Raw genomic sequence first — 57,321 nt, 5'->3', positions numbered from 1 at the left:
TCGTGCCGTCGGGACTGCTTGAAGACGACGCGACCCTTGCGGGCGCGGAGCTTCGTGCTGTCGTCGCGGTGCACGACCGTCTCGGGGAACTCGGCCGCGAGTTCTCGCGCGGCAGGCATGGCAGTGGCGAGGTTCTGCCACATGTGCGCAGGCCCGCTCAGAATGTCGCGCAGTGCCTGGTGGCGAAGCGCGACCGGGTAGTACTGCATCATCATCAGGTGCTTGAGATCCATCCTTCGGCTGTGCCGAAGGAGCGTGCCTCCCTCCGGAGCACGGGAGTGAAGGAGTCCTGCGACGATGCGGTTGCGGGCGTGGAAATAGGCCTGCCAATCGATGGTGTCGTCTTTACCGACCCACGACACATGCCACAGGGCGATGCCGGGTACTGAAACCGTGGGGAACCCTGCCTCGCCAGCGCGGAGGCAGTACTCGGCGTCATCCCACTTGATGAACGCCGGCAGGGCGAGGCCAACCTCGCGGACTGTCTCCATCGGGATCAGGCACATCCACCAACCGTTGTAGTCCGAATCCAATCTCTGGTGCAGGATCTTCGTCTGGCGCAGGTTGCTCGCGCTGAAATCGTGGGGGAACTCCTCCTGGTAGAGGGTTCGCCACATGAACGGGACCTCATCGACGACCTCCGCCCAGGCGTGCAGCTTCGGGCGATCCAACAGGTCGAACATGTGCGCACCGACGATCGTCGGGCGGGTGGCGTACTGGCCGAACACGATCGACCGACGAAGAGATTCGGGTTCGATGAGAACGTCGTCGTCGAGGAGCTGCACGAAGTCGCTCTCTGGGCGGTCGAAAGTCTCCATCATCGCCCGAGAGAATCCACCCGATCCACCGAGGTTCGGCTGACGGATGATCTGTAGGGTCTCCCCGAGCCGTTCGCTGAGCTCGGGGTGCTCCGGTCGGTCGGCGACGAGGTCGGTGCCCTGGTCGATGACGAAGATCCGGTCGACGAGCTCGAGAACATCAGGGCTGTCAGCCAGGCTCGCGAGCGTCTGCACGCAGTAGTCGGGCTTGTTGAAGGTCGTGATGCCGAGGCTGGCCTTACCCGTGCGGACGGGTTCCTGCTCGGTGGTCCACTCTGCGCCCTCGAACACTGCTGCGCTCTCGTCGGCCACGATGTCGAACCAGATCCAGCCGCCGTCGCTGTAGCGATCAAGCGTCAGATCGAAGTGCGCTTCCGAGTCGCCCGTGACTTCGCGAGTGTCGAGTCGCTGTCGGACTCCATTTCCGTTGGACCGATAGACCAGAACCGTCGCAGGACCGCTGGTCCGAACAGTGAGGCGGATGTTGCGAACCACCGTCCAGTGCTGCCAGTAGGAGGCGGGGAAGGCGTTGAAGTAGGTTCCCAGCGACACGCGGCGCCCGGCGACGATGCGGGCACGCCGACGGTCGAGGATGTTGCCCAGGTGGGCCCGGCTCGATACCCGCACGGGCTGCTCGTCGATCACAGACCAGATTTCGGGGTCGGCGTAGAGAGGCAGAAGGTCGGGGTCGCGTTCGAGGGGGAAGACGACGTTCTGGAGGACGTGGGTCACCAAGCAAGTCTCCGGTCAGACGAAGGGTGGCTGATCGAGGCCGAGACCGTAGCCTACCTTCCCGTCCTTGAGGCTTTCCGTGCGGCGCGCGCGATCCCGCGGCTGCAGCTTCGCCAGGAACAGCACTGTCAGCATCCACCCCCACAGCAGGAGCGGGCTGGACTCGGTAATTCCCTGGATGACGACGATCACCCCGACCGCGACGGGGAGGAGCGAAACCGTGGCGGTAACGCGGTCGTCACGGCGCTGCCAGCGGTGGTGGCGCACCGCGAACACCCACGTGCGCCATACGAAGAGCGCATAGAGGGCGGCAAGTACTACCACGCCGACCACGCCGAGCTGAAACCACACGTCGACCCACACGCTATGGGCCTGGATAATATGCAGGCCCCGAGGCATGACGATCCAGTCCGAAAACGCCGGATCCCAGGGGATCCACGGGGTAGCGAAGCCGTTGCCGACGACCGGCTGAGCCGCCCCGCGGGAAAACACGAGATCCCAGATTTCGGTGCGGTCGGTGAGGTCTCCGTCGCGGCCGAGGAACGACAGGATGCCGCGCCGCATCACCCACGCGAGGCCCGCCGCGACCGCGCCGACCACTGCTGCAGCGAGATAGACCCGCATGCGACCCGCCGCCGTGCGCGCCATACGTGCCGCCAGCAGGATGACAAGCGCGATCGCGAGAGCGATCGTCGCGATGAATGCGGTCGCCGATTCGGTGCGAACCAACAGATACGCCGAGACTGCAAGTACCGCGATGAAGATGCCCCGCTGGTGTCGCTCGATAGCCAGACGAATGCTGACCACGACCACTGCAAGCAGCGCCAGCATCGCGAGCAGGTTGGCGTTACCGACGATCCCATCGAGGCGGCCGCCGGTGAACAGCTGGGCGCTCGTCCAGATATCACTACGCTCGGTGTGCGTATCCACGGCGGCAAACTCGATTCCGACCGGACCACCCACGATGAGGGCCGCCCACGCTTCGAAGGCGACCGAGAACGCCATGACGGTAGCGAGCGCCCAGGCGAGTGCTGAGACGAGTTGGCGCCAGGTGAGCATCGCCGCAAGGGCGATGCCAACGAGCGTCGTCGCCGCGAGCAGAGCCCACGTCAGCGCCGTTGTCTCGGGCCACCGCGACCAGGCAATGCTGGCTCCAGCCCATCCCGTGAAGACAAGCGCAGTCCACGGCAGGGCGCGCCACTGGGGAGCGCGGATGACGCGGAGGGCGAGAATCGCAACTCCCGCACACGCGACGATGCCGGCGGCAGCGGCCGCGGGTGCGCCGAACGCCGCCGCCCATCCGGGTGCCGTGAAGGCGATGAAGAAGACGACGCCGGCCCACACATGCGGGGCGCGGCGCAGCGAGATCGTGGTGGAAGGGGCGACGACAGGAAGGGTGGTCGTAGGGGCTCCGAAAACCGTCATCGATGGCCACGCTAGCTGGCCGACATCACAGATCGGTCACGGACTCCCGAGCCTTCCCACCGAATCCAACGCGACCGGAACAGCCGGAATCACCGAGTCAGCCGGCGCGCAAGAGCTCCCCGCGCTCTATCGCCAAACGCTGTTCCGCGGGTCCTTCGCCGATGTGCGGGGACTGCTTGATCTTGGACCCGAGCAGGATCATCAGCATCCATCCCCAGCCCATGAGGGGCGCCGTCTCGGCAAGACCCTGGACCAGGAGTACGGCGGCGGTGAGCGTCGGCAGCAGGGTCAGCGCCGAGTAGGGCCGGTCGGCTCGCAGATCCCAGCGCGGCCGGTCGACGGCGAAGAACCACGAACGCCACACGAACGCCAGGTAGGCGAAACCGAGCAGGAAGACGCCGACGACACCGAGTTGGAACAGGATGTCAACCCACACGCTGTGCGCCTGCGTGACCTGCCTGCCATCGAGCACGATCCAATCCTGGAACGCGGGATCCCACGGCAGCCACGGCGTTGCGAAGCCGCCACCGATCGCGAAGTGGTCGCCTGCGCGATCGAGGACGGCGGTCCAGATCGTCTCGCGATCCAGAAGGTCAGCCGTCCGGTCAAGCGCGGTGAAGACGGGGACCCGCCAGATCCAGAGCGCGACCGCCCCGGCCGCACCGATCAGGGCGTAGCCGACGTAGTAGCGCGTGCGCTCGCCGGGCCTGCGCGCGGTCCGCATCAGCAGTACGGTCGCCAGCACGAGCGCGACCCCGGCGGTGGCGATCCACGCGGTCACGGATGCCGCGAGCACGAGCGTCAGGGCAGACAGCCCGATCCACACGCCGAGCATGATCCGGCGCGACTCGCGTGCGGCGAACTCGATCGCGAACACGATGACCGCCAGCAGAGCGATCATGCCGAGCAGGTTCGGGTTCCCGATGACGCCGTCGATGCGCGCGCCGGCGAAGATGCCGCCGCTGATCCACTCGGGGGCGGCTGCTGCGGCATCCGTCTCGAACCCGGCGTAGAGCGGGCCGCCGACGAGCCACGCCACCAGGATCTCGGCGGCAAGGGACAGCCCAATGACCCAGCCGAGGGCCGCCCCGATCGCTCGGACGATCTCGCGCCACGTGAGCACGCTCGCGATGGCGATCCCCTGGAAGGTCGTGGCGACCAGCAGCAGCCATGTAAGTGCGGATGTCTCGCGCCATCCCGACCACGCGATGGACAGCCCCGCCCACAGGATGAACGTCCCGGCGATCCAGGGCAGCCGCCGCCACTGGAACGGTGGGCGGATGACCGCGACCATGATCGCCGAACCGGCAACGATCACACCGCCGACGATGGCCGTGAGGGGCACGCCGAATCCGAGGACCCAGCCCGGAGCGGTGAACGCGAAGAAGAGGCTGAAGACCATCCATCCACGCAGCAGAAGATGCCGGGTGCGCTCCCGCTCTGGAGCGACCGGCGGCGCCGAAGCTGGATGACGGCTGAAGCGGGCCATGGTGCTCTCAGGCTATCGCTCAGCGTCTGCCCGGTGCGGGGATCGCTGGCACGGATGCTGGTGCTGCCGTCGGTACGCTGGTCGCGTGCTGGTTCCGCTCACGAACACGCCCCGCGACTACGCCTGGGGGTCCACGACTCTGATCGCCGAGTTGGAGGGACGCACCCCGACCGGTGCGCCCGAGGCTGAAGTGTGGTTTGGGGACCACCCCGGCCACCCCGCGCGCACACCGAACGGTCGTACTCTCGGCGAGTGGCTCGCCTCTGGCGACGCTCCTGAGGGCACTCCGGAGCGCCTTCCGTACCTGCTAAAGATCCTCGCGGCTGGTTCGCCGCTGTCGATTCAGGCTCATCCTTCTAAAGCGCAGGCCGAGGCGGGCTTCGCTCGCGAGGAGGCCGAGGGGACCCCGCGCGACGCTGCGACGCGGACCTACCGAGACGACAACCACAAGCCCGAGATCATCGTGGCGCTCAGCGACCGGTTCCTCGCCCTGGCAGGCCTCCGGGAACTCGCCGCCACCCGGCGGCTCCTCGACGTCGTCGGGGGAGCCGCAGCACCGCTGCAGGCCGTTCTCGACGCGCATCCGGATGACGCGGCGGCGCTCGCTGCAGCACTGGTCTGGATTCTCTCGCCGGCAGCAGGTCCGCAGGTGAGTGAGATCATCGCGGCGGCGACGGATGCGGCATCCGACGAGTTCAGGGATGAGCTGGAGCTCGTGCGCCACCTTCAGAGCCACTATCCCGGCGATCCCGGCATTGTCGTCGCCATGCTGCTGAACCTTGTCATCCTGCGTCGAGGTGAGGGCGTGTTTGTCCCAGCGGGTGTCCTGCACGCGTACATCGAAGGGCTGGGCGTTGAGATCATGGCAGCCAGCGACAACGTGTTGCGTGGGGGACTCACCCCGAAGCACATCGATGTCGCTGAGCTGACCGCGATCCTGGATCCCCGGCCGGGACCGGCGCCCGTGCTCGATCCGGCGCCGGGTCCAGCCCGCATCTTCACGGGCGACGTTCCCGACTTTGTTCTGACACAGGTGACGGCGGATTCCGGCGCGCCTGTCGAGGTTCGCATGAGCGGCATCGCGATCGCCGTCGCGACCTCCGGTGAGGTCGAGATCACGGGTGCGGGTACTCGCGATCGCGTCACGCTCGGCCCCGGAGCGGCGGTTCTCATCACCCCGGACGAGAGATCCGTCTCGATTTCGGGCCCTGGCGAGGTGTTCGTCGCCGAACCGGGTCGCTAGTCGCGACCCGCGACACGCCGGGAATTCCGCCAAGAAGGTTAAGGCGGCGATTGAGGGTTTACGATCTGCGACTTGACCGCAGCGAACTACACCGGTGTAATTACTGCAACACGCTGACCGCGTGGGGGAGTTCTTGAGGTGGGGAGAACGACATGTCGGCTTCGCAGTATCGGTCGGGTGTCCCGGACAACTGGTTCGTCGACCCGGTGCATCTTGGTGTGCCCGGTGTGCGTCGCATCGACCCCGAAGACGAGAACGCGCTCGCCTGGCAGACCGACGCGCTGTGCGCACAGACCGATCCCGAGGCCTTCTTCCCAGAGAAGGGCGGCTCGACGCGAGACGCCAAGCGCATCTGCAGTTCGTGCGACGTGCGCGGCGAATGTTTGGAGTACGCGCTGCAGAACGACGAGCGATTCGGGATCTGGGGCGGTCTCAGCGAGCGCGAGCGTCGCAAGCTCAAGCGCCGGGCAAGCTGACCGGCGGCGGGGTCGAAGCTCCCCGTAGGCCCTCGACCGGAAACGCCGGGCCCAAGGCGCCTGGGTCGGCGGACGCAACCATAGGCTGACGGCGTCATGCCCGGCACTGTTCACGCGATCGTCGTCGTGCGTCCCGACGGTCGCACGTCCGCGGCGTACCACCTTCGTCGCACGTTCGCGTCCCTGGCGGCGGGCTCTCGTCGTCCGGATGCCGTGACCCTCGTGGTGTGCGGAACCGACCCGGCTGTCGAGGACGCGCTCGAACCCGGAAGCCTTCCCGATCCCACCGCCGACGGGCGCGGCGTGCGCGTCATCCGTCTCGGACGGCGGACGCGGTTTGCGGCGGCGGTGGCCAGCGCTGCCCTCGAGCCGGACCCGCGAAGCGGCACGGTGATGGATGCCGACCTGCTGTGGCTGCTCGCGCAAGACACCGCTCCCGAACCCGAGGCGCTGGCCCGTCTCGCCGGACAGCTTGAGCTCTCACCCACGCTCGCGTTCGTGGCGCCAAAGCTCGTCCGCCATGACAGACCTGAGCGGATCGTGTCGCTCGGGGTCAGCATGACGCGCGCCGGCGCGTCGGTGGAGCTTGCTGCGGGAGATCTTGACCAGGGCCAGCGCGACGGCATCACCGATGTGTTGGGCTCCGACATCCGTGCCGTGCTCGTGCGCGGGTCCGTCTTCCGGGCGTTGCGCGGGATCGACCCGGCCCTGCGCGACGCGGACGAAGGCCTTGACCTCGCGGTGGCGGCACGCCTCATGGGAGGCCGCGTTGCCCTGGCCCCCACCACGCGCGTCGGCGTTTCGGGTGATGGGGTTGCCGGGCTTCCGTTCGCTGAAACCGGTAGCCGGCGTCGCATGATCATCGCGCGACGTCGCGCGGCCCAGCTGCACCGACGCCTGACCTCTGCGCATCCGCTGCTGCTTGTTCCGATCTGGCTGTCGCTGCCGTTCCTTGCCCTCGGCCGCACGATCGCCCAGTTGGTGATGAAGGACCCGGGTCGAATCGCGGGGGAGTGGGCGGCCACGATTCTGGCGATGGTGCGCCTTGCCGCGATCGCGCGCGGCAGACGCCGTCTGCGCCGTCACCGCAGCGTGCCCTGGTCGAGGATCGCCTCTCTTCGCGTCTCGACCGCGCTCGCGCGCGAGCGTGCGGCCGAGCCCACCGAGCACGATCCCGACGCGCTCCCGCGTGGTGAGCTTCATTTCTTCGGCGGTGGCGGAGCCTGGCTCGTCCTCGCGATGGCAGCTGTCTCACTCGCTGCCTTCCCCGCCCTGCTAGCGTGGCCGGCGCTCGGTGGCGGAGCTCTCCAGCCGCTGCGAGACACCGTCGCAGGGCTCTGGGCTGATGCGGCGTACGGACTCCGACCAACGGGGTGGAACGTGTCGGGCCCGGCCGACCCGTTCTCGGCGGTCGTGGCGGTCATCGGCTCCCTCTGGCCTTTCGCGCCTAGCCGGGCTCTCGTCCTCCTGTGGCTGGCGGCTCTGCCGCTGGCAGCTCTCGGCGGGTGGTTTGCGGCGACGCGGATCACCGATCGTCCGGTGCTGCGCATCACTGCCGGTGTGGCGTGGGCGCTCGCGCCGACCTTCCTGGTTGCCCTGACCCAGGGCATCCCGACCGGTGTGATCGTGCACCTTCTGCTGCCGTGGCTGGTCTTTGCCGGTGCCGTCGCGCACCGCTCGTGGGTCCCGGCAGCAGCTGCCTCGCTGCTGGCCGCAGCTGTCATCGCCGCGGCTCCCTCGCTCGCTCCCGCGTTCGCCCTCGTCCTGCTCGCTGGGATCATTGCCGCCGCCGTCAGTCGTTCCGGAGCCGGCGTCGCACGGATGCTCTGGGTCGCCGTTCCGACGATCGTGATCTTTTTGCCCGTGGCATGGGCGCAGCTTCACGCGGCAAACCCCTGGGGGCTTCTCGCCGACCCCGGCGCCCCGATCGACGCCCTTGCGCAGACGGCGGATGCGGGAACTCGCCTGTGGGTTTCTCTCGGGTTCCCGGCCTCGAGCGGTGCAGGCTGGGCAGAGCTCTTTTCCGCCCTGCCACTGTGGGTTCCGGCAGCGCTGCTGGTGCCGATCGCGCTGCTGGCGGCATCCGCTGCTGCGACACCGCGATGGCCGGTCGGGCTTGCGCACCTCGCCCTGGTCGTGTTGGGCGTTGCCACAGCTGTGGCAGCCACCGCGATCGCGGTGCGCTTCGACGGCGCGAACGCTCTCACGCTGTGGCCGGGGGCGGGGCTGAGTCTCGCGTGGTGGGGCATGGTGGGCGGCGCCATCCTGACACTCGATCAGCTCGGTCGGGCCGAGATGGCTCGGTTCCGACGGCATGCCGGAGCGGTATCGGCATCCGTCGCGGTTGTCTGCATGGCGACTCTCGTGATCCTGGCAGCACCCGCGCTCACGGCGTCGGCGCGAGGTGCGACAGCCCTCACCAACGGTCCGACCAGCACGCTGCCGGCGTACGTGGAAGCCGATAGCGGTGGCGCCACCGCACGAGGAACGATGGTGCTGACCCCCGAAGCCGACGGCAGTCTCGCCGCACGCGTCGTCTGGGGCGGGAGCGAGACGCTGGGTGCCCACAGCACCGTCCTCGAGACCCGGACTGCTATGGACGACGCCTCATCCCAGCTTGCTGCCACGGCCGCGGCGCTCGTGACCTCGACCTCGCCCGACGCCGTGGCAGCGCTGGGCGAGCAGGGGATCGCGTTCGTCCTACTCGCTCCCGGCGCCGACGCCCCGGCGGCTGACGTGCTCCGGCGCGAGTCCGCCACCGCACTCGATCAGCGCGATGATCTCGATCCCGTCGGAGCAACCGAGCGTGGCGATCTGTGGCGTGTCACCTCCGACATCGCTGCACGGCCTGGCGCCCAGGGTTCAGCCGGCGGAATCGCGCTTCAGATCCTTCAGATCGCTGTCATCGTGATCGCCCTCTTGCTGGCGGCGCCGACGGGGCGGAGCCGGGCCCGTGCGCGGCAGCATCCGCGCATTGTGGGCCTGACACCCGCTGAGCGGGCGATGGATGCCGGAAGGGCTCGGCGCCTCGAGGACGGCGCGCAGGAGGCCCAGGCTCTGCCGAGCGAGCCGACGGGCGAGGAGGCTTCCTAATGCGTTTGTCAAGCGGCGTGTGGGGTGGCTTGGCTCCGGTAGGGGTCGCGGTTGCGGAGGACGGCGTGGAGCACGTTGACGCGTCGGCGGGCGAGGGCGAGGACGGCTTGGTGATGGGTCTTGCCTTCGGTGCGCTTGCGCCGGTAGTACGCCTTCGAGGTGGGGTCGCAGGTGATCGCGACGAACGCGGATTGGTAGAACACGCGTTTGAGCGCGCTATCGCCGGCGCGGGCGCGTTGCAGGTAGCGGACCTTGCCGGACTGTTTCAGGACGGGGGCCAGGCCTGCCGCGGCGGCGAGGTGGTCGCCGTCGGGGTAGCGGGCGATCCCGCCGGTGATGGCGAGGAACTCCGCGGTGAGGGTGGCCCCCATGCCGGGCAGGCTGCGGATGAGGGCCGCGTCAGGGTGCCGGTCAAGGGTCCCCTCGATGCGCCGGTCGATGTGGTGCAGTTGGTCGCGGGCGGTCAGCATCTCGCGGGCCAGGTCACGGACAAGGTCCGCGGCGACGGCTTCGCCGGGGACACTGATCGTCTGGGCGTGCGCGGCGGCCAGCGCGGCATCCGCCAGCGCGGTGATGCTCGCGGCCTTGACGTGGTCGAGCTTGCGCAGGTGGGCCAGGACGCGGGCCCGGCCGGCGGTGCGGAGCTCGCCGGGGGCGGCGTAGCGGGTCAGCAGCCAGAGCCCGGTCTTCGTGGTCACGTCGACGATGCGCTCCAGGCCAGGGTTGATCGAGACCAGCAGGTCCCGCAGCCGGGCGGCGCGGCGGGTCTGGTCGGCGACGATCTCGCTGCGGCGGCCGACCAGCAGCCGCAGCTCGACGTCATCCTCCCGCATCGCGGTGACCTGCCGCAGGTCATCGCGCATCCGGACCTGGTCGGCGATCACCCGGGCGTCTTTCGGGTCGCTCTTGTGCTCGCCGCCGACGGTGCCGCGGCGAGCACGGTTCACCGCCAGCCCGGGCACGTGCACCACGGTCAGCCCGGCTTCGATCAGCATCGCCTCCAGCAGGCCGGCGATCCCGCCCAGCAGATCGATCCCGACCCGGGCGGGACCGTGAACGGTCTCGGCGGCGTGGACCTCATCGATCATTCCAGCGATCGCTGCCGGGGTGTTCTCGACGGCGTGGCTGGTCAGCACCGTGCCGGTCTCGGCGACTTTGACCTCTATCCAGTGGATGTCCTTGGCGACATCGATTCCGACTGCGACTGTCATCGTGAACCTCCCTCGCTCGTCAGTCGCGTGCGGCCTCTTCCCCCCCGTCCTTGCCCTACACAGCGATCGATCGCAGTTCCTAATCAGCGGTCAGGAAGAAGCGGCGAGGCAGGGGGCAAAGCCTCCTTGGCCATCCGATGCAGCCAGCATGAAAACCATCCCTGCCTCGCTCGCACATTCCCGATCCTGCCGCGTCAACAACACGATCGGGAACACTCAGAAAGGTAGGGCGACATGACCGGATCGGCCTCACGCTGGCTCAGGCCTGTCTTCGGTGGGCTCGCGGGAGCGGGCGCCATTGCGGCGATCGTGCTGGTGCCGCTGATCGAGGTTCCCGCGATAGCGCCGGAACCTGCGTCAGTGGCTGTTTCGCCGCCGTCGGCTGGTCAGACCCTTGTCTGTGCCGGCGACCTGCTCGTGTCAGCGCGAGACTCGACAGCCGTGAGCTCGATCACCGTGGCAGCGCCGCAGGCTGTGGCAACGGCAGGGGAGAGCGCGATCGATCGCGGCGAGTTGGACTCGGATGCCGCGGGCGCAGCTCCCCTCGTGCTTCGCTCGTCGCCGGGGTCGGAGCCTTTCGCTGCCGCGGGTTCAGCGACTGTCGGTGACCCCGACCTTGCGGGGTACAGCGCGGCGTCGTGCCGGCTGCCGCTGCTGGACTCGTGGCTCGTGGCCGGAGCTGGCACGACAGGCGCCGCCGACCTTATCGTGCTCTCGAACCCGGGAGAGGTGGCAGCGACTGTCACGCTCACCGTCTACGGAGCCTCCGGAGCCGAGGTTCCACCCGGTGGCGGAGACATCGTCGTGCGTCCCGGCGCGCAGCGCATCATCCCGCTCGCGGGCCTCGCCCTCGGCGAGGAGAGCCCCGTCGTGCATGTGCAAGCATCAGGTGCCCCGGTCGCGGCATCTCTGCAGTCGAGCATCACCCGGGTGCTCGAGCCCGGCGGGGTGGACCAGTCCGGGGCGCTCAGCGAGCTCGCCACCAGCCAGACGATCGTCGGGGTCACGGTCACCGAGGGCGCTCTCGGTACCGGGACGGGGCTTTCCGGAACCATGGTGCGGGTGCTCTCGCCGGATGCGGACACCGTGGCGACGATCTCGGTGCGCCCTGTCGGTGCTTCAACGCCGGCCATCGACCCGGTGAACGTTCAGCTCCGGGCGGGAATCCCGGCGGCCGTCGAGATGCCGAGCCTGCCGGTCGGTTCCTACGCGGTGGACGTCGTGGCCTCGACACCCGTCGCGGCGGCGGTGTGGCAGACGACCGGCTTCGGTGCGGGATCCGACTTCGCGTGGTATCAGGCGTCCCTGCAGATCGAGTCTTCAGCTGTGATCGCTGTGCCGAGCGGGCCCGGTCCGATCCTCACCATCGCCAACCCGAGCGCGGCGGATGTGACGGTTGAGCTTGCGGAACCGGGGTCAGATCCTGTTTCGGTGGCCGTGCCCGCGGGAGCAAGCGTCCAGGTGCCCCTGCGGGCTTCGACAGCCTACGAGCTCACCGGGGGTCCCGTGCGCGCGAGCGTCGGCTACGTCGGTGCTGGTGCTCTGGGCGCCTTCCCGGTGTTCCCCTCGACCGCAGGCCAGGAGCCGATCGTCGTCTACCCCTGAGCGATCCTCAGAAGTAGCGGAAGCGGTCGGGTCCCAGATCCCACGGATCTTTGCCGAGGTACTGCGCCGCAGCTCGGAACACTGCCCCCTCGATCATCATCCGGCGATGCAGATCGTCGTTGCGGTGCAGGTGCGACAGGCGCTCCAGCGGCACTCGGTACAGGATGATGCGCTTTTGGTCGGTGAGTACCGCCCACCGCGGGATGCCGTCGGCATCCGTTGCGGGGGGCATGTCGCCGATCTCGAAGCTGACGTCGCGAAGCTCCTCCCACGCCGAGCGCAGGAACTCCGCCGCGGTGCCGACGGTGAGGTCGAACCGGTCGATGCGGGTATCCAGGGGCGGGAGCGGTGGACGAACGACCGGGCTGCGTCCGACGCGCCCGTGGCGTCCGTGACGTGCGGGGCGCCGGGATCTCGCCGGGGCTGAGCGGGAGCGTCGCCAGGCCATGCGCCCATCCTAGATCGGCTGGCCCCGCCGGATCTCACCGTCCCGGTGTCACGGATGCACGGTTTGCGCCGCCTGCGACCCGCAACGCGTGACACTCGAACGGCGGCGGTGGTTGGCGGGACCCGCGTGGCGACGGATGACGCTGCGTGCGTGCGGGTACCGTGACGGTGATGCGTGAACGGTTGTGCTCCAAGATCGCGTGCGCGCGGGAAGCCGTCGCCACGCTCACCTACGACTACGGTGACCAGATGGCTGTGCTCGGCCCGCTGGGTCCCGAGGGCGTGATCCACGCGCATGATCTGTGCAGTATTCACACCGAACGGCTCGCCATGCCGCGAGGCTGGGTGGTTGTGCGCCACGAGACCCTGCGGGCCTGACAGCGGCGCAGTCTCGGGAGCCGACGGCGTGGGAGAATAGCGCTCATGTCGACTTCCACGATCGCCGCGCTCGATTACGCCATCGCCGACCTCGCGCTCGCCGATGCCGGGCGCCACCAGATCCGCCTCGCCGAGAACGAGATGCCGGGCCTGATGGCTCTGCGCGAGGAGTTCGGTCCGCAGCAGCCGCTACGCGGTGCGCGGATCGCGGGATCCCTGCACATGACAGTGCAAACGGCTGTGCTCATCGAGACGCTCGTGGCTCTTGGAGCCCGGGTGCGGTGGGCCAGCTGCAACATCTTCTCGACCCAGAACGAGGCTGCAGCTGCCGTTGTGGTGGGTCCGACCGGCACCGTCGACCGGCCCCAGGGCGTTCCCGTGTTCGCCTGGAAGGGCGAGACCCTCGCCGAGTACTGGGACTGCACAGACCGCATCTTCGACTGGTCAGCGGAGGGATTCGACGGTCCGAACCTCATCCTCGACGACGGCGGTGACGCGACCCTCCTCGTCCACAAGGGCGTCGCTTTCGAGAAGGCGGGGGCAGTGCCGGATGCCGCTCCCGGCGATTCCGCGGAGTACCGGGTGGTTCTCGACGCGCTGCGTCGCTCCCTTGCCAGCGACCCTGAGCGCTTCACGCGCATGAGTCGGGAGCTCGTCGGTGTGACCGAAGAGACCACCACCGGCGTGCACCGGCTCTATGAGCTGGCACGTGATGGCGAGCTGCTGTTCCGTGCGATCAACGTGAACGACTCGGTCACCAAGTCAAAGTTCGACAACAAGTACGGCATCCGCCACTCCCTGCCCGACGGTCTCAACCGTGCCACCGATGCTCTCATCGGCGGGAAAGTTGCCTTCGTCGCCGGGTACGGGGATGTCGGCAAGGGGGCCGCTGAGGCGCTGCGTGGCCAGGGAGCTCGCGTCATCGTGAGCGAAATCGACCCGATCTGCGCGTTGCAGGCGGCCATGGACGGCTTCCAGGTCGCCCGGCTCGAGGATGTCATCGATCAGGTCGACATCCTCATCACGGGAACCGGCAACCGCAACGTTGTCACCGTCGATCACCTGCTCGCGATGAAGCACCTCGCGATCGTCGCCAACGTCGGGCACTTCGACAACGAGATCGACATGGCGGGCCTGGAAAGCCTCGCCGGAACCGAGCGCGTCGAGATCAAGCCCCAGGTCCACGAGTGGAGACTTCCCACCGGCCGGAGCGTGCTGGTCCTCAGCGAAGGACGCCTCATGAACCTCGGGAACGCGACGGGTCATCCCTCGTTTGTCATGAGCGCCTCGTTCACCAATCAGGTCCTCGCCCAGATCGAGCTGTGGACCAAGCGCGACAACTATCCACTGGGTGTTGCAACGCTCCCCAAGGCCCTCGACGAGAAGGTTGCGCGCCTGCATCTTCCCGCCCTCGGAGTCCAGCTGACGCAGCTTTCCGGCGATCAGGCTGCCTACATCGGCGTTCCGGTCGAGGGGCCGTACAAGCTGGAGCACTACCGCTACTGACGCACCGTCCGGACCGTCGTGGTGTCGGCATCCCCGGCGGTCAGAGTGGCGAGGCGCTCGTTCTGTAGGGCCAGGGCCCGCCTTTCACGTGCTCGCCGCAGGGCGACGACACCACGCAGCAGCGTCTCGGGATCGACCGGCGGGAGAGGCGACACGTACGGAGCGACCTCGGTTGCCAGCGCTGCGGCGACCCGCGTCCGCGCGCCGGGGTCGAGGTAGACGGCCTGGTGAACGAACTGCGAGACACGGCGTGCCAGCCGATCGGGCATGCGCCCGACGTCAGCGACCGCCGCCCAACTCGCCAACGCCGGGGGCACCTCGACGGGGCGTGGCCGAAGTTTCGGGGCACGTGAGCGCTCGCAGTATGTGCCGGCGACAAGGTCGCCGAGGCGCTGCGTCCGTGGCGTGAACGCACCGACGATCGCCGCCACCGCGCCCGCGGTCAGCCAGATCTCCAACACCCCGATGAAGGCGCGGATGAACGCGTGTCGGAATCCCGACGCACCGCCATCGACGCGCACGATGCGACCGCCCACCGCCCACCGTCCGAGGCTCGAGCCGCCCGTGAGTGTCTCTACGAGCGCCGGAACGAGCACCAGGACGACGACCACTGTCGTGATTCCGAGAATCGGCGCCGCGGCGGCATCCAGGAACGCGCCGCCCAGCAGCCAGTTCGCCACGACGGCCAGCACGATCAGGAGCACGACAGATGCGACCACATCGATCAGGCAGCCGAGCGCTCGCTGAAAGAAGCTCAGGGGCTGGATGTCGAGCGCGACTGCTTCGCCGGTGAGCACTTCGTCCTGACGGATCTCGACCGTCATCGGGTGCTCGGGGGCCATGGGTACAGTAAAGCAAATGGATCTCGATGCCCTGACTGACGCGCGACGCGCGGAGTGGGAGCGGCTGGACCAGCTCGGCCGCTCCCGTCGGCTCTCGGGTGCCGAGATCGATGAACTGGTCACCCGGTATCGGGCCGCGTCGGCGGATCTCGCCGACATCAAGACGACCGCGGGGCGCACTGCCGAGGGTGACTACGTCTCGCTGCTCCTGGCGCGCGCCCGGCGCCGGCTGACGGGCCGCGGTGAGAATCCGCTTCGGCAGATCCCCCGCTTCTTCCTCTGGCAGTTGCCGGCGGCGCTGTACCGGCTGCGGTGGACCACCCTCGCTGTCGCTGGCCTGTTCGTGGTGGTCGCGACGGTGGTAGCAACCTGGATCTCCCGTGATCCGGCGCTGGTCGCGTCGCTGGGCTCACAGGTGCAACTCGAGTACTACGCGGATGTCGAGTTCGAGGGCTACTACAGCGAGAATCCCGCGGCCGTCTTCGCAGGTACGGTCTGGACGAACAACGCGTGGATCGCAGCCCAGAGCGTGCTGTTCGGGATTACCGGGATCTGGCCGGTGATGGTGCTGGTACAAAATGCCGTCGCGGTCGGGACGGCAGCCGCCGTGCTCGCAGCCTTCGACCGCATCGACACGTTTTTCCTCTTCATCCTTCCGCACGGGCAACTGGAGCTCACGTGTGTCTTCGTCGCCGTCGCGGCCGGCCTTCACCTCTTCTGGTCATGGGTCGCGCCGGGTCCGCGCACGCGCGGTGAGGCGCTCGCTTCGGAGGGTCGGGCGCTGGCGACGGTGGCGATCGGACTCGTCTTCGCGCTCGCTGTGGCGGGGGTCATCGAGGGCTTCGTGACCGCCCAGGCGTGGCCGTGGGCCCTCAAGATCGGTATCGGAACCGCTGCGCTCGCGGCGTTCCTGGTTTACATGCTCGTCGTCGGGCGGCGAGCGGTGCGTGCCGGTGAGACGGGGGACCTCACGGAGTTCCACACCGGCACCCCGCGCCTGTGGAGCGGCGGATGAGCGGCATCCTCGACGCTCGCTCCTTTTGAACTGATCAAAAATGCGCTAGCGTCGAGGTGTGATGGATGCGCGGGGGATCGCCGGCCCAGAGCCGGTCGAATCGGTGATCCGCGCAGCGGGGCTCCGGGTCACGAGCGCGCGCCTCGCGGTGCTCGACGCTCTGCGAGAGCACCCTCACGCCAGCGCTGATGCGATCTTCGCGGATGTCGACCGCCGCGCCCCCGGGACCACCCTGCAATCCGTCTATAACGCACTGAGCGACTTCGAGGCGGCGGGACTGGTGCGCCGCATCCAGCCGGCCGGCCAGCCCATGCGGTTCGAGGTCCGCATCGACGACAACCATCACCACCTGGTGTGCACCTCGTGCGGGCGGGTCGAAGACGTCGACTGCGTCACCGGCGAAGCACCGTGTCTGCATCCGTCGCAAACCCACGGCTTCGCACTCGCCCAGGCCGAGATCACATTCTGGGGCGTGTGCGAAGCGTGCGCCGCGACAGAGACCGACTCTTCATCACCTACCCACAACCCGACCGTCACGGAAGGACGATCATGAGCGAAAACGACCCGGCAGTCACCCCCCTGGGGGAACAGCCCAATGACATCGATCAGGCTGTCACCGTCACCGACACCGACGAGGCAGAAGTCGCCGAGGCTACGGGCGACGGCGCCTGCCCCGTCATCCATGCGCAGCCCCACCCCACGAACGGTTCGGCCAACCAGGTGTGGTGGCCGAACAAGCTGAACCTCAAGATCCTCGCGAAGAACCCCGTGGAGGCGAACCCCTACGGCGGTGACTTCGACTACAAGGCCGCGTTCGAGTCCCTCGATCTTGACGCCGTGAAGAAGGACATCGAACAGACCATCACGGTCTCGCAGGACTGGTGGCCGGCTGACTTCGGCAACTACGGCCCCCTCATGATCCGTATGGCCTGGCACAGCGCTGGCACCTACCGCGTGATGGACGGACGTGGCGGCGGTGGCACCGGCCAGCAGCGGTTCGCGCCGCTGAACAGCTGGCCCGACAACGTCGGCCTCGACAAGGCTCGCCGCATCCTGTGGCCGGTCAAGAAGAAGTACGGGCGCGCGCTGTCGTGGGGCGATCTCATGATCCTCGCCGGCAACGTCGCGCTCGAGAACATGGGCTTCGAGACGTTCGGGTTCGCCGGTGGACGTATCGATGCGTGGGAGCCGGATGACGACGTCTACTGGGGCCCCGAGACCACCTGGCTCGGCGACGAGCGCTACACGGGTGAGCGCAACCTCGAGCGCCCGCTCGCCGCGGTGCAGATGGGACTCATCTACGTCAACCCCGAGGGTCCGAACGGCAACCCCGACCCGCTGGCATCGGCCATCGACATCCGCGAGACCTTCAAGCGGATGGCGATGAACGACGAAGAGACCGTTGCCCTGATCGCCGGCGGTCACACCTTCGGCAAGACGCACGGCGCGGCATCCGACTCGTACCTCGAGAACAACCCCGAGGCCGCCGGCCCCGAGATGCAGGGTCTTGGCTGGAAGAACAACTTCGGCTCGGGCAAGGGCGACGACCAGATCACGAGTGGTCTCGAGGTCACCTGGACCTACCACCCGACCCGCTGGGACAACGAGTTCTTCCACATCCTGTTCGGCTACGAGTGGGAGCTCATGAAGAGCCCCGCGGGTGCCAACCAGTGGCGTCCGGTCAACGGCGGCGGTGCCGACATGGTGCCCCTTGCCCACGACCCGTCGAAGCGTCGCGAGCCCCGGATGCTCACGAGCGACCTCGCGTTGCGGTTCGACCCCGAGTACGAGAAGATCTCGCGCCGGTTCCTCGAAGACCCGGAAGCGTTCGCTGACGCGTTCGCTCGCGCCTGGTTCAAGCTGACCCACCGCGACATGGGCCCCAAGGCTCGCTACCTCGGCCCGGAGGTCCCTGCCGAGGACTTGGTGTGGCAGGACCCGGTGCCCCCGGTTGACCACCCGCTCATCGATGAGGCCGATGCGGCGCTCCTCAAGCAGCGCATCCTCGAGTCGGGCCTCACTGTGGCAGAGCTCGTGCAGACCACGTGGGCTGCGGCATCCACCTTCCGCGGCAGCGACAAGCGCGGCGGCGTGAACGGCGCTCGTTTGCGCCTTGCCCCGCAGAAGGACTTCGAGGCCAACAACCCCGCGCAGGTCGCGAAGGTGCTGGGCGTGCTCGAGGGCATCAAGGCCGACTTCGATGCGTCAGCTGCGGGCGGTAAGAAGGTGTCACTGGCCGACCTCATCGTGCTGGCGGGCAACGCCGGTGTCGAGAAGGCCGCAAAGGATGCCGGTGTCGAGGCCGTCGTGACGTTCCACCCCGGGCGTACCGACGCGTCGCAGGAGCAGACGGATGTCGAGTCGATGCAGTACCTCGAGCCGGCGGCCGATGGGTTCCGGAACTACCTCGGCCCCGTGGCCGCGGCATCCGGGCTGCCCGAAGAGCACCTGCTGATCGACAAAGCCAACCTCCTGACCCTCACCGCCCCCGAAATGACTGTGCTCGTCGGGGGTCTGCGCGTCATCGCCGGCAACTACGACGGTTCGGCCTACGGCGTGTGGACCCAGCGCCCGGGAGTGCTCACGAACGACTTCTTCGTGAACCTTCTCGACCTGGGCACGACCTGGCGGGCGCTGGACCCCGGCCAGCACGCCTTCGAAGGGAAGAAGGACGGCTCGGGTGAGCTCGTCGGCCGCGGAACCCGCGTCGACCTGCTGTTCGGCTCCAACTCGGAGCTGCGCGCGATCGCCGAGGTCTACGCGAGCGACGACGCGAACGAGCAGTTCGTGCGTGACTTCGTGAAGGCGTGGGGCAAGGTCACCGAGCTCGATCGGTTCGACCTGATCTGAGCCTCAGTTCCGGCATCCACACAGAAGCGGCCCGCCTCCGAGGAGACGGGCCGCTTCTGTGTGCGGGGTGCGTTGTCAGCTGACGCGTGCCTCGGCCTGGACGGGAGGGAGCGGCTTGCGCTCGAACAGCGCGCGGTGTGCGAATCCGGCGAGGAGGCCTCCGACCAAAGGGAACACGATGAACACCCACAGCTGCGCGAGTGCTTCACCGCCGCCGTAGATGGCCGTTGCGATCGAGCGGGCAGGGTTGACGGAGGTGTTGTCGATCGGGATCGAGACGAGGTGGATCATCGTGAGCGTGAAGCCGATCACAAGTCCCGCGAACTTCTCGGCATTGCGCTGGGGATGCGTCACCCCGAGGATCACGAGCAGGAAGATCGCGGTGAGCAGGACCTCGGCGACGATTGCTGCGCCGAGGCCGAAGCCGCCGGGGGATGCCGAGCCGTACCCGTTGCTCGCGAAGCCGCCATCCTGAGCTGCGCTGAGCCACCCGTCAGGTCCGAACAGTCCGATGAGCACGATGAGCGTCGTGCCGACGGCGCCGCCGATGATCTGGGCGATGAGGTAGCCGGGAACGTCTTTCCAGGCGAACCGTCCGGCAGCGGCGAGCCCGAACGTGACCGCCGGGTTGAAGTGGCCGCCCGAGATTGGACCCCACGTGTAGATGCCGGCCATCAGGGTCAGACCGAAGGCGAGGGAGACGCCGAGGAAACCAACGCCGAGCGAGGTGCCATTCTCGCTCGCGCCGAAGTTCGCGGCGAACAGGGCGGTGCCGATCGAACCGAACACGAGCAGGAACGTGCCCAGGGCCTCGGCGATGAGCTTCGTTGCTGTGCCGGGGGCGGAAGTGGTCTCAGCCATCTCTGGCTCCTTTCATTCGGCCGAAACGTAGCGCTCTCAGGCGACTCACAGGCAAACGACTCGCCCCGGAGGGGTGAAATCAGCCCCTTTTCACCGGGTCCGGTCGCGATCTGGGCCCCCGGGCGGCGTGCTCAGAGCCGACCGAGTGCCTTGAGTGCGAGGTAGCGGTCGGCAACGCGCGGGGGCAGGTCCTCGGCGGATGCCGACAGTGCGTCCACGCCAGCTCGGGAGAGCGCCGTCACCATTCGGTCGGCATCCCAGCGGGCCCGCTCCCGCGCTGCGGCCTCGAAAGCATCGGATTGTGGCTCCTCGGTCTGCTCTGGCTGGGCCGCGGCGACGAGAACGTGCGTGTGGCTGGGAATGAGCGGGAGAGCGCCGAGGAAGCCGCGAGAGGCCTCCGGATCGTCGTGCGCCGTGAGCACGACGACCATCGAGGGCCGGGTGGTCAGGCGCCGGGCCTGCGCAAAGGCGGCGTCCCAGTCGGTGTCGATGAGCCCGGCATCCACGGCGACCATGGCGTCCACGAGGGCCGGCAGAAGCGCCGCACCGTCGCGACCGGTCACACGGGCACGCACCGCCCGGTCGAACATCAACAGATGGACGTGGTCTCCAGCTTGCGCTGCAAGCGCTGAGAGAAGCAGGGCCGCCTCCATCGCGGCGTCTAGTCGCACGCCGTCGTCGACGCGCGTCGCGGCGGTGCGACCGGTGTCGATGATGATGACGATGTGGCGGTCGCGCTCGGGGCGCCACGTGCGAAGCATTGTGGCGCTGGCCCGGGCCGTGGCGCGCCAGTCGATCGAGCGCACATCGTCGCCGCGCACGTACTCGCGCAGCGAGTCGAACTCCGTGCCCTGTCCGCGCACCTGGACGCTGGTGTTCCCGTCGAGCTCGCGCAGCCGTGCGAGGCGCGAGGGCAGATGACGCCGCGAGGTGAAGGGCGGCAGAACCCGGATGCTTCCCGCAACGGCGATCAGGGCGCTCCGCCCCGCGATCCCGAGGGGCCCCGCGGAGCGCAGTGCGAGTCCGACGCTACGCAGCTCTCCGCGCCGACGGGGCAGCAGCGACGTGACCACGCGGCCCGACGCGCCCGGGTCGATCCGTATCACCGCCGTTCCGGTGGCTGCGCCCGCGGTTGGCTGCCAGGCATCCCGAACACGGATGCGGAGGGCTCGCGTACCCGTGTTGGTGACTGTCGCCGTCACCTGGGTCGCTTGGTCGCGCAAAACCTTCGTCGGTCCGGCGCGGGTGATGCTCACCTGACGCGGGTTGGGGGCGGCCAGCACATCGATCCCGAGCAGCAGCACGCAGAGCCCGAGCCAGGCAGCTGCCCCTGCCCAGGCGGGGATTCCGCCGACCGAACCGACGATCACGGGAACAGCGCCGGCACCCACGAGAAGCGGGTAGCGACCGGTCACATACATGCGGGGCTCACAGCGGGACGCGGGTCTGCTGCAGGATGCTCTGGAGCAGCGCTTCGACCGACACCCCTTCGAGTTCAGCATCCGGACGAAGCCGGAGACGGTGCCGCCACGTCGGCAGCAGCATCGTCTGGACGTGGTCGGGGGTGATGGCCGGTGATCCGCCGAGCCACGCCCACGCTTTCGCCGTCGCCAGCAGCGCCGTGGCGGCGCGCGGGCTCGCACCTAGCTGCACCGAGGGGCTCTGCCTCGTGGCTTGCGCGAGATCGACGATGTAGCCGAGGACGTCATCGGTGGCGGTGACGTCCCGCACCGCCGCCTGGGCCGCCCGGAGGTCCGCCGCAGTGACGACGGTCCGCACCCCGGCCTCATCCAGGTCCCGGGGAGAGAAGCCGTCGGCGTGGCGGCGGAGCACCGTGACTTCCGCATCGCGTGCGGGCATATCGACGATGAGCTTTAGGAGGAACCGGTCGAGCTGAGCTTCGGGGAGCGTATAGGTTCCCTCGTGCTCGATCGGGTTCTGGGTCGCGGCGACAAGGAACGGATCGGGGAGCGGGCGGGTCACGCCGTCGGTGGATACCTGGCGCTCTTCCATCGCCTCCAGGAGGGCAGCCTGCGTCTTCGGCGGTGTGCGGTTGATCTCGTCGGCGAGCAGGATGTGGGTGAAGACCGGGCCCTCGCGGAACTCGAACTCGCCTGACCGAGCGTCGTAGATGAGGGAGCCCGAGACGTCACCGGGCATGAGGTCGGGCGTGAATTGCACGCGCTTCGTTTCGAGGCCGAGCGCCCGACTGAACGCCCGTACCAACAGCGTCTTGGCGACACCGGGTACGCCCTCGACCAAGACATGTCCACGGGCAAGCAGCGCGATCAGGAGACCCGTGATGGCGGCATCCTGTCCAACGACAGCCTTGCCGATCTCGGTTCGAACGCGCCCGACGGCGGCGCGGGCGGCGTCGTCGCCGAGGACGGATTCGTCGGCAGTCGTCGGCGCCGGGTCGGGAGTCGTCATGGGGCGTTCCTTTCGGGGTGAAGTGCCGCGCGCGCTGCAGCTTCGAGTCTGCGCAATCGGTCGTGGAGTTCGTCAAGGTCGCGCCGTGACGGTGGCGGGGCGCCGTCCAGGATGCTTCGCGCATCCTCCCGCGACGTCACCGAGGCGCTGGCAAGCGCGTCGGCGACCTCTGCTGCCGACGACGATCCTGACAGGCCGAGCAACCGCGCGATCCGCACGCGTGCACCATGGCGCAGCAGGGACGCGGCGTGCGCGGTGTCGCCGGATCGTGCGTACAGGTGGGCTCGGCCCCGCGTCGTCTCCTCGCCGCGTACCGTCACCGGCAGTCGCTCGCCCACGAGCGGTGCAAAACGGATGCCGCGCCACAGCGCCGCCGCGACTGCAGCCGCCAGCGCCAGGACGATCACGGGGCTGACCCACGGCGGAGTGAGCTCGCCGAGGGACGGGTTCGCGGGGTCGAGATTGGTATCGGCCACGGACGGGACGTACCAGACAAGCGTCGCATTCCTGCCCATGAGGCCCAGCGCGAGGGCAGCATTGCCGTCCTGTGGCAGGTGTTCATTCGTGAACAGTGCAGCGCCGTCGACGGCAGAGACGCGTTGCGTACCCGGCGCATCGGGGCGGACAGTTTCGCGCACCAGCAGCGCATAGCCTCCCGCTGCCGGATAGCACTGGGCGGCATCCGTACCGACGAAGACCGTTCGCGGACGGATCGCTCCCGCCCGCTGCGCCTCTGGCACTGAGCACTGCGGCTGCACGAGCGCGTCATCGGCGACGCCGACGGCGTTCGCCCCGTCGGCGATCAGGCGGAGCGTCCGCGATCGCGGATCGATGAGGACGACGTCTGTCGCAGGTGTGGTGAGGGCGGAGATCGCCTCGTCGGAGAGCGCGGGTGCATCCGGAAGCACGAGCGTTGCCGCGGTCTCACGTAGCGCCGCTGCGGCCTGCTCGTGCGAGCGGACGATGCGCACGTCGACGCCCTGATCGGCCAGGATGCGTGCCAGCGCCCGGGTGCCCGTCGGGGCCGCGGATTCGGGATCGAGCGACTCGCGCTGGCTCCATTCGCTGCCGCCGACGATGCTCGCACCGACGATGCCGACAGCGATGAGAGCTGCGACGATGGCGATCCATCCGACCGCCGAACCCCGGCGGGCTCTGGTGGTTGGGAGATCGGCTCGAGCCGCGCGGCGCTCGCGGGTGTCGAGGCTCATGACGCCGGCACCTCGGCCGGATCGGCCCGCACGGACCCGAGCTGGGCCAGCGCGCTGTCTGCCGCAGCCACCACCTCGTACCCGGCCTCGGTCCCCGGCCGCTGAAGATAGCGGACGTCCTCGAAGACGGTGGCGGCGTCTCCGACCCGCCCGCTCGTCGGCGCTGTCAGCGCGTCGGCTCGCACCGCGAACTGCCGGGCTGTCGTGCCGGGGGCAAGCTCGATCAAGCCTCGTTCGGCCAGGCCGCGGGCTGCTGCCCGGAAGCGCAGCACGATCGCCGCGTCCCAGTCCCGGCGGCTGCGGGCAGCCTCAGCTGCTGTCCGCAGTCCGTCGGCAGTTCGATAGTCGACGTCGCCGAAGAGCTCACCGGTGCGGGCTCGCCGTGAGGATGCCCGGCGGGGGACTCCCCACACGAGAATCGCGATGACGATGACCGCGATGGCGATGATCGCGGCGACGAGGGCGAGAATCGCTGCCCACTCTGGTGCGACATCGGGCGAGAACAGGGAAGCTAGCGCATCCCGCGCCGCCTGTGCCGCTCGGTCGAACCACGTCGGCTTCGCCGCCTGATAGACCGGATCCGCGAGTTCCTGCACGGCCCAGTCGCGAGCCTGTTCGCCGTCAGGGATGAGCGGGATCTCTGAGATCACCGAGGCATCGCCCATGTCGTCTGGTCGTCATCGGGGCCCGCGGGAGGCGTCGACGACGCCGGGTCAGCGGTCGGCGTGGCGGGTGTCGGCGACGCGGATGTCGACACAGCTGCAGATTGAGGCGTCATGACGTACCCCGGCGGCGGGGCGAACGGAGCTGGTTGCGCGTACGCCGCAGGCCACCGGGGCTGCACGGCGCGGCCGATGTGCACGACGTACGGGTCGGGGAGGCCCGCCTCTCCCGCATCCCTGCGATCGACGTACTCGAGCAGGTCGAGATCGAGGCCCTCGTGCCGCATCCGGCAGTCGATGTAGACGAGCCCCGCGGCTGTTGACTGCACGATGACGGCGACCGACTGGATGAGTAGGGTCACGATCTGCGTGAGACCGAGGGTTGCGACGATTCCGATGATCGCCGCTGCGCTCTCATCGCCCGTGGGGGCTATCACTGTCGTCAGGGCCGAGGCGAGGAACGAGAACGGGATGCTGACGACCTGGGCGACGGCGCCGAAGACGAGCGAGACGAGCACGATGATCCCCAAGATGACCCAGAATCGGCCCCGCGACAGCCGCCACGAGCGCCCCAGAGCAGCGCCCAGCGACGTGTGCTCCACGATCAGGACCGCGGGAACGAGCAGCAGCTTCACGGACAGCCAGAGGCTCAGGGGGATGGCTGCGAGGATGACGAGGATTCCGAGGATGACTGCGGCGGCGGGAACGGCGACAGCCAGGACGGCGATCAGCCCGCCGACGATGATCACGATCACGCCGATCGCGAGCGAGAGCAGGATCGTGTAGCCGATCAGACGCCAGGCCACGGGCCGCACACGCTGCCACAGCATCCGCAGCGTCATCTTCTCGGCCACCGCAGCGTGCAAGACATCGGAGATGACCACGGCCTGCACGAGCACACCCACGGCGCCCGCGAGAAGACCGAGCACGAGACCCGATAGCGCGGTGAGCGTAATCGATCCCGTCAGGACGGCATCCCATTCGTCGGTGCCGGCCGGCACGGTGTCGAGCCGCGAGAAGCTTGCGAACGCGACCGCCGAGATGGCGATGGTGACAACGAGGTAGGCGATCGTCTGCACGACCATCGCGAACCCGAGCAGCACCTTCGGGTTGTGTCGCAGCGCCGAAAACGAGCGACCCAGAATCGTGCCGAACGTCAGTGGTTGCAACGGGATGATCCCAGGCCGCGGCGCAGGCGTCCAAGACGGGTACGCGGTCACGGGTTCCTCCTACAGGGCTGGAATCGGCGTGAGTTCCATCGTGTCACACGGGACGCAGACCCGCTCGTGCCCGTCGCTGCTGGGTCCTGCGCGTCGCCGACGCACGGGCCGGTGCCGACGCGCGCGCGAATCAACGGCGTGCGTACAGGTGGAGTCGACTACTCTCGGGGGAAGCACCCGCGGCTGCCTGCCGCCAGTGCGCAGGCTGGACGCAAGGAACGAAGGCGCGATGAACTCACGCATCCTGGTGGTCGACGATGACACCGCCCTGGCGGAGATGATCGGGATCGTGCTGCGCACGGAAGGGTTCGACACGGTCTTCTGCGCTGACGGAAACGCCGCTGTCGAGACCTGGCGCGCGGAACGTCCCGACTTGATCCTGCTCGATTTGATGCTTCCCGGTCGCGACGGCATCGAGATCTGCACGGCGATCCGCTCCGAGTCAGGCATCCCGATCATCATGCTGACAGCACGCACCGACACCGCCGATGTCGTGCGCGGACTGGAGTCGGGCGCTGACGACTACATCGTCAAGCCGTTCAACCCGAAGGAGCTCGTGGCCCGCATCCGCACACGACTGCGCCCCGGCGGGCATCCGTCGCAGGAGACACTGCGGATCGGGAACCTGACGATCGATGTCGCCGGTCACGAAGTCCGACGCGGCGACGAGGTGATCTCGCTCACGCCCCTTGAGTTCGAGTTGCTCGTCGCGCTTGCCTCCAAGCCGCAGCAGGTGTTCTCGCGCGAGATGCTGCTCGAGCAGGTCTGGGGTTACCACTACAAGGCCGACACGCGTCTGGTCAACGTGCACGTGCAGCGGCTGCGCGCCAAGGTCGAACTCGACCCCGACAACCCCCGCATCGTCACGACAGTGCGCGGTGTGGGCTACCGGGCCGGTGCAGTGGAGTGAGTGTTGTCGACGATCGAGCCGCGTGCAGCGGTCGCGTGAGGTGAGACAGTGGGCTCCCAAGGGGCCGCCGAGCCGTCGTTTCGCCCGCTGATCTGGCGACGCAACTGGAGGGCGTGGCCTGACAACCTCGTGCACCTGTGGCGACGTTCGCTGCGGTTTCGTACGCTCTCGGTGACGATCGTGCTTACGGCCTTCGCCGTCCTCATCGCCGTGACCTGGACTGCTCTGGCCATCCAGGACGATCTTTTCGCCTCCCGCCGCGACGAGGTTACCGAGCAGGCGCTTCGTGCGACGGCATCCGCGCAGACGGTGCTCGACAGCGCTGACACGCAGGGAGATCCGGCGCAGATCCAACGTGTCTGGCTTGGGCTGCGCACGGCGCTGCAGCAGCAGTCCTCGACCGACATGATCGCGACGTTTCGCATGGGGGCGCCCTCGGCCGCAGCGCAGGCATACCGCGTCGGCGAGTTCGACACGGCGATCATCTCCGAGGGGCTGCGCGAGAAAGTGCGGGCCGATGCCAACCAGCAGTGGTGGCAGTCGGTAGCCCTCGATGCTTCGGGCACGCCCGGCATCGTCGTCGGGCAGCAGCTGATCTTTCCGCAGGTCGGCAACTTCGAGGTCTACTACGCGTACGGGCTGGAAAGCGCGGATCAGACGCTCCGATTCGTTCAGGCGACGCTGTGGGTCGTCGGCGTCGCACTGGTCTTGCTCATCGGCGGCATCGCCTGGTTCGTGCTCCGCTCGGTTACAACCCCCATTGGTGAAGCTGCGCAGACCAGCGCGAAGCTCGCGGCAGGGGAGCTCGGTGTTCGGCTACCCGTGCGCGGCGAGGACGAACTCGCAACGCTGGGTGAGTCCTTCAACGCGATGGCCGACAGTATCGAATCTCAAATCAAGGAGCTCGCTGATCTGTCCCTGGTGCAGCAGCGATTCGTCTCGGATGTCTCGCACGAGCTGCGAACCCCCCTGACCACCATCCGGCTTGCCGCCGACATGTTGAACGACCGCCGCGATGACTTCGACCCGGCGACTGCGCGCGCCGCCGAGTTGCTTGCTGCTCAGGTCGAGCGCTTCGAAGTTCTCCTCAGCGACCTCTTGGAGATCAGCCGATACGACGCGGGATCGGTGCAGCTCGAGCTGGAACCGACGAGCCTTGCCCATGTGGCAGAAGATGTGATCGCCTCGATGGAGCAGGTCGCCCACCAGCACGGCACTGATTTGCGCTTGGTCGCACCGGGCGGTTACTCGCCGGTAGATCTTGATCCCCGGCGGGTGCGCCGCATCCTGCGAAATCTCATCGGGAACGCCATCGAGCATGGTGAGGGCAAGCCGGTCGTGGTCACCGTAGACAGCAATCAGCAAGCTGTCGCTGTCGGAGTCCGAGACTTCGGCATGGGTATTGCCGCCGAGGACGCCGCACGCGTGTTCGACCGCTTCTGGCGCGCCGATCCGTCCCGCAAGCGCACCCTGGGCGGAACGGGTCTGGGCCTGGCGATCTCACTCGGCGACGCGAAGCTTCACGGCGGAGAGCTGGCTGTGTGGTCGGAACCTGGACGCGGGGCCCACTTCGTGCTCACGCTTCCGCGCGGCGCGCACCGCACGGGACCCGCGGCGCTTCCGCTGGACTCGCCCATTCCGCTCGACCCCGGCGATGAGAACACGGTCGACGCCTTCGAGCACACCCAGCCGATATCGACTGTCCCCAGCGGTGACCGAGCACCGGGAGCTCAGTCATGAGGCGGCTCATCGCAAGCGCGCTGGCAATGGTCGGCATCCTGGCGCTCTCGGCCTGCGCGGGGCTGCCCGTCAGTGGACCGGTCACTGCTGGTCGGCCCGTCGATGAGGTGCTGACCGGCCCTGAGGTGCGCTTCTTCCCGGAGGAAGCCCAGCCCGGAGCGACTCCGGAGGAGATCGTCGAGGGGTTCCTCCTGGCTGGATCGGGCTCGAGCAATGACTGGCAGGCCGCCCGGTCTTTTCTTGCACCCTCGATCCAGTCCTCGTGGGACCCCTCAGCGGGTGTCACGATCGTGCCCACGGGGCAGATCGTTGCTCAGCCGGCGGTCGATGACATGGTCAAAGTCACCCTTGCGCCCGTTGCCAGTGTCGACGAGACCGGCCGCTACGAGCCGGCCCTCGGTGGCACCGCAACTCTCGCGTTCGAACTGGTCGAGATAGCGGGCCAGTGGCGGATCGAGAGAGCCCCCGACGGGATCGTCCTCGACGAGAGTGTGTTCGGCACCGTCTTCCATCGGTACTCGGTGATGTACTTCGACCCGTCGTGGACCTATCTCGTTCCCGACGAGAGATGGTTCCCGACCACATCCGCTGCCGTACGCATCACCACGGCGCTGGTCGATGAGCAGCCGAGCGATTGGCTCACCGGGGCAGTATCCACAGCATTCACGGACGACGTGACCTCCGTCTATTCGTCGGTGCCCCGGAGCGCAGGAACTGCGCAGGTTGAGCTGTCGCCGGAGGTACTCGCACTGCCCCAGCTCACGATCGACCGCATGGCAACGCAACTGGAAGCGAGCCTCGCCACCGCCGGGATCACGGAGGTGCAGCTGACCGTCGACGGCGTCCCGATCGCTGCGACTCCGGTACCGACCCGCTCGACCGCGGTTACCGGCAGCCCGCTGGTGATGACCGACCAAGGGTTCGGCTTCCTCTCCGGCAACGCGATCACGGCGATTCCCGGGCTCTCGGAGGCCGTTGTCCGAAGTAATCCTGTGGCCGTGCAGGTCGGACCGGACCAGGAAAGCGCAGCGGTCCGCTCAGCGGACGGCTCGGTTGCACGCGCTGAAGCTACCGACGATGTCGTGGTCCTCGACACCCGCAGCGGGCTTCGAGATCCCGTGATCGATGCCCGGGGTTTCGTCTGGAGTATTCCGGCGCGTTCACCGGCCGCTCTCACCGCCTTCGGTCCCGGCGTCGAGTCACCGCTTCTGTCGCAGCCGTGGGCGGCAGCCGGCGCCACCGATGTGCAGGCCGTGTCGATCTCCCGAGACGGGACACGCATGGCAGGCGTTGTGCGCGTCGGTGATCGCACCGAGGTATGGCTGTCCGGGGTCATCCGAAACAACGATGGAGTCCCAGCTCGATTGGGAGAGCCGACCGTTGCGGGCAGCATCGAGGGTGAGGCCGTGTCGATGGCGTGGACGGATGACGTCACTGTGGCCGTCGTTGTGCGATCAGGAACCGAGACCAACCTCGTCGAACAGGTCGTCGGGGGCGCCTCCGCAACGGTTTCCGGTCCCGCCGGCGTTTCGATCTCGACGGTTGCTACCGCCACGTCGAGCGTTCGCCTCCGATCGGAGGAGGGCGGGCTCTACGTGCGCCGCGGCGCGAACTGGTTGCAGACCGCGGAGGGGATCTTGCTTCTCGCGGTTCAGCAGGGCACGCCGCAGCAGTGACCCATCGGCTCCTCCCGAGCGGGTCTGTTGGCGCAGTCTTTCGGGGAATCGTGGTGAGCCCCTGGTGCGATGAGCATTTCCGGTGCACGGTGGGGCAGTGAACACCCTTCTCTCCCCGCGAGCTGCCGCATGGGTGCGCGATGCCGCAGTGCAAGCACTCTCGTGGCTGATCCCGGTCGATTGCGCTGGATGCGGCCAGCCCGACTCCCCACTGTGTGGGCAGTGCGAGCGTGCGGTGCGCAGCGGCGGAGTCAGGCACCGGACGCTCGCCGGTCTCGCGGTGGTCAGCGCGATGGACTACGCCGGGCCCGTCGTCGGGGTCATGCGCTCGCTCAAAGCCGAGGGTCGGACCGGCCTCGCTCGCCCGTTCGGGGCTGCCCTGCGCGGGGCGATGGAGAGGACGGATATCGTGCCCGGGGGATTGGTGCCTGCTATAGCTGCAGCTGCGGTCATCCCGGTTGCGATCCCATCGTCGTCAGCCGCGTTTCGCCGCCGCGGTTACAGCGTGGTCGAGCTCATCGCCAGGCGGGCTGGGCTCCACTGCCTACCCGCTCTCCGCAGCGTCGGCTCCGGCGTCGATCAACGGGCACTCGGCCGGGCGGCGCGGGAACGCAATACGCAGGGGATGTTCACCGTGCGCTCGGTGCCTTTGCGGCCCGTCGTCCTCATCGATGATGTCGTGACGACCGGCGCGACCCTGCGGGCGGCGACCGATGCGTTGCGTGCGGCAGGGGCGACGGTTATCGGAGCTGTCACAGTGGCGTCCACTCCGCTGCTGTGGTCACGTGACACGCAGGGATAACCGGGGCAATGGTAGTCCCGATGTGGCGTTCTCGGAGTCGCTGAGCGCCGGGAGAATGTGCCCTCGCTGGGGTTCCTGCGAGTATGCGGACACAGCGGAAGTCGTGCGTGACAGGCAGGTGACCAGGGTCTAACGTGGGGGTGACAAGGCGACTGATGGTCCGCCCTTGGAACCGGGCGGACCGGAAACAAGGAGGTCAAGATGGACACGAACATCGTCGGCGTGGGAGTCGGTATCACCGATCGCTTCCGCTCGGTCGTCGAAGAGAAACTCGTCCGGATCGAACACCTCGCACCCCGTGCGCAGCGCATCGATGTCAAGGTCACTCACCGCACCTACCGCACGGGTCGGGTCGAAGACCACACCGTCGAGCTCACGCTCACCGGCAAGGGTCCGCTGGTGCGGGCTGAGGCAACCGATGCCGACAAGTTCACGGCGCTCGACATGGCTGTCGACAAGCTGTGCGAGCAGTTGCGCCGCGCCAAAGACAAGAGGGTGGACGCCCGAAACCACCCTCGTAAGGCGAGTTTCGACAAGGAGCGCGGCGAGCTCGACGGGATCGACATCCAGCCCGCATCGGCAGACGTGCTCCGGCGTGTGGCGACCGGCGAAGTGCCGATCGTCGACGGTGAGGACGACGAGGCATACACGCCCGTCGTCATCCGCACGAAGGAGTTCGAGGCTGAGTGGATGACTGTCGAGGAGGCGGTCGACCGGATGGAACTGGTCGGCCACGACTTCTTCTTGTTCATCAATGCCGCAACCGATCACCCCAGCGTTGTCTACCGCCGCAAGGGCTGGGACTACGGTGTGATCTCCCTCACGACAGAGGCGAGCCCGGCAGCCCTCGTGAGCTGAGTGCTCGCGGCGCTGCCGCGAGATCGAGAACGGATGCCGCGGGCCCACCAGCTCGCGGCATCCGTCTTTCAATCGAAGATTCCGTCGAGGATGCTGCCGATCACCAGGCCCCCGAGTATTCCTCCGACGAGGTCCGAACCGCCGCCAGCGCGGCGGCCGAAGCCCTCCATGGGGCCGCCCCATTGCGGCGGCGGTCCCGCCGCGGGACGGGATGCGTCGATGTCGCGCTGGGCATACCGCAACGCGTCACCTGCCAGCTGGGCCGAGCGGCGGGCGAACTCCATGGCCTGCTCGCGATCGTCCTCGGGGATGGTGGGGACGGTCGCGGCGGAGCCTCCGACGAGGCGGTCCAGGTCTGCCCGGACGCGCTCGGCTTCGGCAAGGCGCGTGCGCGCGTCAGCACCGATCCAGCCCCGGTGTCCAGCGATGACGTCTCGGGCTACCGCGAGCTGGCGGTCAGCGTCATCGATCGCGTTTCGCACATGGCCCAGCTCCGGGATCGGTCGGGATGCGCGTTCGAGCGCCGCTGCCACTGCCGCATCGAGTGCCGCGTTCGCTTCCCGCATCCGGGTCAAGTGCTCGAACGGATCGGTGTTCACGCCGGCGGCGGGAAGTGCGGAAAGGGCAGCCTGCAGTGCTGACATCGCCTCGATGACGGCAGGAACCTGCGGCGCGGTACGCGCCGCGATCAGATCCCCACGCGAGTCCTCCACGATCGCGCCGAGCGTCGCTTCAGCCCGGAGGGCCTCGACCTCGAATGTTTCGACGGCATCGACCAAGGTCTCGGCGCGACGAGCCGCTTCGGTGGCAGCTTCCATCGCGAGATTAGCCTGCTCCCGCTGCCCGGCTTCCCGCCGACGCTCAGCGACTCCCGCGCTGTGTTCGGCAAAGCTCAGGAGCTGTTCGGCCTCCGCGGGATTGGCGCCCACACCTTCCAACGCGCGTGTGGAGTACCTGGTGGCAAGCCGCTCGACGGTGTCCCGTGCGTGGGGAAGGCGGGCCCGGATACGGGCAACGTCAGCGCGAACGCGGGCGATGATCTCCGGCGCTCGACGCGCCCGCTCGATCGGCTCGGCCAACGCCGCCATCCGGTCTTCGAGGAGGTCTTCTGCCCAGTCGCACAGCTGGATGATGCGGGTGTTGCGAGTGCGCAGTTCGTCGGCGCTATCGGGAATCTCGTCATGGTTGAGCTGGTGCAGGTGGAAGGCCTCTTGCATGTGGGTCTGCACCGAGTCGAGTGCGGCGCGCAAGTCGTCGACGGCGTTCGGTCCGAGTTCGGCTTCGGCGAACGAGACCTCGTCGACGGCAAGACGGATGTGTTCGTCAGCCGCGACGAGCGAGCTTTGCGCGCGGCGCGCGAGGTCAGCATCCTGTTGCGCCGTCTCGGCCTGTTCACGCTTGCGTCGTCCCCAAAAACCGGCCATGCCTTGATCCTAGAATCGCGCAGCCGTGTTCGGGCTGAGTGGTCACACGCGCAGGGTGTCGATGACGCGTGAGCGCACCGCCACGAGCGCGGGCAGGAATCCCGCCAACGCGCCGATCGCCACAGATGCGATCAGCCCGGTGATCGCGGCACGAACAGGGAAGGGTGGCACATCCTGCAGAGCGCCGAACATGGCGAGCACCATGGGTGTGCGCATGATGGCCACCGCCAGCACGATCCCGACGACACCGGCAACCGCGGTGGCGACGACGCTCTCGAGAAGGACCGCCGTGAAGATCCGGCCGGCGGTGGCTCCGAAGCTGCGGCGAACCCCGATCTCCCGGATGCGCTGACGCATCGCCACGAGCTGGATGTTGACGAGCCCCAGCCCGCCGAGCACGAGGATCAGGACGGCTATCGAACCGGTGACGAGTTCGAACATCGCCGCGGACGCTTGCGCATCGGGACGTGAACCCCAGTCGGTGCGGGTGACCGACACCTGTACCGCGTCCCCGGCCGCGGCGCGGACGTCCGACGCCAGCAGTGCACCGACAGTCGGGACGATCTCTTCGGGCACCCACAGCTCCCAGGTGACCCCGGTATCGGCGGGCAGCGAGTCCACACGGTCCCGGTATCCGTCATAGAGCATCCAGATCTGCTTGTTCTGGTCCCACTCGCCCTCGCGCGGCGCGACGCCGACGATGGGGAACGTGCCTCCCGCGGCGCCAACCACCTCGATCGTCGGATGCGTCGCGAGCGGCGGTGCTCCCAGCGCTGTCCACAGGGGGTAGCTGACCACGACGGGCGGCGCCAGCAGTCCCTCGTCACCCGGCACGAACCAGCGGCCCTCGGCAACTGTCGATCGATGGATGACGGGGTAGGCGGGGTCCACCAGCATCGTTGTGACGGGTCTGACCCACTCGGGAGTCTGTACCTGCAGGGTCACGGATGCCGCCAGCCGCGAAATCGAGGACAGATTGAACCGTGCGGCAGCGCCGGAGACGTCCTCGTTGAAGCTGTCCCAATTCATGGGACCCCCGTCGGTGGCGGATGCCGATACCGAGATCGTGGCGACGCGACCGCCGTATCGGTCTGACTGTTCTGCTGCGGCCTGCCGCTGATACTCGCCCAGTGCGACGACCGCGGTCAGCGCGGCAACCGAGACGGCGATACCGATCAGACTCAGCAGGACTCGCAGCTTGTGATGGCGCAGTTCCGCCCACGCCTCCAGGAGTGCGCCGACAAACCCGCTCATGCTGACACCGCCCCGAGCGCGGTGTCAGCGAACGCCCGATCGAGCTCGACGGGGGAGAGCACGCCGTCTGCCAGTCGCAGGTGCCGTCGTGCACGAGCGGCAACGTGAAGGTCGTGGGTGATCGTCACGAGCGCGGCGGCGCTTTCGGTGGCGATGTCATCGAGCAGCGCCATCACCGCGGCACCGGTCTCGACATCCAGTGCCCCCGTCGGTTCGTCGGCGAGGATGAGAGCCGGACGACGCACGAGGGCGCGCGCTATCGCGACGCGCTGCTGCTCGCCACCCGACAGGCGCTCGGGAGGCGCGTCGAGCCGGTGTGCCAGGCCCACACGGTCGAGCATCGCCGAGGCAAGCTCCCGGCGGCGCCAGAACTGCTTGCCGCTCGCGTATCCGAGCGGCATCTCGACGTTCTCGAGCGCTGTGCGACCGGCAAGCAGGTGAAACTGCTGAAAGACGAAGCCGACATCGCGCCCCCGCATCCGGTCGAGCCGCCCGCGTCGGATGCCGGCGACCGGTGTGCCTCGAAACTCGGCTGTTCCCGAGGTCGGCAGATCGAGCAGGCCCAGGATGTTCAGCAGCGTGGACTTGCCCGAGCCGCTGCGTCCGACGATCGCGACGTGATCTCCTGCCGAGACGGCAAGGTCAACCCCGCGCAGGATGTCGAGCGTCGACTCGTCGGGGAGTGTGACCTGCTTGGTCACACCTTCGAGTCTGACAAGACTCACCAGCTCCACCCCGGATCCTCGCAGAACTGACCACCCATGCCGTCGTCGTAACAGACCGGCTCGTTCGGGGCCGCGAGACCGGGGACGAACTGGCGCACCTGCTCGCCCTCGGTCAGTCCCGAGACGACCTCGACGACGGTGCCATCGCTGACTCCGAGTCCGACTTCCCTTTCCTCGAGGGGATCGCCGGTGCCGGCATCCACCCATACCAGCCCCGTACCGGCTCCGCCGCGCACAGCGGTGACCGGGACCACGAGCGCATCATCGACCGTGGCTACCTGGATGGACAGCTCGGTCCGAAGCCCGGCAAACACCGTCTGATCGGCCGGCACGGCGCACGTGATGCTCGTCGTGCCGTCCTCGGACACCTGGACCGATAGCCCCGTGCACGCAAACGGCGCGGGGCCGCCCTGGATCGTCACTTCCCCCTCGGTCGGGGCGTTCAGCAGTCGATACAGCTGCACCGGCTCGATGGTGCTCTGCACGTGATAACGGGCGGGGCTGAGCGTCGCGATCTCGCCTCCGATGCTCGTCGCCTGGCCTTTGACCACCGCGACGGCGGTCACCTCGCCGGCCTCTGGGGCCAGCACGTCGATCGTCTTGACGGGGTAGGACTGCTTGATCGTCATCAACACCTGACCGGCCGTCACCGTCTGGCCCGGCGCGACCTTGACCTCGCTGACGGTTCCGTCGATCTCAGAGCGCACCGTCACGGCTTCGTCGCGTGCGATCGTTCCCTCAAGGGTCAGTTCGTCGATCACGCTCTGGCGCACGACGGGAACAACGGGCTCGGCGATCTGCCCTCCCGGATCGGCCGATGCTGTCGCGGTATCAGGGAAGAAGGCCATCTTCACGAGTGCCGCGGCGATTGCGCCGAAGACGATCACCAAGAGGATGGGCAACACCCATCGACGCCACACGGCCATAGACACACGCCTTCCATTCGCGACGAAGCATTCCCCCGATACGTGCGGACGGCTTCGTGTGATCCCCCGCGTGCAACCTATCCCGGCCCTGTTGGCCGGGCCAAGCATGCCGGCTGACTGTCGGTGACATTTCAGGGTCTTCCCCGAGAGACTCAGGGTGCACGCCGCGCCGGCGGGGGTGAGCGCTTCCGCTGGGAGCGGACCCAGCGCACGCTAAGGTCACGGCCCGGTAACATGAGTCGGTATGTCCGCGCGCGGTTCGCGCCGGGTCGGCACTCCGGGTGCCGCCGTTGACAGATGGAGAGCTTTCCGTGGCCAATCCTCTCGAGAAACTCCTGCGTGCCGGCGAAGGTCGGCTGCTGCGGCGTTTGCAGCAGGTTGCGAAGGCGGTCAACGCCCTCGAGGACGAGTACTCGCAGTTGACCGATGACGAGCTGCGAGACGAGACCGCGGAGTTTCGCACCCGCTACGAGGCTGGTGAGACGCTCGACAAGCTGATGCCGGAGGCCTTCGCCGCCGTGCGGGAGGCCGCGAAACGGACGATTGGTCAGCGGCACTACGACGTGCAGTTGATGGGCGGCGCTGCGCTGCACCTCGGCAACATCGCAGAGATGAAGACCGGTGAGGGCAAAACGCTGGTCGCAACGCTTCCCGCCTATTTGAACGCGATCGCGGGCAAGGGTGTGCACGTGATCACCGTCAACGACTTCCTCGCCAGCTATCAGGCCGACCTCATGGGGCGCGTGTACCGGGCGCTAGGGATGACAACCGGCACGATCGTGTCGGGACAGACCCCCGAGGTACGCCGGGAGCAGTACCTCGCAGACATCACCTACGGCACGAACAACGAGTTCGGCTTCGACTACCTCCGCGACAACATGGCCTGGCGCCGGGAGGATCTCGTCCAGCGTGGACACTTCTTCGCGATCGTCGACGAGGTCGACTCGATCCTCATCGACGAAGCTCGTACGCCGCTGATCATCTCGGGTCCCTCCGCAGGAGAAGCCAACCGGTGGTTCGCCGAGTTCGCCAAGATCGCTCGGACTCTCGAGCCGGGCGTCGACTATGAGGTCGATGAAAAGAAGCGCACGATCGGCGTGCTCGAGCCGGGTATCGAGAAGGTCGAGGACTACCTCGGGATCGACAACCTCTACGAGTCCGTCAACACCCCGCTGATCTCGTTCCTGAACAACTCGATCAAGGCGCTCGCCCTGTTCAAGCGCGACACGGACTACGTCGTTATGAACGACGAAGTGATGATCGTCGACGAACACACCGGTCGAATCCTGGTCGGCCGTCGCTACAACGAGGGTATCCACCAGGCGATCGAGGCGAAGGAAGGTGTTCCGGTCAAGGCCGAGAACCAGACCCTCGCGACAGTGACGCTGCAGAACTATTTCCGCCTCTACGACAAGCTCTCTGGCATGACCGGTACCGCCGAGACGGAGGCTGCCGAGTTCATGTCGACCTACCAGCTCGGGGTCGTCGCGATCCCCACGAACAAGCCAATGATCCGCAAGGATCAGTCGGACCTCGTGTACAAGAACGAGCCGGCGAAGTTCGCCCAGGTGGTCGAAGATATCGCGAAGCGCCACGAGTCGGGGCAGCCGGTGCTTGTTGGCACGGTGTCGGTGGAAAAGAGCGAGTACCTGTCGCGCCTGCTCGCGAAGAAGGGCATCAAGCACGAGGTGCTCAACGCGAAGAACCACGCGCGGGAGGCCGAGATCGTGGCCCGTGCCGGGCGATTGGGTGCGGTGACCGTCGCAACGAACATGGCGGGTCGTGGAACCGACATCATGCTCGGCGGGAACGCTGAGTTCCTCGCGGTGCAGGAGATGAAGGCGAAGGGTCTCGATCCGGTGGAGACGCCGGACGAGTACGAGGCCGAGTGGGATGCGGTGTACCAGGCCACCCGCGATCACGTTGCCGAAGAGGCCGAGAAGGTCGTGGCCGCCGGCGGCTTGTATGTTCTGGGCACCGAGCGGCACGAGTCGCGCCGCATCGACAACCAGCTGCGTGGTCGTTCAGGCCGTCAGGGCGACCCGGGGGAGAGTCGGTTCTACCTGTCTTTGACCGATGACCTGATGCGGCTGTTCCAGTCCGGGGCTGCCGAGGCCATCCTCTCGCGCACAAACTTCCCCGATGACGTCGCGATCGAATCCGGCATGGTCTCGCGTGCGATCAAGAGCGCTCAGTCGCAGGTGGAGGCGCGTAACGCCGAGCTACGCAAGAACGTGCTGAAGTACGACGACGTCCTCAACCGTCAGCGTGAAGCGATCTATTCGGATCGTCGGCACATCCTCGAGGGAGACGACATCGCGGATCGAGTCCAGCATTTCATCGAGGACGCGATCAGCACGCTCATTGACGACCACACGGGTACGGGTCACACCGAGAGCTGGGACTTCGACGCTCTGTGGACCGAACTCAAGACGCTGTATCCGGTCTCTCTCACGATCGACGAGGTCGTCGCCGAGTCCGGAAGCAAGGGCAAGGTCACTCCCGAGGTCCTCAAGCGCGAGATCATCTCGGATGCTCGCATCGCCTATCAGAAGCGCGAAGAAAGTCTCGGCGAAGCCGCCATGCGCGAGCTCGAGCGGCGCGTGGTGCTTCAGGTCGTCGACCGCCGTTGGCGCGACCACCTCTACGAGATGGACTACTTGAAGGACGGCATCGGCCTGCGCGCGATGGCTCAGCGTGATCCGCTGATCGAGTACCAGCGCGAGGGCTATCAGATGTTCCAGCAGATGATGGGCCAGATCAAGGAAGAGTCAGTCGGCTACCTCTACAACCTGGAGGTCGAGGTGCGTCGCGCCGAGGGCGAGAGCGCCGCCGAAGTCGAGGCGAAGGGTCTGTCTATCGCGCCCGTGGAGGGGCAGCGACTGCAGTATTCCGCGGCCAACGACGCTGGTGAGGTCGAGGTGCGCAACGAACGCGGCCAGGTGCAGCAAGCGGCGACCAGTCGGGCCCGTCAGGCTGCGGCATCCGCGCCCGCGGCGCCGGTCGCGCCGGCGGCTCCCGCCGCGCGAGGCGCATTCGGTCAGCGCACCGATGGCGAAGCGCCGGCGCAGTCAGCCCAGCCGCCACTAAACCGCGCGCAGCGACGCGCAGCCGACAAGAAGAAGTAACCGCAGGGCGCGAGAGCGCGAGCCACGCGCGGTCAGGTGGCCCGGCGGGTGCGGCATTATCCTGAACGGATGACCCACCCCCGGCCGCTCGACCAGTCGAGCAAACTCAAGCACGTCCTCTACGAGATCCGGGGACAGGCCCTGGTCGAGGCCGATCGGCTCGAGGCCGAGGGACACCGGATCCTCAAGCTGAACACGGGAAACCCGGCAGCGTTCGGCTTCGAGGCTCCGTTCCAGATCGTGCGGGACATGATCGAGGCGGTCCCCGAGGCCCACGGCTACAGCGACAGCCGCGGTATCAAGTCAGCCCGACTCGCCGTCGTCTACCGATACGAGCAGGTCCCCGGATTCCCCGCGCTCGACCCCGACGACGTGTACCTCGGGAACGGTGTCTCCGAGCTCATCACGATGACGATGCAGGCCCTCCTGGACGAGGGCGACGAGGTGCTGATCCCGGCTCCCGACTACCCGCTGTGGACGGCGATGACGAGCCTGGGGGGCGGGACGCCGGTCCACTACCTCTCCGATGAGCAAAATGGCTGGCAGCCAGACATCGAGGACATCCGCTCGAAGATCACGGAGCGCACCAAAGCGATCGTTGTCATCAACCCCAACAACCCGACCGGTGCCGTCTATACGCGGGAAGTCCTCGAACAGATCGCCGACATCGCCCGCGAGCACTCTCTTCTGGTCCTCGCTGATGAGATCTATGACCGCATCCTCTTCGACGATGCGACCCACATTCCGATGGCTGCTGTGGCGCCGGATCTGCTGGTGCTGACGTTCAACGGGCTCTCGAAGACCTATCGAGTCGCAGGCTATCGCTCGGGGTGGCTCGCGATCACGGGACCGAAGGATCACGCGGCGGGCTTCCTGGAGGGAATCACGCTGTTGGCCTCGACCCGGCTGTGTCCCAACGTTCCGGCGCAGTACGCCGTGCAGGCTGCGCTGTCGGGAGTCCAGTCGATCGACGCGCTGATTGCGCCCACGGGGCGGTTGCACGAGCAGCGGGATGCCGCCTGGGAGGCCCTGGAGTCGATCCCGGGCGTGAGCTGCGTCAAGCCCGAGGGGGCGCTGTATGCCTTCCCGCGCTTCGATCCGAACGTTTACGAGATTCGCGATGACGCGAAGCTCGTGTACGACTTCCTCGTCGCGGAGAAGGTGCTGCTCGTGCAGGGGACGGGATTCAACTGGCCGACCCCTGACCATGTGAGGATCGTGACGCTTCCCGAGTCTCGCGTTCTCACCGAGGCGATCGAGCGGCTCGGGAACTTCCTGTCGTCGTACCGGCAGTAAGGCGGGTTGCCGTTCGCGGCATCGTCACAGCAGGGCGAGCGAGGTGGTGCGCCACCGGCCGTCCATGCCCTCCAACCGCAGGGCCACCGCACGGGTGCGGGCGGGGCCGCGGACGATGACGACGCCCTCGACGATGCCATCCGCGGGTGAGGAGTGGCGTACGGAAACGATCTGATGCACGGGACGTTTCGCGGGGATGCCGCGGGCACTTCGTGCGCGGGCGGCGAGGTTGGCTCGGGTGACGAGCTTCCGATAGGCATCCTCGGTCAGCCACCTGGCGAGTTGGTCCACTTCGCGAACACCCGCGAAGATCTCCAGGACACCGCGCGAGATGTTGCGCAAGAAGGCCTCGGGATCGGGGAGGTCGGCGGTGCTCGTGCGCTGCGGCGCGAAGTACTGGTTCAGCTCGGCCGCTTCATCTGCCGCGCGGTACGCACGTGCGAAGTTCGGTTGCGTCGTCGCCATGAGATCTCACTCTCGACCGGTAACAGGATGTCGAGAAGTAGAGCACACGGCAGGATGCCGGGTGGGGGCCGGGGCCTCGCTGTGGACAGTTTCTCATCGACTCCTCATCTGGGACGTACGCTCGCCCCGTGCGATGGGACCGGCTGTTCGATGACCTCGAAGCTCAAGCATCCGCCGAGTGGGAAGCAGAGCGCGCAGCCCTCGCCTCCGAGTCTGAGCGGGTGCGCCTGTCGCGCGTATCGCTGCGGGACCGGCTTCTCGTGCTGCGGGATGCCCAGGCTCAGGTTCGGGCGCACCTGAGTGGTGGCGGCGATGTCGAAGGGCGGATCGTTGCGGTGGGAGCCGATTGGTTCGCGCTCGATCGAGGACCGTCCTCCGTCAGCATCGTGCCCCTCGCCGGGCTCATGGGACTACGGATGCCGCACGCCGACCTCCTGCACAGCGCCTCGGGACGTTCGGGGCAAGCCCTCCGTGAGCGGGTGGATCTCGGTTTCGTCCTGCGCGACCTCGCGCGCCGGCGCGTTCCCGTCCTGGTCGAGCTGGTCGTCGGCGACTCCCTGACCGGAACCGTGGACCGAGCCGGTGCCGATCATTTCGATCTTGCCCTTCACGACCTCGATACCCCGCGGCATCCGTCGGCGGTGACCGGCTTTCGGATGGTTCCGTTCGGCGCGCTCGCGCAGCTGATCGTGGCGGCCGGGGACTCGGGGCTCTGACCCGCAGAAGCCCGTGGATCAGTCGGGGTTGCGAATGGCTCCGGTGCCCCACAGCTCGGGGAAACTGGCGGTCTGAGACTGGTGCCACAGCGCCATGCGGCGGGTCTGCTCGACCTGATCGTCGAGGTAGGCCTCGACGCTCGTCTCGTCAATCCGCCACTGCCCGCTCTCGCCCACACGCATCCCGCGGAGCTGTCCGGCCAAGACGAGGGCCACCACGTCATCGACCTCGATCGCGAGCACTTCGGCGACCTGCGAGGGCGTCAACAGGCGCGCGTCGGCAGCGGGGGGATGGGGCATGTCCCCATTATGACGCCGGGTTCGGACAGGGCAGCGCAGCAGCGCACGCTGTGGATAAGCGCGGGAGCCTTTCGCATGCCTCGGCCACCATGGTTCGCATGTTCTCCCCGTCTCGAACGTCCCGGCGCCCCGCGTGGGCCGACCTGCGGTTCCTTGTCGGCATCGTTCTGGTTCTGGCTTCTGTCGGTGGTGTGTGGTTCATCGTGTCGGCGGCGCGTCAGACCGAACCCGTGTACGTCGCCGTCCGGGCGATCGTGCCCGGCGAGCCGGTCGCGGCAGCCGACCTTGCCGTCGTGGATGTTGCTCTGGGAGCTGCATCTGACGCCTACCTGGGGGCTGATGATCTCGGTGAAGGGCTCGTCGCGGCGCGGACGGTCTCGGCCGGAGAGCTCGTGCCTGCTGACGCCCTCGTGACCGACGACAGTACGCGCTCGACGACGGTCGTCGTCCGCAGCGCGGCCGAGGTACCGGGATCCGTCGTGGCCGGATCGACCGTGGAGTTGTGGGCAGCGCCGCGCCTGGATCAGTCGCGCTTCGATACGCCACGCATCCTCGTGGCCGACGCGACAGTCGTCAGCGTCAGCCGGGACGACTCGCCACTGGCAGGGGGAACGGCAGCGGTCGAGCTGGTGATCCCCCGAGCCGATGTCGCCGCCGCGCTTGCTGCGATCGCCGACGGCTCGGCGCTCTCGGTTGTGCCCTGGACTCCGGGGCAGCAATGAGGACGCTCATCGCGCTGGATGAGCCCCACGCGACACGGCTGGCTGACGAGCTGTCGCGGCTCGGATGGGACGTGCTGGCGGTGCCGGTGACGGCGCCCGGTATCGCGGCCACCCGCGGTGGGGTCCACGAGGCCGGCGATCAGGAGCTGGACCTTCTCGTCGTTGCTGCGCGCCACGACACACTCACGCGCGAGCTCGTGACGGCGTGCGATCGGGAGGGGATCCGAATCGTCCCGGTGGGGGAGGGGGAGGCGTCGGCGCGCCTTGCTCAGGCATTCGGACTCGGCGTCCCGATGTCGCCTCGCGCTTCCGGTCGCGAGCTCGTGCGTGCCCTCCGGGATCCGCTGCCGGCTGCTCCCGCTCCTCGGGCAGGGCGACGCGTCATCGCGGTCTGGGGCCCGGCAGGGTCGCCCGGGCGCTCAACGATCGCGATCGAACTAGCAGTGGAGCTCGCCCGCGACCGCGACGTCGCCTTGATCGACGCCGACTCCCACGCGCCGTCGATAGCGTTGGCGCTGGGGCTCCCCGATGAAGGCCCGGGGTTCGCCGCCGCCTGCCGACAAGTGAGTCGTGGTGCTCTGGATGTCGCTGAACTCGATCGCATCGCGCTGCGGCTCGGGCGCGGGCCGCAGATTCTGACCGGCATCAATCGTCCATCACGCTGGCCGGAGCTGCGTGAAGATCGGGTACGCGCCGCCCTCGCGGTGTGCCGCGAATGGGCTGATGACACTGTTGTCGATGTCGCAGCGCCGCTGGACCGCGACGAGGAGATCGTGAGTGATCTCGCGGGGGACAGGCGCAACGCCGCAACGATCGCCGCCCTCCAGGAGGCTGATCTCATCGTCGCCGTGGCCGCTGCGGATCCGGTCGGCATCAGCCGTTTCGTTCGCGGCTACGCACAGCTACGCGAGACAGTGGGAGCGACACCGATCGCGGTGGTCGCCAACCGGCTGCGCCCGGGCTCCCTGGGCATCGACGCCCGCGGTCAGGTACGCCGAAGTCTCGACCGGTTCGCCGGCATCCGTGATGTGTGGTTCGTGCCGCAAGATCCGCGCTCGGCTGACGGTGCGCTCCTGGCCGCCCGCCCGATCGCAGACGTTGCCCGGCGATCCCCGATCGTGTCCAGCGTGCGACGGTTTGTGGCTGAGGCGCTCGCCGTCGATACTCGCAAAGCTGCGTAGTTCGAGCATCCATGCCGGGGCTCTAGGCTGAAACGATGTCGACCCTCAGCGATCTTGTCTATGCCCAGGGGCGTTCCACCGGTGCGGATGTCGAATGGCTCCACCGCCTGGCCGGGGACGGTCAGCTGTTGGCCGATCTCGCGTTCGCCGACATCGTCATCTGGGTTCCGACGACGGATGACTCGTTCGTTGCTGTCGGCCATGCCCGCCCCAGCGGCGCTGCGACCCTGTTCTACCGTGACATCGTCGGGGACCCGGTCCGCCCGCAGTGGCGGACCCAGATCCGCGAGGCGTTCTTCACGGGAATGATCGTCGACTCGGCATCCCCGGACTGGTTCGAAGAGACCCCGACCCGGGTGCGTGCGGTACCGATCGTGCGAGGGGCCGGCTCCGGTCGCACCACGGTGGGAGTGCTGACCCGTCACACCAATCTCGGCGAGACGCGTACTCCCTCGCGGCAGCAGATCACCTTCAACGAGTGTGCCGATGATCTGTTCGGGATGGTCGCCTCGGGTGACTTCCCCGATCTGAGCGCTCCGACAGCGCCACGGCGGGGCGCGCCTCGAGCATCGGACGGTCTTGTGCGCCTCGATGTCGATGGGACCGTGACGTTTGCGAGCCCCAACGCACTCTCGGCGTTCAACCGCATGGGATTCGAGGACGAGCTCGAGGGCGAGTCGCTCGTCGAGGTGACGACGGAGATCCTTCCCGAGAAGCGCCAGTTCGACGAATCGCTTCCGTTGGTGGTGACGGGGCGGGCGCCGTGGCGTGCCGACATCGAGGCGCGCGGGGTGACGGTGAGCCTGCGTACGATCCCCCTTCGCGATCACGGGACGCGCATCGGTGCGATCGTGCTGTGCCGCGACGTCACGGAGCTGCGCCACCAGGAGCAAGAGCTCATCACGAAGGATGCGACGATTCGAGAGATCCATCATCGGGTCAAGAACAACCTGCAGACCGTCGCCTCGTTGCTTCGTATCCAGGCTCGCCGTTCGCATACGGAGGAGGCCCGAGAAGCGCTGACCCAGGCGATGCGTCGGGTTTCTGCGATCGCCGTCGTGCACGACACCCTGTCCGAAGGACTCACGCAACGCGTCGACTTCGATGATGTCTTCGATCGCGTTCTCAAACTCGTCGCCGAAGTGGCAGCCGCGCCGACCACACGTGCGCGGACCCGTTCCGTGGGGCGCTTCGGCACGCTCCCGAGCGAGTACGCGACGCCTCTGGCGCTGGCCCTCACGGAGCTGGTGACGAACGCCGTCGAGCACGGCCTCGCCGGCAAAGAGGGCGACGTCGAGATCGAGGCCGAGCGGGACCCCGAACGACTCCTGGTGCGTGTCCGCGACAACGGCGTGGGCCTGCCGGAAGGGCAGGTCGGCCGAGGTTTGGGCACCCAGATCGTGCGCACCCTCATTCAGGGAGAGCTGGGTGGCACGATCGATTGGCACACGCTCGTCGGAAGCGGCACGGAAGTCACGATCGACATCCCGCTGCGCTACATCGCGCTCGATTGACCGCGGCCTGACGTCGCCGTACCCGACGCTGTCAGCTGGCGCGGCGCGCGCGTGCAGCGCGGCGCTTGAGGGCGCGGCGCTCGTCTTCGGAGAGCCCGCCCCACACACCCGAGTCCTGACCGGACTCCAGGGCATACTGCAGACAGATTTCGGTGACGGTGCACCGGGCGCACACGGATTTTGCCTTCTCGATCTGGTCGACCGCTGGACCCGTGTTTCCTACCGGGAAGAACAGCTCGGGGTCGACAGTCAAGCAGGCGGCCTTGTCGCGCCAATCCATAGGGGGTGCTCCTTGATGGGGAATGAGCATCGGGCCACGGGGCGGTCGGATACTCTATGAGGTGTACGAGAAGATGTCTCGTCCCACGACCTTGTGGGAGCACACGGCTTTACCCATCGTCCCACAGCCGTTCACCCGAATCAAGGGTTCATTCGTGAGGACGATGCAAGAACGCTATGAGCGGGCCGAGTGATCGGGAGGTCAATGCAGTGACGCGCTCGATGACTGCCGCTCGAGTGGCAGGCGGGATCGTGCTGCTGGAGGCAGCGGGGCTCGGCGCGCTCGCGGCATGGGAAACTGTTGCGGTCATCGCCGGCGATACCGCCGCGATGGACAGTGCGATTGCCCTGATCGTGTTGACGCTGGCCGGGGCTGCGATCGTCGCGGTGTTCGGCATCACGACGTGGCGAGGGCTGTCATGGGGTCGCTCGGGAGCGATCGTGACGCAGCTGCTGATCCTCGCCGTCGCCCTCGGCGCCGCAACAGGCCAGTACGCGCATCCGGTCACGGGCGTCGTGATCGCTATTCCGGCGATCGTCGCCCTCGTGATTCTGGTGATCGCCGTTCGCAGCGCGGCCCCACCGGCGCGGGAAGACTAGAGACCGAGCAGACCGCGGATTCGGGCAACGTGCCCCGTCGCCTTGACGTTGTACAGGGCGTGCGTGATGTCGCCATTCTCGTCGAGGACGAAGGTCGAGCGCAGCACCCCCTCTGTCATCTTGCCGTACATCGTCTTCTCGCCCCACGCTCCGTAGGCCTCGTGGACGGCGCGGTCGGGGTCGCTCAACAGGTCGTACGGAAGTGCGTCCCGTTCGCGGAACGCCCGGAGCTTGGCGGGAGCGTCGCGCGAGATGCCGAGCACCACGTACCCGGAGCTGCGAAGCGGCTCGACACTGTCGCGGAAGTCACAGGCCTCCGTCGTGCACCCCGGAGTCATCGCCTGCGGGTAGAAGAAGAGGATGACGCCCGTGCCCCGAAGATCGTGAAGCGAGACATCCGTCTCGTCCTGGTTCACGAGGGTGAAGTCGGGCGCAGCTGTGCCGGGTTCTAGACGCACTGTCATACTTCCACCCTAGAGCCGCGCGTTCCCCGCCGTGCCCTCGATAGCGCCGCGCCGGCGCTCAGGGGCGATCTGCGAACGTCGTGAGCAGACGCTGCAGCGAATCCAGCCGCGCTGCCGCCTCGGGCCCCAGACGTCCCGCTGCCACCGCCTCCGCGATGGCGCAATCGGGCGCATCCGGCAGGTGGGTGCATCCACGCGGACACTCCCGCGCAACCTCGGCAAGGTCGGTGAACGCCCGCAGAATGTTGTCAGGATCGACGTGACCGAGCCCGAAGGAGCGTACGCCGGGGGTGTCGACGACCCATCCCGTGCCCGAGGGAGCCTCGTAGCGCAAGGACACCGTCGAACTCGATGTGTGTCGTCCCCGACCGGTGACCTCGTTGACATGTCCCGTCGCCCGATCCGCGCTGGGAACCAGAGCGTTGACAAGGGTGGACTTGCCCACCCCTGAGTGTCCGACGAAGACGGTGCTGTGACCGACCAGCGCGGCACCGATCCGCTCGAGCGGCATGTCAGAGCGTGCGCTGGTGAAGACTTCGAGGTCGAGTCCCGCAAAGTGCGCCAGGAACTCCGCCGGGTCGGACAGGTCGGTCTTCGTGATGACCATCAGGGGGCGGATGCCGGCATCCAGCGCGGCGACAAGGTAGCGGTCGACCAGGCGTGGGCGCGGCTCCGGGTCGGCGGCGGCGATCACGATGAGCATCTGATCGGCGTTGGCGACGATGACACGCTCCACCTGATCGGTGTCGTCGGCGCTTCGCCGCAGGAGGGACGTGCGGGGCTCGATTCCGACGATCCTGCCGAGGGTTCCCTCGTCTCCAGAGATATCTCCCACAACCCGCACGCGGTCACCGGTGACGATCGCGGTGCGGTGCAGCTCGCGTGCCCGGGCGGCGGTCACCTGATGTTCGGCATCCGTGTCCTCGCCGACGAGCACCGTGTAACGGCCGCGGTCTACCGCCAGGACCCGTGCGATCTGCGCATCCGCGTGGCTAGGGCGGCGCTTCGTGCGCGGCCGGTTGGCTTTGGGGTTCGGCCTGACGCGAATATCGCTCTCGTCCATGCCGAGCTCATCGTCATCGTCGACGTCCCCGAGCCAGCTCACTCCGCGTCGTTCCCTTCGAGCATCGAGGCCCACAGCTGCGGGAACTGCGGCATTGTCTTCGCGGTCGTTCCGATGTCGTCGACCACGACGTCATCGACGGCGAGGCCGATCAGGGCGCCGGTGGTCGCAATGCGGTGATCATGGAACGCTTGCCACACCCCGCCGTGGAGCGGCTGGGGAACAACGCGCAGACCGTCCTCGAGCTCGTCGGCGGCGCCGCCGAGCGCGCGCAGGTTTCCAACGAGCGCTGCGATGCGGTCGGTCTCGTGGCCGCGGATGTGACCCACGCCGGTGATCGTCGTCGGCTCCGCGGCAAAGGCGGCGAGCCCGACGATCGTGGGTGTCAGCTCACTCGCCGTTGACAGGTCGATGTCGATGCCACGGATGCCGCGTCCCGCAGCGACGGTGAGGGCTCCACCACGACGCGTGACGCGGGCACCCATGTCGTGCAGGATGGTCCCGAGCATCGCCCCTGGCTGGGTGGAGTGCGCGGGCCAGCCTGTGATCGTGACGCTGCCGCCGGTGACCATGGCAGCTGCCAGGAACGGGGCGGCGTTGGACAAATCGGGCTCGATGGCGACGGTCTTGCCGCGGGGCGGCTGCGGAGGCACGATCCATTCCCGCGGGGAGGGTCTCTCGACGTGCACACCGCGATGCGCGAGGCATTCGATGGTCATGTCGATATGGGGCATGCTCGGCAGCCGCGACCCGGAATGGATGAGGTGGAGACCGGTGTCGAAACGGGGCGCCGCGAGCAGCATCCCGGACACGAACTGGCTCGAGGCGCTCGCGTCGATCACGACTTCACCGCCGCGGATGTGACCGTGCCCGCGCACGCGGAAGGGGAGTGCCCAGCGACCCTCATCATCGACGTCCACGCCCACGTCGCGAAGGGCCGTGATCATCGCACCCATGGGACGGTGCAGGGCGCTCTCATGCGCTGTAATTACGACATCACCGTCGGCCAGCCCCGCAATACCCGCGATGAACCTCATCACGGTCCCTGCCTGCCCACAGTCGACTGTTGCGCCGTGCATCCCCGAAGACGACGCACCGGCCGACCCTGCGCTGCCAGGAGGAGTCACGATCAGGTCGGGCCCGAACGGGCTGTCGCCCTCGACGGTGTCGATCTGGACGCCGAGCGCCTGGAGGGCTGCCACCATGCGTACCGAGTCGTCGGAGTGCAGTGGAGCGTGGAGGGTGCTCGGAGCATCGGCAATCGCCGAGAGGATCAGCTCGCGATTCGTCAGCGACTTGGATCCGGGGACCGCCAGACGGGCGGCGACCGCTTCCGCGGCGCGCGGAGCTGACCAGCCGGATTCTCCGGAACCGGTCGGGGTGGAATATCTCTCGCCGCTCATCGGTTCCTAGCCTAATGAGGGACGGAAGGAGCCCGATGACGATCGCTATGGCGCCGGACGTAGACTGGCGCGTGATGACTGATCAGGCCGAGGCGCCGGCCGACCCGCGCACCCAGTTTGAAGAGCAGGCCCTGCCGTTCATGGACCAGCTCTATGCGGCTGCGATGCGAATGACGCGCAACCCCGCGGATGCCGCAGACCTTGTGCAGGAGACCTTCGTCAAGGCCTACGCCTCCTGGTCGAGCTTCACACAGGGCACGAACCTGAAGGCCTGGCTCTACCGCATCCTGACCAACGCGTACATCAACACGTACCGCAAGAAGCAGCGGGAGCCGTACCAGAGCGCGATCGAGGATCTCGAAGACTGGCAGCTCGGCGGCGCAGAGTCCACGACCTCAACGCGCACGCGATCGGCGGAAGCCGAAGCGATCGACCACATGCCGGCATCCATCGTTAAGGACGCACTGCAGTCGATTCCCGAAGACTTCCGCCTCGCGGTCTACCTTGCCGATGTCGAAGGCTTCGCGTATCAGGAGATCGCCGACATCATGAAAACCCCCATCGGCACCGTGATGAGCCGTCTGCACCGTGGCAGACGGATGCTGCGGGAGCTGCTGGCCGAATATGCGACCGAGCGGGGCATCTCGGTCGCCGCCTCGAGGAGCGAGACATGACTGACTGCGGCTGCGCTAAGGCCACGCGGGACTTGGAGGAGTACCTGCGAAACGAGGTGTGCAAGACCGAGCACGCCGACATTCGAGAGCACCTTGAGCACTGCCCGGCCTGCCGCGAGGAGGCGCTCGTAGCGACCACTCTGACCGAGGCTGTCGCACGAGCGTGCAAGGAGACAGCTCCCGAGGAGCTGCGCGACCAGGTGATCTCGACGCTGCGTGCCGCACAGGCGGCTCATCACTGATCCACACGATCACCCTCCCCACGTCGAGCGCCTCGCTGTAGTGTTTCGGCGCGACAGTGTGAACGGGAGGTGCGCCGGTGGCGGCTGTCGAGCCTGCACGGCCCGATCTCGCTGCGCTCAGAAGCCTGAGCGTCGTCCGACGGTACATCACGGAACACCCCGTCGCGCTATCAGCAGCGGGCGTTGTCCTTGCATGCGCAGCTCTCACCGGAACGTTGTGGGGCGACGACGGATCGCTCTGGGGGGTGGGGCCGGTCGCGGTCTTCTCCCAGGGGCGCTGGTGGACGCCGCTGACGGCGATCTTCGTTCCAGATTCCGCTGTTGACACGATCCTCACGGTCCTGCTCGCGCTGACGGGCTTCGCGTACGCCGAAAGGGTGCTGGGCCGCCTCCGGCTGCTCTGGGTGACCGTTGCTGTTGCCCTCGCCGGCAACCTCGTCGCCACGGCCTTCCATGCCCTCCTGTGGACGGTGTCAGATCTGCGTCCCGTCGAAGCAGCAGAAACGCCGGTGCTCGACCCGGCAACGGCGATGGTCGGTGCGCTCATGGCTGCCTCGGCGCTGGCATCCGCCCTCTGGCGTCGCCGCATCCGGGTCGTCGGTTTCGCCGTGTTGGCCATGTTCGCCCTGTATGCCGGCGACACCGACGCGTGGTATCGCCTCGTCGCCGCCGTGCTCGGGCTCCTGCTGGGGCTGTGGCTCGTTCGCGGAACCCCGCGACGTTCCTGGCACCGATCGTCCACCCGCGAGACGCGCTCCGTTACGGCACTGGTCGTCGCGGTGACGGGCCTCGGTCCGCTCGCGGCGGTGCTGGCCGGCGGCGGACGCGGGCCGTTGTCGTTTGCCGTTTCGTTCTTCACCCAGTACGACGAGAACCTCGTCGATCTGTGCGCGACACGGTACAGCCCGCTCTGTGACCATCAGCTGGCTGTCGTGGTGACGCGCGGTGTCGGCCCGGGCCTGATGGCGCTCGTGCCGGTTGCCCTGCTGCTGGTCGCCGCCCTCGGCCTACGCCGTGGTCGGCGTTCTGCGCTCGTCCTGGCGGTTGCGGTCGAGGGGCTGATCGGTATCGTAGCGATGTGGTCCGTCATCGCGGGAACCGTCTCCGTCGGTCCCTGGGCCGATCCCACCTGGCTGGAATACGGGCTGTGGGCTATCGCCGCAATCGGGGTGTCACTGGCCATGGTCGTCGTGCTGGTCGCGCTGCGGCGATTCTTCCCCGTCCGGGCAGATCGTCGCGCGGTGGTGTGGTTCACCGGAACGGTCAGCGCCGCTCTTGCTGCGTGTGCCGCAACCCACGTCGTCGCCGAATCGATCTTCCGGCAGAGCTACGTTCAGCGTGTCAGCGTCACCGACCTTCTCGTTGAAACACTGCGCCGGTTCGTTCCGCCATCGTTCCTGCGCAATCTCGGGCAGCCGCCATACCCTACTCACGGTGCCGCGCTGCTGATCTACCAGTGGGTGGGCGTCCTGTTCTGGGCGGTCTTCATCGTCGCGATGCTGCGGATGTACCGGTTCCCGCAGCACGCTGTCGTCGCAGACGACGAGCACTATCGCCGGTTGCTTCGCCGTGGCGGTGGGACCCTCGGGTTCATGGGAACCTGGCGCGGAAACGACCACTGGTACACCGCCGACGGCACAGGAGCGGTGGCGTTTCGGCGGGTGGGCGATGTTGCCCTCGCTATCGCAGACCCGCTGTGCGCGCCCGGCAAGCGCGACCAGACGGTGCGGGGATTTGTTGATGACTGCGCAGATCGGGGATGGTCGCCGGCCTTCTACAGCATCCACGACGAGTTTCTGCCGATCTTTCGGGAGATGGGCTGGTCCTACACATCGGTCGGTGAGGAGACAGTGATGGTGCTTGCCGACCTCACACTGACGGGGAAGGCTTGGCAGAAGGTCCGCCAGCCGCTGACGCGGGCCGAGAGGGACGGGTTCGTTGCACTGTGGACGCGATGGGATGACCTCACTGCTGACCAGATCGCTCAGATCACAGAGATCGACGAGCAATGGGTCGCCGAAAAGGCCCTTCCCGAGCTCGGATTCACCCTCGGTTCGATCGAGGAGGCGAAGGACCCGGACGTGGCGCTGGTCCTCGCGGTCGATCCCGATGGGCGTATCCAGGTTGTGACGAGCTGGATGCCGTCGTGGCGATCGGGTCGACGCGTGGGCTGGACTCTCGACTATATGCGCCGCCGCGTCGACGGTCCCAACGGGCTCATGGAGTTCGTCATTGTCAAGACCGCACTTCGAGCCAAGGATGACGGTCTGGAGGTGGTGAGCCTGTCTGGCGCTCCGCTGGCGAGCAAGCCCGGTGTTGCCGCCGAGAATGACCGCACGCTGCTCGCATCCCTCCTCGAACAGGTAGCTGCCGCGCTCGAGCCGGCGTACGGTTTTGCGTCTCTCTTCCGCTTCAAGAGCAAGTTCCGCCCGGAATATCGCACGCTCTACCTCGCGTACAGCGACCCCGTGGAACTTCCGAGCATCGGAATGGCAGTCTTGCGCGCCTACCTGTCGGAGCCGTCGGCCCGCGAGCTCGTCGCGGTGGCCCGGGCCGGATACGGCGGTGACCGGTGAGACAGTGGTTCCTGACGCTCGAACTGATCGATAGCCCGATCCTCGGTGTCCTGTGCGCGATCGTCGTCGCGGTGGCCGTTGTCATCGTGTGGCCTGCTCCGAGACATCCGTGGCGCTGGCTCATCGCTGTGGTCGCTGGCCTCGTCGGCGGCTTTCTCCTCGCCCTGGCTGCCGAGGCTCTCGGCGCCTTTGACGGACCGTTGCCCGATCACGCAGCGCTGTGGATTGGCGGAGGTTTCGGGTTCGCGGTCGCTGGCCTCGTCGTCGCCTTCACCGGTCCCTGGTGGCGGCGTCTGCTCGCCGTCGTCATGGCTGTGGCGGCTCTGATGGCCGCAGCGCTCGGGGTGAACGCGTCCTATGGGCTGACACACACCCCGGCGGCAGTCTTTGGCATCCAAGCCTTGGATGACCTGCCGCTTCCCGCGCCCGCCACGTCGGCCGATGATCCCGCGGCGCTTTTCTCCACCTGGACGGCGCGCGCCGACATGCCGGCGACCGGTCGGGTTAGCGCCCTCTCGGGCGAGGACCGCATCCCCGCCGAGGGGTATTCGCCGAGGGATGCCGCGCTCTACCTGCCGCCTGCTGCCCTTGTCGCGAACCCGCCGAGGCTCCCCCTCATCGTCTTCATGATGGGTCAGCCGGGCACCCCCGATCCGACGAGTATCGCTGCTGCGCTCGACAGGTTTGCTGCAGCTCACAACGGGCTCGCGCCCATCGCCATCGTCGCGGACCAGCTGGGTGCCATCGATCGAGACCCGGCGTGTCATGACTCCGCGACGTACGGGGCTGTCTCAACGTATTTCACCACCGACATCCCCACGTGGGCAGTGGCACACCTCAACGTCACCGCCGATCGGTCTTTCTGGGTCATCGGAGGCTATTCGAACGGCGGGTCCTGCGCCTTCACGTGGGGGGCGCAGAACCCGCAGATCTGGGGAAACGTGATGGACATCTCGGGCAATGAGTATCCGGGATCAGAGCACGTCCAGCAGACCATCGATGAGGTCTTCGCCGGGGACGCCGCTGCATTCCAGGCTGCGTCACCCAGCGCGGCTCTTGCTGCTCACGCCGGTCAGTACGCTGGGCACGTCGCCGTGTTCACGCACGGCGATCAGGACACCGTGTTCGGGCCGGGTCAGGTCTCGAATGCAGCCCTGGCTTCGGATGCCGGGTTCACGGTTTTCTCCGACACCATTGCCGGCGCGGGACACGGCGGCGAGGCCCTTGACGCAGGCCTGGACTTCGCGCTTGACTCCCTCGCACCCCGTCTGGGCCTTGCTCCGCCCGCGGGCTGAGTGCTGTGCAGCGAAGACCGCCCCAGTCCATGTCCGCTACGGGACGAAGACACGAAGCGCCCGCGGTTCGACATCGATCTCCACCGGCAGCGGCCCGATGAGGTCGCCGTCCGCGTAGGCGGTGACGCCTGGCGCCCGAAGACGGACCGCCCGAGCGCGGTGCATGCTCACTTCTGGGACATCTCCGTGCGCTCCCCGGTACACGCGGGGGAGGAGGCGCAGAAAGCGCGCGCGCCGCGTGGGGCGAACCAGGATGACATCCAGTTCCCCGTCGGCAGGGTTCGCGCGAGGCGCGATCTGCACGCCCCCGCCGTAGCTGGTTCCGTTGGCAACCGCTGCCATCAGAAGAGGGCCATCGTGCCGCGTCACAGCGCCTTCGGCATCCGTCAATTCGAGCTCGTACGCGAAGCTGCGCAGTGCGACCAGCTCTCGGAGGATGGCGATGGTGTATCGCGACGAGCCGCGAGGCCACCGCATCCGATTGGCTCGGTCGTTCACCCGGGAGTCGAAGCCGCTCGCCAGGACCGAACCAAAGTAGACGTCAGGCTGGCCGTGGCGACGGATGCGTGCGAGGTCGATCTCCCGGGTCACTCCCCGCGCGATCGCGTCGGCAGCCTCGTCAGCGCGCATCTCTCGGATCCCGAGCATCTCGGCGAGGTCGTTACCTGTTCCCGCCGGGATGATGCCCAGCGGCGTCGCGCCGTGGGCCAAAACCTGCATCGCCAGGGACACGGTTCCGTCGCCGCCGACAACGGCCACGGCATCCGTGCCCCGCCGCACCGTCTCTTTCAGCAACTCCGTCGACTCGGCAGCACTGCCACCGCTGATCAGGGTCGCGCGGATGCCGTGCTCGCGCAGCCGCTCGGCGGCCCGATTCGCAATCGTGCCGCCCGTTCCGGCGCGAGCCGCCGGATTGACCAGCACGGTGACGTTCAGAGGGTGAGCGCCTTCTGCATGATCTCCGCCTGCTCAGCGGCATGCACCTTGGGGGAGCCGGTAGCGGTGGATGCTGCGGCGGCACGGGAGACGCGACGAATCGTGCGACCGTGCAGGTGCTTGACCACTTCGAGGGCGATGAAAGGCCAGGCCCCTTGGTTCTCGGGCTCGTCCTGCACCCACACCAACTCGGCGTTCGGGTACTCGTCGATGACGCGATTGAGGTCCTCGACCGGTGCGGGGTAGAACTGCTCGAGCCGCACCAGGGCGATCTCGGGGTTCGGGTTCTTCTCGAGCTCCGACTTCAGATCCCAGTGGATCTTGCCGGCATGCAGCAAGACGCGCTTGACCGCGCTCTTGTCGACTCCACGATCGTCATCGAGCACCGGCTGGAACCTGCCGCCCACGAAGTCTTCGACGGGGCTCGTCGCACCGCGAAGACGCAACATCGCCTTCGGCGTGAACACGACGAGGGGTCTCCTCGGGCGTGCGTAGGCCTGACGACGAAGCAGGTGGAAATAGGACGCCGGCGTCGATGGCCGCGCCACGATCATGTTGTCCTGAGCGCACATCTGCAGGTACCGCTCGATGCGAGCCGACGAGTGATCGGGGCCCTGTCCCTCGTAGCCGTGCGGCAGCAGCAGCACGACACTCGACTGCTGACCCCACTTCTGGTCAGCGGACGAGATGAACTCGTCGATGACGGACTGCGCGCCGTTCGCGAAGTCGCCGAACTGCGCCTCCCACAGCACGAGCGTGTCGGACCGTTCGACGGAGTATCCGTACTCGAAGCCCATCGCGGCGTACTCGCTGAGGAGGGAGTCGTAAATCCAGAAGCGTCCCTGCGACTGGGACAGGTTCACCAACGGCAGCCATTCCTGACCGTTGGCACGGTCGTGGAACACGGCGTGACGCTGCACGAATGTCCCGCGTCGCGAGTCTTGGCCGACCATTCGGACGTTCGTGCCTTCGACGAGGAGCGAACCGAACGCGAGGAGCTCGCCGAACGCCCAGTCGATGCTGCCGTTGCGGCTCATGTCCTGGCGCTTGTCGAGCAGCTGCTGCAGCTTCTGATGGACAGTGAAGCCATCGGGCTTGTTGACGAATGCGTCTCCGATGAGCTGGACGACATCGCGCGATACGCCCGTCGTTTCGGGCTCGCCGATGGTGTCGATCGAGCCGGTCATCGGTGCGCTCGCCACTTGGGAAGAACCGGTCTCGGCAGCGTGCGTCTCGGCGAAGGCCAGTTCCAGGCGATCCTGGAAGTCCTTCTTTGCCTGCTCGTACTGCTCTTCCGTGATGTCACCGCGGCCGACGAGCGACTCGGTGTACAGGCGGCGAACCGACCGCTTCGCCTCGATGAGGTTCGTCATCAGCGGTTGGGTCATCGAAGGATCGTCGCCCTCGTTGTGTCCGCGCCGGCGGTAGACGACCAGGTCGATGACGACATCGCGATGGAACCGCTCGCGGTAGGCGAAGGCTACCTGGGCTACCCGGACCACGGCCTCGGGGTCATCCCCATTCACGTGGAGGATGGGCGCCTGGATTGTCTTTGCGACGTCCGTCGCGTAGACAGACGTGCGGCCATCCTGCGGCAGCGTCGTGAATCCGACCTGGTTGTTGACGACGACATGCACGGTGCCGCCGGTGCGGTAGGCGCGCAACTGCGACATCTGCAGGGTCTCGACGACAACGCCCTGGCCGGCAAAGGCCGCATCTCCGTGGATGAGGATCGGCAGCCACGAGAAGGTTCCGATCGGCAGGCGGTCTTGCTTTGCCCGGGTGATTCCCTCGAGGACGCCGTCGACGGTCTCGAGGTGCGACGGGTTGGCTGCGAGATAGACGGGGAGCTTCTCTCCACCGTCAGCCACGAACGTACCCTCGGTCCCGAGGTGGTACTTCACGTCGCCGGAGCCACGCTTGGAGCCGATCGCGACGCGTCCCTCGAACTCGCGGAACACCTGGCCGTAGGTCTTGCCGGCAACGTTCGTCAGAACGTTCAGGCGCCCGCGGTGCGCCATCCCGATCGTGGCTCCGTCGAGCCCGGTCTCTGCGGCCCCCTGCAGGATCTCATCCAGCAGGGGGATGAGGGACTCACCGCCTTCGAGGCTGAATCGCTTCTGACCGACGTACTTCGTCTGCAGGAAGGTTTCGAAGGCCTCGGCCTCGTTCAGCTTGCTGAGGATGCGCAGCTGCTCGTCGTGCCCGGGCTTGGTGTACTTGACTTCGAGGTTCTGCTGGAACCAGGCCCGCTGCTCCGGGTCCTGGATGTGCATGTACTCGATGCCGATCGTGCGGCAGTACGAGTCGCGGAGGACACCGAGGACCTCGCGCAGCTTCATCGTGCGCTTGCCACCGAAGCCGTTGGTGACGAACTCCCGGTCGAGGTCCCAGAACGTCAGCCCGTGCGACTCGATTTCGAGGTCGGGGTGGGTGCGCTGCTTGTATTCGAGCGGGTCGATATCGGCCATGAGGTGGCCGCGGACGCGGAAGCTGTTGATCAGCTCCTGCACGCGAGCGGTCTTGTCGATCCGCTCCGCGATGTCGACGTTGATGTCGGCGTTCCAGTGAATCGGCGCGTAGGGGATGCGCAGCTCCGCGAAGATGTCTTCGTAGAAGCGGCGCTCGCCGATGAGCA

The 57,321-nt window shown here is 67.5% G+C and carries 49 protein-coding genes (1 of these 49 only partly in view); 25 read left to right on the top strand and 24 right to left on the bottom strand.

What is annotated here, in order from left to right; genetic code table 11:
* The 3 genes from ACQVDU_RS11525 to ACQVDU_RS11515 all read right to left on the bottom strand — a co-directional run.
* Positions 1–1,550: the 5' portion of a glycosyltransferase gene (locus ACQVDU_RS11525; protein ID WP_292733026.1), read on the bottom strand. 361 nt of this gene lie to the left of the window's left edge; 1,550 of the gene's 1,911 nt are visible here — the first part of the coding sequence; it begins with the start codon at positions 1,548–1,550; its stop codon lies beyond the left edge, outside the window.
* A 15-nt stretch (positions 1,551–1,565) separates the two neighbouring features.
* Complete coding sequence (locus tag ACQVDU_RS11520) at positions 1,566–2,975, bottom strand: O-antigen ligase family protein (RefSeq protein ID WP_443477191.1); 1,410 nt, start codon at positions 2,973–2,975, stop codon at positions 1,566–1,568.
* Positions 2,976–3,072: 97 nt separating this feature from the next.
* A complete protein-coding gene (locus tag ACQVDU_RS11515) occupies positions 3,073–4,464 on the bottom strand; it encodes an O-antigen ligase family protein (protein ID WP_443477190.1) in 1,392 nt (463 codons plus the stop codon).
* A gap of 85 nt (positions 4,465–4,549) precedes the next feature.
* Here ACQVDU_RS11515 and manA point away from each other — a divergent pair, with 85 nt between their 5' ends.
* From manA to ACQVDU_RS11500, 3 genes are all read left to right on the top strand, one after another.
* Complete coding sequence (manA, locus tag ACQVDU_RS11510) at positions 4,550–5,707, top strand: mannose-6-phosphate isomerase, class I (protein ID WP_443477189.1); 1,158 nt, start codon at positions 4,550–4,552, stop codon at positions 5,705–5,707.
* Between the two features lie 152 nt (positions 5,708–5,859).
* Positions 5,860–6,183 carry a WhiB family transcriptional regulator gene (locus tag ACQVDU_RS11505; RefSeq protein ID WP_443477188.1) on the top strand — a complete coding sequence of 108 codons (324 nt, stop codon included), beginning with the start codon at positions 5,860–5,862 and terminating at the stop codon, positions 6,181–6,183.
* A 96-nt stretch (positions 6,184–6,279) separates the two neighbouring features.
* The gene (locus ACQVDU_RS11500; RefSeq protein ID WP_443477187.1) at positions 6,280–9,276 is read left to right on the top strand and encodes a glycosyltransferase; all 2,997 of its coding nucleotides are present in this window, start codon (positions 6,280–6,282) and stop codon (positions 9,274–9,276) included.
* Between the two features lie 8 nt (positions 9,277–9,284).
* Here ACQVDU_RS11500 and ACQVDU_RS11495 read toward each other — a convergent pair whose 3' ends face one another.
* Positions 9,285–10,487 (bottom strand): IS110 family transposase, encoded by a 1,203-nt coding sequence (locus ACQVDU_RS11495; protein WP_443477186.1) that lies wholly within the window; start codon positions 10,485–10,487, stop codon positions 9,285–9,287.
* Positions 10,488–10,721: 234 nt separating this feature from the next.
* Between ACQVDU_RS11495 and ACQVDU_RS11490 the strand changes: the two genes are divergently transcribed.
* Positions 10,722–12,092, top strand: coding sequence for a DUF5719 family protein (locus ACQVDU_RS11490; protein ID WP_443477185.1), 1,371 nt, complete (start codon positions 10,722–10,724; stop codon positions 12,090–12,092).
* Between the two features lie 7 nt (positions 12,093–12,099).
* Here ACQVDU_RS11490 and ACQVDU_RS11485 read toward each other — a convergent pair whose 3' ends face one another.
* Positions 12,100–12,540: a metallopeptidase family protein gene (locus ACQVDU_RS11485; protein ID WP_228177573.1), complete on the bottom strand. Its 441-nt coding sequence runs from the start codon at positions 12,538–12,540 to the stop codon at positions 12,100–12,102.
* A 170-nt stretch (positions 12,541–12,710) separates the two neighbouring features.
* Here ACQVDU_RS11485 and ACQVDU_RS11480 point away from each other — a divergent pair, with 170 nt between their 5' ends.
* Complete coding sequence (locus ACQVDU_RS11480) at positions 12,711–12,917, top strand: DUF3499 family protein (RefSeq protein ID WP_363495881.1); 207 nt, start codon at positions 12,711–12,713, stop codon at positions 12,915–12,917.
* A gap of 45 nt (positions 12,918–12,962) precedes the next feature.
* A complete protein-coding gene (ahcY, locus tag ACQVDU_RS11475; protein ID WP_363495884.1) occupies positions 12,963–14,423 on the top strand; it encodes an adenosylhomocysteinase in 1,461 nt (486 codons plus the stop codon).
* On the opposite strand, the gene ACQVDU_RS11470 is transcribed toward ahcY, so the two are convergent.
* Positions 14,417–15,265, bottom strand: coding sequence for an RDD family protein (locus ACQVDU_RS11470; protein WP_443477184.1), 849 nt, complete (start codon positions 15,263–15,265; stop codon positions 14,417–14,419). The two genes, ahcY and ACQVDU_RS11470, sit on opposite strands and share 7 nt — an antisense overlap.
* 16 nt (positions 15,266–15,281) lie before the next feature.
* Here ACQVDU_RS11470 and ACQVDU_RS11465 point away from each other — a divergent pair, with 16 nt between their 5' ends.
* The 3 genes from ACQVDU_RS11465 to katG all read left to right on the top strand — a co-directional run bounded on the left by ACQVDU_RS11465 (position 15,282) and on the right by katG (position 19,130).
* Positions 15,282–16,280, top strand: a complete 999-nt coding sequence (locus ACQVDU_RS11465) for a stage II sporulation protein M (RefSeq protein ID WP_443477183.1) — start codon at positions 15,282–15,284, stop codon at positions 16,278–16,280.
* Positions 16,281–16,341: 61 nt separating this feature from the next.
* Complete coding sequence (locus ACQVDU_RS11460) at positions 16,342–16,833, top strand: Fur family transcriptional regulator (protein WP_300590887.1); 492 nt, start codon at positions 16,342–16,344, stop codon at positions 16,831–16,833.
* Positions 16,830–19,130 (top strand): catalase/peroxidase HPI, encoded by a 2,301-nt coding sequence (katG, locus tag ACQVDU_RS11455; protein ID WP_443477182.1) that lies wholly within the window; start codon positions 16,830–16,832, stop codon positions 19,128–19,130. Before ACQVDU_RS11460 ends, katG begins: the two co-directional genes overlap by 4 nt.
* A gap of 75 nt (positions 19,131–19,205) precedes the next feature.
* On the opposite strand, the gene aqpZ is transcribed toward katG, so the two are convergent.
* The 6 genes from aqpZ to ACQVDU_RS11425 form a co-directional block, all read right to left on the bottom strand.
* On the bottom strand, positions 19,206–19,991 hold the full coding sequence (gene aqpZ / locus ACQVDU_RS11450) for an aquaporin Z (RefSeq protein ID WP_443477181.1): 786 nt from the start codon (positions 19,989–19,991) through the stop codon (positions 19,206–19,208).
* Between the two features lie 131 nt (positions 19,992–20,122).
* Complete coding sequence (locus tag ACQVDU_RS11445) at positions 20,123–21,412, bottom strand: DUF58 domain-containing protein (RefSeq protein ID WP_443477180.1); 1,290 nt, start codon at positions 21,410–21,412, stop codon at positions 20,123–20,125.
* Positions 21,413–21,419: 7 nt separating this feature from the next.
* Positions 21,420–22,421 (bottom strand): AAA family ATPase, encoded by a 1,002-nt coding sequence (locus tag ACQVDU_RS11440; protein ID WP_443477179.1) that lies wholly within the window; start codon positions 22,419–22,421, stop codon positions 21,420–21,422.
* Complete coding sequence (locus ACQVDU_RS11435) at positions 22,418–23,632, bottom strand: DUF4350 domain-containing protein (RefSeq protein ID WP_443477178.1); 1,215 nt, start codon at positions 23,630–23,632, stop codon at positions 22,418–22,420. Before ACQVDU_RS11435 ends, ACQVDU_RS11440 begins: the two co-directional genes overlap by 4 nt.
* Positions 23,629–24,297, bottom strand: coding sequence for a DUF4129 domain-containing protein (locus tag ACQVDU_RS11430; protein WP_443477177.1), 669 nt, complete (start codon positions 24,295–24,297; stop codon positions 23,629–23,631). The genes ACQVDU_RS11435 and ACQVDU_RS11430 overlap by 4 nt, the downstream gene beginning before the upstream one ends.
* Positions 24,279–25,514, bottom strand: a complete 1,236-nt coding sequence (locus ACQVDU_RS11425; protein WP_300590644.1) for a hypothetical protein — start codon at positions 25,512–25,514, stop codon at positions 24,279–24,281. Before ACQVDU_RS11425 ends, ACQVDU_RS11430 begins: the two co-directional genes overlap by 19 nt.
* A gap of 229 nt (positions 25,515–25,743) precedes the next feature.
* Here ACQVDU_RS11425 and mtrA point away from each other — a divergent pair, with 229 nt between their 5' ends.
* The 5 genes from mtrA (at position 25,744) to hpf (ending at position 31,500) form a co-directional block, all read left to right on the top strand.
* Positions 25,744–26,424 carry an MtrAB system response regulator MtrA gene (gene mtrA / locus ACQVDU_RS11420; RefSeq protein ID WP_292711772.1) on the top strand — a complete coding sequence of 227 codons (681 nt, stop codon included), beginning with the start codon at positions 25,744–25,746 and terminating at the stop codon, positions 26,422–26,424.
* Between the two features lie 48 nt (positions 26,425–26,472).
* The gene (gene mtrB / locus ACQVDU_RS11415; protein ID WP_363495913.1) at positions 26,473–28,164 is read left to right on the top strand and encodes an MtrAB system histidine kinase MtrB; all 1,692 of its coding nucleotides are present in this window, start codon (positions 26,473–26,475) and stop codon (positions 28,162–28,164) included.
* Positions 28,161–29,840, top strand: a complete 1,680-nt coding sequence (locus tag ACQVDU_RS11410) for an LpqB family beta-propeller domain-containing protein (RefSeq protein WP_443477176.1) — start codon at positions 28,161–28,163, stop codon at positions 29,838–29,840. The genes mtrB and ACQVDU_RS11410 overlap by 4 nt, the downstream gene beginning before the upstream one ends.
* Before the next feature lie 97 nt (positions 29,841–29,937).
* Positions 29,938–30,642 carry a ComF family protein gene (locus ACQVDU_RS11405; RefSeq protein ID WP_443477175.1) on the top strand — a complete coding sequence of 235 codons (705 nt, stop codon included), beginning with the start codon at positions 29,938–29,940 and terminating at the stop codon, positions 30,640–30,642.
* Positions 30,643–30,843: 201 nt separating this feature from the next.
* Positions 30,844–31,500, top strand: coding sequence for a ribosome hibernation-promoting factor, HPF/YfiA family (hpf, locus tag ACQVDU_RS11400; RefSeq protein WP_292711779.1), 657 nt, complete (start codon positions 30,844–30,846; stop codon positions 31,498–31,500).
* Positions 31,501–31,568: 68 nt separating this feature from the next.
* On the opposite strand, the gene ACQVDU_RS11395 is transcribed toward hpf, so the two are convergent.
* From ACQVDU_RS11395 to ACQVDU_RS11380, 4 genes are read right to left on the bottom strand one after another with little or no spacing between them, the layout of a single operon-like run.
* A complete protein-coding gene (locus ACQVDU_RS11395) occupies positions 31,569–32,924 on the bottom strand; it encodes a hypothetical protein (RefSeq protein ID WP_443477174.1) in 1,356 nt (451 codons plus the stop codon).
* A 42-nt stretch (positions 32,925–32,966) separates the two neighbouring features.
* Complete coding sequence (locus ACQVDU_RS11390; RefSeq protein WP_443477173.1) at positions 32,967–34,178, bottom strand: ABC transporter permease; 1,212 nt, start codon at positions 34,176–34,178, stop codon at positions 32,967–32,969.
* Positions 34,175–34,903, bottom strand: a complete 729-nt coding sequence (locus ACQVDU_RS11385; RefSeq protein ID WP_443477172.1) for an ABC transporter ATP-binding protein — start codon at positions 34,901–34,903, stop codon at positions 34,175–34,177. The genes ACQVDU_RS11390 and ACQVDU_RS11385 overlap by 4 nt, the downstream gene beginning before the upstream one ends.
* Positions 34,900–35,829 carry an efflux RND transporter periplasmic adaptor subunit gene (locus ACQVDU_RS11380; RefSeq protein ID WP_443477171.1) on the bottom strand — a complete coding sequence of 310 codons (930 nt, stop codon included), beginning with the start codon at positions 35,827–35,829 and terminating at the stop codon, positions 34,900–34,902. Before ACQVDU_RS11380 ends, ACQVDU_RS11385 begins: the two co-directional genes overlap by 4 nt.
* Positions 35,830–36,140: 311 nt before the next feature.
* Here ACQVDU_RS11380 and secA point away from each other — a divergent pair, with 311 nt between their 5' ends.
* Positions 36,141–38,957 (top strand): preprotein translocase subunit SecA, encoded by a 2,817-nt coding sequence (gene secA / locus ACQVDU_RS11375; RefSeq protein WP_443477170.1) that lies wholly within the window; start codon positions 36,141–36,143, stop codon positions 38,955–38,957.
* A 69-nt stretch (positions 38,958–39,026) separates the two neighbouring features.
* Positions 39,027–40,253 (top strand): pyridoxal phosphate-dependent aminotransferase, encoded by a 1,227-nt coding sequence (locus ACQVDU_RS11370; protein WP_300593471.1) that lies wholly within the window; start codon positions 39,027–39,029, stop codon positions 40,251–40,253.
* Positions 40,254–40,277: 24 nt separating this feature from the next.
* Here the strand turns inward: ACQVDU_RS11370 and ACQVDU_RS11365 are convergent, their stop codons facing one another.
* Positions 40,278–40,718 carry an Rv3235 family protein gene (locus tag ACQVDU_RS11365; RefSeq protein ID WP_300593474.1) on the bottom strand — a complete coding sequence of 147 codons (441 nt, stop codon included), beginning with the start codon at positions 40,716–40,718 and terminating at the stop codon, positions 40,278–40,280.
* A 128-nt stretch (positions 40,719–40,846) separates the two neighbouring features.
* Here ACQVDU_RS11365 and ACQVDU_RS11360 point away from each other — a divergent pair, with 128 nt between their 5' ends.
* Positions 40,847–41,434, top strand: coding sequence for a hypothetical protein (locus tag ACQVDU_RS11360; RefSeq protein WP_300593476.1), 588 nt, complete (start codon positions 40,847–40,849; stop codon positions 41,432–41,434).
* An 18-nt stretch (positions 41,435–41,452) separates the two neighbouring features.
* Here the strand turns inward: ACQVDU_RS11360 and ACQVDU_RS11355 are convergent, their stop codons facing one another.
* Positions 41,453–41,734, bottom strand: a complete 282-nt coding sequence (locus ACQVDU_RS11355) for a helix-turn-helix domain-containing protein (RefSeq protein ID WP_292711794.1) — start codon at positions 41,732–41,734, stop codon at positions 41,453–41,455.
* Between the two features lie 98 nt (positions 41,735–41,832).
* Here ACQVDU_RS11355 and ACQVDU_RS11350 point away from each other — a divergent pair, with 98 nt between their 5' ends.
* From ACQVDU_RS11350 to ACQVDU_RS11340, 3 genes are read left to right on the top strand one after another with little or no spacing between them, the layout of a single operon-like run.
* Complete coding sequence (locus ACQVDU_RS11350; RefSeq protein WP_300593479.1) at positions 41,833–42,456, top strand: SAF domain-containing protein; 624 nt, start codon at positions 41,833–41,835, stop codon at positions 42,454–42,456.
* The gene (locus ACQVDU_RS11345) at positions 42,453–43,637 is read left to right on the top strand and encodes an AAA family ATPase (RefSeq protein ID WP_443477169.1); all 1,185 of its coding nucleotides are present in this window, start codon (positions 42,453–42,455) and stop codon (positions 43,635–43,637) included. The genes ACQVDU_RS11350 and ACQVDU_RS11345 overlap by 4 nt, the downstream gene beginning before the upstream one ends.
* Before the next feature lie 35 nt (positions 43,638–43,672).
* The gene (locus ACQVDU_RS11340; protein ID WP_443477168.1) at positions 43,673–45,151 is read left to right on the top strand and encodes a sensor histidine kinase; all 1,479 of its coding nucleotides are present in this window, start codon (positions 43,673–43,675) and stop codon (positions 45,149–45,151) included.
* A 31-nt stretch (positions 45,152–45,182) separates the two neighbouring features.
* Here ACQVDU_RS11340 and ACQVDU_RS11335 read toward each other — a convergent pair whose 3' ends face one another.
* On the bottom strand, positions 45,183–45,431 hold the full coding sequence (locus tag ACQVDU_RS11335; protein WP_019182239.1) for a WhiB family transcriptional regulator: 249 nt from the start codon (positions 45,429–45,431) through the stop codon (positions 45,183–45,185).
* Positions 45,432–45,652: 221 nt separating this feature from the next.
* Between ACQVDU_RS11335 and ACQVDU_RS11330 the strand changes: the two genes are divergently transcribed.
* On the top strand, positions 45,653–46,030 hold the full coding sequence (locus tag ACQVDU_RS11330; protein WP_443477167.1) for a histidine kinase: 378 nt from the start codon (positions 45,653–45,655) through the stop codon (positions 46,028–46,030).
* Here the strand turns inward: ACQVDU_RS11330 and bcp are convergent.
* Genes bcp through aroA form a run of 3 tightly spaced genes read right to left on the bottom strand, consistent with a single transcriptional unit; the run spans position 46,027 to position 48,960 of the window.
* Positions 46,027–46,494, bottom strand: coding sequence for a thioredoxin-dependent thiol peroxidase (gene bcp, locus ACQVDU_RS11325; protein WP_443477166.1), 468 nt, complete (start codon positions 46,492–46,494; stop codon positions 46,027–46,029). The genes ACQVDU_RS11330 and bcp overlap by 4 nt on opposite strands.
* A 58-nt stretch (positions 46,495–46,552) precedes the next feature.
* On the bottom strand, positions 46,553–47,599 hold the full coding sequence (rsgA, locus tag ACQVDU_RS11320; protein ID WP_443477165.1) for a ribosome small subunit-dependent GTPase A: 1,047 nt from the start codon (positions 47,597–47,599) through the stop codon (positions 46,553–46,555).
* On the bottom strand, positions 47,596–48,960 hold the full coding sequence (gene aroA, locus ACQVDU_RS11315; RefSeq protein WP_443477164.1) for a 3-phosphoshikimate 1-carboxyvinyltransferase: 1,365 nt from the start codon (positions 48,958–48,960) through the stop codon (positions 47,596–47,598). Before aroA ends, rsgA begins: the two co-directional genes overlap by 4 nt.
* 35 nt (positions 48,961–48,995) lie before the next feature.
* Here aroA and ACQVDU_RS11310 point away from each other — a divergent pair, with 35 nt between their 5' ends.
* The 4 genes from ACQVDU_RS11310 to ACQVDU_RS11295 all read left to right on the top strand — a co-directional run bounded on the left by ACQVDU_RS11310 (position 48,996) and on the right by ACQVDU_RS11295 (position 53,747).
* On the top strand, positions 48,996–49,634 hold the full coding sequence (locus tag ACQVDU_RS11310) for a sigma-70 family RNA polymerase sigma factor (protein ID WP_443477163.1): 639 nt from the start codon (positions 48,996–48,998) through the stop codon (positions 49,632–49,634).
* Positions 49,631–49,876, top strand: a complete 246-nt coding sequence (locus ACQVDU_RS11305) for a zf-HC2 domain-containing protein (protein WP_292711813.1) — start codon at positions 49,631–49,633, stop codon at positions 49,874–49,876. The genes ACQVDU_RS11310 and ACQVDU_RS11305 overlap by 4 nt, the downstream gene beginning before the upstream one ends.
* 77 nt (positions 49,877–49,953) lie before the next feature.
* Positions 49,954–52,452 carry a bifunctional lysylphosphatidylglycerol flippase/synthetase MprF gene (locus ACQVDU_RS11300; protein ID WP_443477162.1) on the top strand — a complete coding sequence of 833 codons (2,499 nt, stop codon included), beginning with the start codon at positions 49,954–49,956 and terminating at the stop codon, positions 52,450–52,452.
* Positions 52,449–53,747, top strand: a complete 1,299-nt coding sequence (locus ACQVDU_RS11295) for an alpha/beta hydrolase-fold protein (RefSeq protein WP_443477161.1) — start codon at positions 52,449–52,451, stop codon at positions 53,745–53,747. The genes ACQVDU_RS11300 and ACQVDU_RS11295 overlap by 4 nt, the downstream gene beginning before the upstream one ends.
* 36 nt (positions 53,748–53,783) lie before the next feature.
* On the opposite strand, the gene ACQVDU_RS11290 is transcribed toward ACQVDU_RS11295, so the two are convergent.
* Positions 53,784–54,671 carry a diacylglycerol kinase gene (locus tag ACQVDU_RS11290; protein ID WP_363495966.1) on the bottom strand — a complete coding sequence of 296 codons (888 nt, stop codon included), beginning with the start codon at positions 54,669–54,671 and terminating at the stop codon, positions 53,784–53,786.
* 8 nt (positions 54,672–54,679) lie between these two features.
* Positions 54,680–57,321 (bottom strand): multifunctional oxoglutarate decarboxylase/oxoglutarate dehydrogenase thiamine pyrophosphate-binding subunit/dihydrolipoyllysine-residue succinyltransferase subunit (locus ACQVDU_RS11285; RefSeq protein ID WP_443477160.1); only part of this gene is annotated, 2,642 nt, incomplete at its 5' end.

Source organism: Microbacterium sp. F2 (assembly GCF_052274505.1).
GTDB lineage: Bacteria > Actinomycetota > Actinomycetes > Actinomycetales > Microbacteriaceae > Microbacterium.
The sequence above is the reverse complement of the archived record's forward strand: the minus strand, read 5'-3'. Positions and strand labels throughout refer to the sequence as shown.

Excerpts from the sequence above, each read along its gene's own strand:
- ACQVDU_RS11520 (WP_443477191.1), bottom strand. The coding sequence starts at position 2,975 with ATGACGGTTTTCGGAGCCCCTACGACCACCCTTCCTGTCGTCGCCCCT.
- ACQVDU_RS11515 (WP_443477190.1), bottom strand. The coding sequence starts at position 4,464 with ATGGCCCGCTTCAGCCGTCATCCAGCTTCGGCGCCGCCGGTCGCTCCA.
- ACQVDU_RS11505 (WP_443477188.1), top strand. The coding sequence starts at position 5,860 with ATGTCGGCTTCGCAGTATCGGTCGGGTGTCCCGGACAACTGGTTCGTC.
- ACQVDU_RS11500 (WP_443477187.1), top strand. The coding sequence starts at position 6,280 with ATGCCCGGCACTGTTCACGCGATCGTCGTCGTGCGTCCCGACGGTCGC.
- ACQVDU_RS11495 (WP_443477186.1), bottom strand. The coding sequence starts at position 10,487 with ATGACAGTCGCAGTCGGAATCGATGTCGCCAAGGACATCCACTGGATA.
- ACQVDU_RS11490 (WP_443477185.1), top strand. The coding sequence starts at position 10,722 with ATGACCGGATCGGCCTCACGCTGGCTCAGGCCTGTCTTCGGTGGGCTC.
- ACQVDU_RS11485 (WP_228177573.1), bottom strand. The coding sequence starts at position 12,540 with ATGGCCTGGCGACGCTCCCGCTCAGCCCCGGCGAGATCCCGGCGCCCC.
- ACQVDU_RS11480 (WP_363495881.1), top strand. The coding sequence starts at position 12,711 with ATGCGTGAACGGTTGTGCTCCAAGATCGCGTGCGCGCGGGAAGCCGTC.
- ahcY (WP_363495884.1), top strand. The coding sequence starts at position 12,963 with ATGTCGACTTCCACGATCGCCGCGCTCGATTACGCCATCGCCGACCTC.
- ACQVDU_RS11470 (WP_443477184.1), bottom strand. The coding sequence starts at position 15,265 with ATGGCCCCCGAGCACCCGATGACGGTCGAGATCCGTCAGGACGAAGTG.
- ACQVDU_RS11465 (WP_443477183.1), top strand. The coding sequence starts at position 15,282 with ATGGATCTCGATGCCCTGACTGACGCGCGACGCGCGGAGTGGGAGCGG.
- ACQVDU_RS11460 (WP_300590887.1), top strand. The coding sequence starts at position 16,342 with ATGGATGCGCGGGGGATCGCCGGCCCAGAGCCGGTCGAATCGGTGATC.
- katG (WP_443477182.1), top strand. The coding sequence starts at position 16,830 with ATGAGCGAAAACGACCCGGCAGTCACCCCCCTGGGGGAACAGCCCAAT.
- aqpZ (WP_443477181.1), bottom strand. The coding sequence starts at position 19,991 with ATGGCTGAGACCACTTCCGCCCCCGGCACAGCAACGAAGCTCATCGCC.
- ACQVDU_RS11445 (WP_443477180.1), bottom strand. The coding sequence starts at position 21,412 with ATGTATGTGACCGGTCGCTACCCGCTTCTCGTGGGTGCCGGCGCTGTT.
- ACQVDU_RS11440 (WP_443477179.1), bottom strand. The coding sequence starts at position 22,421 with ATGACGACTCCCGACCCGGCGCCGACGACTGCCGACGAATCCGTCCTC.
- ACQVDU_RS11435 (WP_443477178.1), bottom strand. The coding sequence starts at position 23,632 with ATGAGCCTCGACACCCGCGAGCGCCGCGCGGCTCGAGCCGATCTCCCA.
- ACQVDU_RS11430 (WP_443477177.1), bottom strand. The coding sequence starts at position 24,297 with ATGGGCGATGCCTCGGTGATCTCAGAGATCCCGCTCATCCCTGACGGC.
- mtrA (WP_292711772.1), top strand. The coding sequence starts at position 25,744 with ATGAACTCACGCATCCTGGTGGTCGACGATGACACCGCCCTGGCGGAG.
- ACQVDU_RS11410 (WP_443477176.1), top strand. The coding sequence starts at position 28,161 with ATGAGGCGGCTCATCGCAAGCGCGCTGGCAATGGTCGGCATCCTGGCG.
- hpf (WP_292711779.1), top strand. The coding sequence starts at position 30,844 with ATGGACACGAACATCGTCGGCGTGGGAGTCGGTATCACCGATCGCTTC.
- ACQVDU_RS11395 (WP_443477174.1), bottom strand. The coding sequence starts at position 32,924 with ATGGCCGGTTTTTGGGGACGACGCAAGCGTGAACAGGCCGAGACGGCG.
- ACQVDU_RS11390 (WP_443477173.1), bottom strand. The coding sequence starts at position 34,178 with ATGAGCGGGTTTGTCGGCGCACTCCTGGAGGCGTGGGCGGAACTGCGC.
- ACQVDU_RS11380 (WP_443477171.1), bottom strand. The coding sequence starts at position 35,829 with ATGGCCGTGTGGCGTCGATGGGTGTTGCCCATCCTCTTGGTGATCGTC.
- ACQVDU_RS11370 (WP_300593471.1), top strand. The coding sequence starts at position 39,027 with ATGACCCACCCCCGGCCGCTCGACCAGTCGAGCAAACTCAAGCACGTC.
- ACQVDU_RS11365 (WP_300593474.1), bottom strand. The coding sequence starts at position 40,718 with ATGGCGACGACGCAACCGAACTTCGCACGTGCGTACCGCGCGGCAGAT.
- ACQVDU_RS11355 (WP_292711794.1), bottom strand. The coding sequence starts at position 41,734 with ATGCCCCATCCCCCCGCTGCCGACGCGCGCCTGTTGACGCCCTCGCAG.
- ACQVDU_RS11350 (WP_300593479.1), top strand. The coding sequence starts at position 41,833 with ATGTTCTCCCCGTCTCGAACGTCCCGGCGCCCCGCGTGGGCCGACCTG.
- ACQVDU_RS11345 (WP_443477169.1), top strand. The coding sequence starts at position 42,453 with ATGAGGACGCTCATCGCGCTGGATGAGCCCCACGCGACACGGCTGGCT.
- ACQVDU_RS11340 (WP_443477168.1), top strand. The coding sequence starts at position 43,673 with ATGTCGACCCTCAGCGATCTTGTCTATGCCCAGGGGCGTTCCACCGGT.
- ACQVDU_RS11335 (WP_019182239.1), bottom strand. The coding sequence starts at position 45,431 with ATGGATTGGCGCGACAAGGCCGCCTGCTTGACTGTCGACCCCGAGCTG.
- ACQVDU_RS11330 (WP_443477167.1), top strand. The coding sequence starts at position 45,653 with ATGACTGCCGCTCGAGTGGCAGGCGGGATCGTGCTGCTGGAGGCAGCG.
- bcp (WP_443477166.1), bottom strand. The coding sequence starts at position 46,494 with ATGACAGTGCGTCTAGAACCCGGCACAGCTGCGCCCGACTTCACCCTC.
- aroA (WP_443477164.1), bottom strand. The coding sequence starts at position 48,960 with ATGAGCGGCGAGAGATATTCCACCCCGACCGGTTCCGGAGAATCCGGC.
- ACQVDU_RS11310 (WP_443477163.1), top strand. The coding sequence starts at position 48,996 with ATGACGATCGCTATGGCGCCGGACGTAGACTGGCGCGTGATGACTGAT.
- ACQVDU_RS11305 (WP_292711813.1), top strand. The coding sequence starts at position 49,631 with ATGACTGACTGCGGCTGCGCTAAGGCCACGCGGGACTTGGAGGAGTAC.